The 57,671-nt window shown below is 61.7% G+C and carries 43 protein-coding genes (1 of these 43 running past the window's edge); 22 read left to right on the top strand and 21 right to left on the bottom strand.

Annotated elements, in window-relative coordinates; genetic code table 11:
* Window positions 1–386, bottom strand: the start of a protein-coding gene (locus K8U03_04450) for an MmgE/PrpD family protein (protein ID MCE9604136.1). Its footprint begins 1,141 nt before the window's first position; the window shows 386 of its 1,527 coding nt (coding positions 1–386); its start codon is at window positions 384–386; its stop codon lies beyond the left edge, outside the window.
* Window positions 387–607: 221 nt separating this feature from the next.
* On the opposite strand from K8U03_04450, the gene K8U03_04445 reads away from it, so the two are divergent.
* The 3 genes from K8U03_04445 (at window position 608) to hemL (ending at window position 4,905) form a co-directional block, all read left to right on the top strand.
* On the top strand, window positions 608–2,563 hold the full coding sequence (locus tag K8U03_04445) for a serine/threonine protein kinase (GenBank protein MCE9604135.1): 1,956 nt from the start codon (window positions 608–610) through the stop codon (window positions 2,561–2,563).
* Window positions 2,564–2,638: 75 nt separating this feature from the next.
* Window positions 2,639–3,541 (top strand): porphobilinogen synthase, encoded by a 903-nt coding sequence (locus tag K8U03_04440; protein MCE9604134.1) that lies wholly within the window; start codon window positions 2,639–2,641, stop codon window positions 3,539–3,541.
* 71 nt (window positions 3,542–3,612) lie between these two features.
* A complete protein-coding gene (gene hemL, locus K8U03_04435) occupies window positions 3,613–4,905 on the top strand; it encodes a glutamate-1-semialdehyde 2,1-aminomutase (GenBank protein ID MCE9604133.1) in 1,293 nt (430 codons plus the stop codon).
* Window positions 4,906–4,957: 52 nt separating this feature from the next.
* On the opposite strand, the gene rpe is transcribed toward hemL, so the two are convergent.
* From rpe to K8U03_04415, 4 genes are all read right to left on the bottom strand, one after another.
* A complete protein-coding gene (gene rpe, locus K8U03_04430; protein MCE9604132.1) occupies window positions 4,958–5,641 on the bottom strand; it encodes a ribulose-phosphate 3-epimerase in 684 nt (227 codons plus the stop codon).
* A gap of 30 nt (window positions 5,642–5,671) precedes the next feature.
* The gene (gene pgl / locus K8U03_04425) at window positions 5,672–6,418 is read right to left on the bottom strand and encodes a 6-phosphogluconolactonase (GenBank protein ID MCE9604131.1); all 747 of its coding nucleotides are present in this window, start codon (window positions 6,416–6,418) and stop codon (window positions 5,672–5,674) included.
* A complete protein-coding gene (gene rpiA, locus K8U03_04420) occupies window positions 6,415–7,119 on the bottom strand; it encodes a ribose-5-phosphate isomerase RpiA (GenBank protein ID MCE9604130.1) in 705 nt (234 codons plus the stop codon). The genes pgl and rpiA overlap by 4 nt, the downstream gene beginning before the upstream one ends.
* A gap of 62 nt (window positions 7,120–7,181) precedes the next feature.
* Window positions 7,182–8,930: a bifunctional transaldolase/phosoglucose isomerase gene (locus K8U03_04415; GenBank protein MCE9604129.1), complete on the bottom strand. Its 1,749-nt coding sequence runs from the start codon at window positions 8,928–8,930 to the stop codon at window positions 7,182–7,184.
* Between the two features lie 179 nt (window positions 8,931–9,109).
* On the opposite strand from K8U03_04415, the gene K8U03_04410 reads away from it, so the two are divergent.
* A complete protein-coding gene (locus tag K8U03_04410) occupies window positions 9,110–10,606 on the top strand; it encodes an alpha-amylase (protein MCE9604128.1) in 1,497 nt (498 codons plus the stop codon).
* A 15-nt stretch (window positions 10,607–10,621) separates the two neighbouring features.
* On the opposite strand, the gene tsaB is transcribed toward K8U03_04410, so the two are convergent.
* Window positions 10,622–11,368, bottom strand: coding sequence for a tRNA (adenosine(37)-N6)-threonylcarbamoyltransferase complex dimerization subunit type 1 TsaB (tsaB, locus tag K8U03_04405; protein ID MCE9604127.1), 747 nt, complete (start codon window positions 11,366–11,368; stop codon window positions 10,622–10,624).
* A gap of 391 nt (window positions 11,369–11,759) precedes the next feature.
* Here tsaB and K8U03_04400 point away from each other — a divergent pair, with 391 nt between their 5' ends.
* The 4 genes from K8U03_04400 to K8U03_04385 all read left to right on the top strand — a co-directional run bounded on the left by K8U03_04400 (window position 11,760) and on the right by K8U03_04385 (window position 19,922).
* On the top strand, window positions 11,760–12,512 hold the full coding sequence (locus K8U03_04400) for a metallophosphatase family protein (GenBank protein ID MCE9604126.1): 753 nt from the start codon (window positions 11,760–11,762) through the stop codon (window positions 12,510–12,512).
* 70 nt (window positions 12,513–12,582) lie between these two features.
* Window positions 12,583–14,895, top strand: coding sequence for a YidC/Oxa1 family insertase periplasmic-domain containing protein (locus tag K8U03_04395; protein ID MCE9604125.1), 2,313 nt, complete (start codon window positions 12,583–12,585; stop codon window positions 14,893–14,895).
* A gap of 63 nt (window positions 14,896–14,958) precedes the next feature.
* Window positions 14,959–16,386: a 50S ribosome-binding GTPase gene (locus K8U03_04390; protein ID MCE9604124.1), complete on the top strand. Its 1,428-nt coding sequence runs from the start codon at window positions 14,959–14,961 to the stop codon at window positions 16,384–16,386.
* Window positions 16,387–16,484: 98 nt separating this feature from the next.
* Window positions 16,485–19,922 carry an SUMF1/EgtB/PvdO family nonheme iron enzyme gene (locus K8U03_04385; GenBank protein MCE9604123.1) on the top strand — a complete coding sequence of 1,146 codons (3,438 nt, stop codon included), beginning with the start codon at window positions 16,485–16,487 and terminating at the stop codon, window positions 19,920–19,922.
* Window positions 19,923–19,950: 28 nt separating this feature from the next.
* On the opposite strand, the gene K8U03_04380 is transcribed toward K8U03_04385, so the two are convergent.
* On the bottom strand, window positions 19,951–21,021 hold the full coding sequence (locus tag K8U03_04380) for an alpha/beta hydrolase (protein ID MCE9604122.1): 1,071 nt from the start codon (window positions 21,019–21,021) through the stop codon (window positions 19,951–19,953).
* A gap of 243 nt (window positions 21,022–21,264) precedes the next feature.
* Between K8U03_04380 and K8U03_04375 the strand changes: the two genes are divergently transcribed.
* Both K8U03_04375 and K8U03_04370 read left to right on the top strand, forming a co-directional pair.
* A complete protein-coding gene (locus K8U03_04375; protein ID MCE9604121.1) occupies window positions 21,265–24,492 on the top strand; it encodes an amidohydrolase family protein in 3,228 nt (1,075 codons plus the stop codon).
* Entirely contained in the window at window positions 24,492–25,898 is a 1,407-nt protein-coding gene (locus K8U03_04370; GenBank protein MCE9604120.1) for an amidohydrolase family protein, read from the top strand. The genes K8U03_04375 and K8U03_04370 overlap by 1 nt, the downstream gene beginning before the upstream one ends.
* Window positions 25,899–25,946: 48 nt before the next feature.
* Here the strand turns inward: K8U03_04370 and K8U03_04365 are convergent, their stop codons facing one another.
* Together K8U03_04365 and K8U03_04360 are read right to left on the bottom strand one after the other, a co-directional pair.
* Window positions 25,947–26,165, bottom strand: a complete 219-nt coding sequence (locus K8U03_04365) for a hypothetical protein (GenBank protein MCE9604119.1) — start codon at window positions 26,163–26,165, stop codon at window positions 25,947–25,949.
* Between the two features lie 284 nt (window positions 26,166–26,449).
* The gene (locus K8U03_04360; protein MCE9604118.1) at window positions 26,450–27,010 is read right to left on the bottom strand and encodes a methylated-DNA--[protein]-cysteine S-methyltransferase; all 561 of its coding nucleotides are present in this window, start codon (window positions 27,008–27,010) and stop codon (window positions 26,450–26,452) included.
* Window positions 27,011–27,215: 205 nt separating this feature from the next.
* On the opposite strand from K8U03_04360, the gene K8U03_04355 reads away from it, so the two are divergent.
* Window positions 27,216–27,962 carry a hypothetical protein gene (locus K8U03_04355; protein MCE9604117.1) on the top strand — a complete coding sequence of 249 codons (747 nt, stop codon included), beginning with the start codon at window positions 27,216–27,218 and terminating at the stop codon, window positions 27,960–27,962.
* A gap of 89 nt (window positions 27,963–28,051) precedes the next feature.
* Here the strand turns inward: K8U03_04355 and K8U03_04350 are convergent, their stop codons facing one another.
* From K8U03_04350 to K8U03_04340, 3 genes are all read right to left on the bottom strand, one after another.
* Window positions 28,052–29,551 (bottom strand): hypothetical protein, encoded by a 1,500-nt coding sequence (locus K8U03_04350; GenBank protein MCE9604116.1) that lies wholly within the window; start codon window positions 29,549–29,551, stop codon window positions 28,052–28,054.
* Between the two features lie 198 nt (window positions 29,552–29,749).
* Window positions 29,750–29,968 (bottom strand): hypothetical protein, encoded by a 219-nt coding sequence (locus K8U03_04345; GenBank protein MCE9604115.1) that lies wholly within the window; start codon window positions 29,966–29,968, stop codon window positions 29,750–29,752.
* Window positions 29,969–30,101: 133 nt separating this feature from the next.
* Window positions 30,102–31,019: an EamA family transporter gene (locus K8U03_04340; protein ID MCE9604114.1), complete on the bottom strand. Its 918-nt coding sequence runs from the start codon at window positions 31,017–31,019 to the stop codon at window positions 30,102–30,104.
* A gap of 283 nt (window positions 31,020–31,302) precedes the next feature.
* On the opposite strand from K8U03_04340, the gene K8U03_04335 reads away from it, so the two are divergent.
* The 3 genes from K8U03_04335 (at window position 31,303) to K8U03_04325 (ending at window position 36,409) form a co-directional block, all read left to right on the top strand.
* On the top strand, window positions 31,303–33,807 hold the full coding sequence (locus K8U03_04335; protein ID MCE9604113.1) for a DUF1592 domain-containing protein: 2,505 nt from the start codon (window positions 31,303–31,305) through the stop codon (window positions 33,805–33,807).
* A gap of 39 nt (window positions 33,808–33,846) precedes the next feature.
* Window positions 33,847–35,193, top strand: coding sequence for a DUF1552 domain-containing protein (locus K8U03_04330; GenBank protein MCE9604112.1), 1,347 nt, complete (start codon window positions 33,847–33,849; stop codon window positions 35,191–35,193).
* A gap of 79 nt (window positions 35,194–35,272) precedes the next feature.
* A complete protein-coding gene (locus K8U03_04325; GenBank protein ID MCE9604111.1) occupies window positions 35,273–36,409 on the top strand; it encodes a methyltransferase in 1,137 nt (378 codons plus the stop codon).
* A gap of 16 nt (window positions 36,410–36,425) precedes the next feature.
* On the opposite strand, the gene K8U03_04320 is transcribed toward K8U03_04325, so the two are convergent.
* Window positions 36,426–38,000, bottom strand: a complete 1,575-nt coding sequence (locus K8U03_04320) for a glycosyltransferase family 39 protein (GenBank protein ID MCE9604110.1) — start codon at window positions 37,998–38,000, stop codon at window positions 36,426–36,428.
* A gap of 21 nt (window positions 38,001–38,021) precedes the next feature.
* Entirely contained in the window at window positions 38,022–39,023 is a 1,002-nt protein-coding gene (locus tag K8U03_04315) for a DUF1080 domain-containing protein (GenBank protein MCE9604109.1), read from the bottom strand.
* A gap of 206 nt (window positions 39,024–39,229) precedes the next feature.
* On the opposite strand from K8U03_04315, the gene K8U03_04310 reads away from it, so the two are divergent.
* Window positions 39,230–39,949 (top strand): DUF1080 domain-containing protein, encoded by a 720-nt coding sequence (locus K8U03_04310; GenBank protein MCE9604108.1) that lies wholly within the window; start codon window positions 39,230–39,232, stop codon window positions 39,947–39,949.
* Window positions 39,950–40,042: 93 nt separating this feature from the next.
* On the opposite strand, the gene K8U03_04305 is transcribed toward K8U03_04310, so the two are convergent.
* Window positions 40,043–42,571: a tetratricopeptide repeat protein gene (locus K8U03_04305; GenBank protein MCE9604107.1), complete on the bottom strand. Its 2,529-nt coding sequence runs from the start codon at window positions 42,569–42,571 to the stop codon at window positions 40,043–40,045.
* 156 nt (window positions 42,572–42,727) lie between these two features.
* Here K8U03_04305 and K8U03_04300 point away from each other — a divergent pair, with 156 nt between their 5' ends.
* Together K8U03_04300 and K8U03_04295 are read left to right on the top strand one after the other, a co-directional pair.
* A complete protein-coding gene (locus K8U03_04300) occupies window positions 42,728–43,264 on the top strand; it encodes a DUF456 domain-containing protein (protein MCE9604106.1) in 537 nt (178 codons plus the stop codon).
* Window positions 43,265–43,417: 153 nt separating this feature from the next.
* A complete protein-coding gene (locus K8U03_04295; GenBank protein MCE9604105.1) occupies window positions 43,418–45,919 on the top strand; it encodes a response regulator in 2,502 nt (833 codons plus the stop codon).
* Here the strand turns inward: K8U03_04295 and K8U03_04290 are convergent.
* The 3 genes from K8U03_04290 to murE all read right to left on the bottom strand — a co-directional run bounded on the left by K8U03_04290 (window position 45,916) and on the right by murE (window position 49,798).
* Window positions 45,916–46,836, bottom strand: coding sequence for a hypothetical protein (locus tag K8U03_04290; GenBank protein ID MCE9604104.1), 921 nt, complete (start codon window positions 46,834–46,836; stop codon window positions 45,916–45,918). The two genes, K8U03_04295 and K8U03_04290, sit on opposite strands and share 4 nt — an antisense overlap.
* 108 nt (window positions 46,837–46,944) lie before the next feature.
* Entirely contained in the window at window positions 46,945–47,823 is an 879-nt protein-coding gene (gene murB / locus K8U03_04285) for a UDP-N-acetylmuramate dehydrogenase (protein ID MCE9604103.1), read from the bottom strand.
* 487 nt (window positions 47,824–48,310) lie between these two features.
* Window positions 48,311–49,798, bottom strand: coding sequence for a UDP-N-acetylmuramyl-tripeptide synthetase (gene murE, locus K8U03_04280; protein ID MCE9604102.1), 1,488 nt, complete (start codon window positions 49,796–49,798; stop codon window positions 48,311–48,313).
* 307 nt (window positions 49,799–50,105) lie between these two features.
* Between murE and K8U03_04275 the strand changes: the two genes are divergently transcribed.
* Window positions 50,106–50,954 (top strand): hypothetical protein, encoded by an 849-nt coding sequence (locus K8U03_04275; GenBank protein ID MCE9604101.1) that lies wholly within the window; start codon window positions 50,106–50,108, stop codon window positions 50,952–50,954.
* A 205-nt stretch (window positions 50,955–51,159) separates the two neighbouring features.
* Window positions 51,160–51,744 carry an isoprenylcysteine carboxylmethyltransferase family protein gene (locus K8U03_04270; GenBank protein MCE9604100.1) on the top strand — a complete coding sequence of 195 codons (585 nt, stop codon included), beginning with the start codon at window positions 51,160–51,162 and terminating at the stop codon, window positions 51,742–51,744.
* On the opposite strand, the gene K8U03_04265 is transcribed toward K8U03_04270, so the two are convergent.
* On the bottom strand, window positions 51,718–52,473 hold the full coding sequence (locus K8U03_04265) for an ImmA/IrrE family metallo-endopeptidase (protein ID MCE9604099.1): 756 nt from the start codon (window positions 52,471–52,473) through the stop codon (window positions 51,718–51,720). The two genes, K8U03_04270 and K8U03_04265, sit on opposite strands and share 27 nt — an antisense overlap.
* Window positions 52,474–52,785: 312 nt before the next feature.
* Here K8U03_04265 and rimO point away from each other — a divergent pair, with 312 nt between their 5' ends.
* The 3 genes from rimO to K8U03_04250 all read left to right on the top strand — a co-directional run bounded on the left by rimO (window position 52,786) and on the right by K8U03_04250 (window position 55,921).
* On the top strand, window positions 52,786–54,201 hold the full coding sequence (gene rimO, locus K8U03_04260) for a 30S ribosomal protein S12 methylthiotransferase RimO (protein MCE9604098.1): 1,416 nt from the start codon (window positions 52,786–52,788) through the stop codon (window positions 54,199–54,201).
* 87 nt (window positions 54,202–54,288) lie between these two features.
* Window positions 54,289–54,939 carry a CDP-alcohol phosphatidyltransferase family protein gene (locus tag K8U03_04255; protein MCE9604097.1) on the top strand — a complete coding sequence of 217 codons (651 nt, stop codon included), beginning with the start codon at window positions 54,289–54,291 and terminating at the stop codon, window positions 54,937–54,939.
* A 16-nt stretch (window positions 54,940–54,955) separates the two neighbouring features.
* A complete protein-coding gene (locus K8U03_04250) occupies window positions 54,956–55,921 on the top strand; it encodes a CPBP family intramembrane metalloprotease (GenBank protein ID MCE9604096.1) in 966 nt (321 codons plus the stop codon).
* Window position 55,922: 1 nt separating this feature from the next.
* On the opposite strand, the gene K8U03_04245 is transcribed toward K8U03_04250, so the two are convergent.
* Together K8U03_04245 and K8U03_04240 are read right to left on the bottom strand one after the other, a co-directional pair.
* Complete coding sequence (locus K8U03_04245; protein MCE9604095.1) at window positions 55,923–57,107, bottom strand: hypothetical protein; 1,185 nt, start codon at window positions 57,105–57,107, stop codon at window positions 55,923–55,925.
* Window positions 57,108–57,124: 17 nt separating this feature from the next.
* The coding region (locus tag K8U03_04240) for an HAD-IC family P-type ATPase (protein ID MCE9604094.1) at window positions 57,125–57,671 on the bottom strand (547 nt) is incomplete at its 5' end.

Here is a 57,671-nt window from a genome sequence, read left to right as displayed (position 1 = left end):
TCGTTGTGGCCGAACTCGCCGGCCGTGTGACCGCGTGCCGGATCGTAGCCGAAGTTCGTGCCGTTGGAATCCCACTCGCGTACGGCCGAAGAGTTCGCCACCACGGCCTTCTCGGGCACGACCTTGACCATGCTGCCGAAGCAGGGAACTCCAGCGGATTGTGCGCTGCCGGCTACGGCGTATTCGAGCGCCTCTTGGCGCAGCAGTCGGGGCGCAGCGGCACCGCACGCCAATGCGGAAACGCCGCAGGCGATGCTATCCAGATGGAATAGTTCGACTCGGCGATAGACGTCGTTCGCCGGCTCGGCGAACTTGTCGGCGAGAAAATCCAGCGCGTACTGGGCCAGTCCGCGGACTTGGTTTTCGCTGCGAGAAAGTGTTTGCATGGTAGTCATGCGGCTAGTTTACGAAATCGGCTCGGCTCCGGCGAGTCGGTCGAGGTCGCGGATCTTCGCCGGCGACCATTGGCAACTTTTTCCGCTCGGGAGTACGATGGAATCCGGGCGGGGAAAGGGCTACCTCGCGCACCTCGAGCCGGCATCACATCCATCTTCCATCACCGACGTTTCTTCGGAGCAGACTGTCGCCTCGTACGCGACGGCCGCTTATGGCATTAGAGCGTTTAGGCCCTTATCGGATCGAACGTCGCATCGGACGTGGCGGCATGGGAACCGTGTTCTCGGCCGTGACCGACGTAACCGGCGAACGTACCGCCGTGAAAGTCCTCTCGGCCGCTCACGACGGTCGAGAAGAAGGATTCCACGATCGGTTCGCCGCCGAAATCGAGAGCCTGCGAATTCTGCATCATCCGAACATCGTCCGCATTCTCGGCTACGGCGACGAAGAGGATTGCCGCTATTACGTGATGGAGTTGGTCGACGGCCAGAGTATGCAAGACGCGCTCGATGCGGGCCGACGCTACACGTGGCAAGACGCGGTTCGCTACGGAATTCAAATCTGTCGCGCGCTCAAGCATGCGCACGACCACGGCATCATCCATCGCGACATAAAGCCGGCCAATCTTCTGCTCGCGCCGGACGGAATCGTTAAGCTCTCCGACTTCGGCATCGCCAAGCAGTTCGGCAACTCCGGCATGACGGCCGACGGCGGCGTGATCGGCACGGCGGAGTACATGGCTCCGGAGCAGGCCGACGGTCGACCCGTGACGAATCGATCGGACTTGTATAGTTTCGGCGGTGTCCTCTTTTCGCTGCTGACCGGTCGGGGACCGTTTCGCGCGAAGAACCTGATGGAGATGTTGCAACTCCAACGCTTCGCCGAACCGGATCCCGTCTCTCGGTTGAACCCGAGCGTGCCGCGTGCGCTGAGCGACTTGGTCGCGCAGTTGCTGCTCAAGGATCCGGCGAAACGTCCGCCGACGGCACTGGTCGTGGCGCGCCAATTGGAAGCGATCCTCGCGAAAGAGCCGGCGACGCTCCGTGCGAATCCCGGGGCCGGTTTGGAAGTGCGACCGGCCGTTTCGGACCCGGCACTGCCTGGGTCGCCGCCGAATGCCGGCGCCGAGATCGATGCTTCGTCGCCGACACATGATGGCCCGATCGGCGGTAGCCCAGCGAATGGCGCTGCACGCGATCTCATATTTTCGCTCAGTGGCGACACCGCTCTGCCGAGTGCTCGTGTCGCTTCGGATGTCGTGCCGGCTTCGGCTTCGTCGCTCGGCAAACCGGTCGGAGGCGAGTTTGCGGTTGGAGCGACGACCGATTTCGGAGCCCTCGATCCGGCCTTAAAAGAGTTGGAGGCCGTTCGGTCGGCTCGCGCCGAGTCGAGCATGGAACGAACCGGAACGATCTCGACGCGCACGTATACGCCGGTCGCCAAAGACGAACATCGCAAGCTTTCCGATGACGACGACGATGCCCGCGTCTGGATCTCGCCGGCGACGTTCGGTTTGGTCTTCGCGATGCTTTCGATCGGGCTCTTCGCTTGGTATTGGTTGCAGCCGCCGAAGTCGGAGCCGCTCTACGAGCAGATCAAGGCCGCCTCGAAAGAGGGAAAGATCGAGCGTTTGGTCGACGTCGAAGGGAAGATCAAAGACTTCATGAACTACTATCCCGGCGATCGTCGGGTTTCGGAAATGCAGGCCTATTTAGACGAGATCGAGATGGCTCGGCTCGAGCGGCGGTTCGAGTATCGCGCCAAGTTCTTATCGAAGAACGACGGACTGTTGCCGATCGAAAGAGCTTACTTCGAGGCCATCGGGTATGTACACTTGGAACCGGCTTTGGGTCGCAAGAAAATGCAGGCTTTGATCGATTTGTTTCGCGAAGAGAGCAGCGGTTCTAAGCCGGCGCGCGAGTGTTATCAATTGGCGCAGAAGCAGCTCGATCGGCTCGATCAGCAGTTTCAGCAACATGCGTCGGACGATGTCGCCGTGATCGAACGGAAATTGAAGGAAGCGGATCGATTGGAAGCGACCGACGCCGAGGCGGCGAAAAAGATGCGCAAGGCGATCGTCGAACTGTATGCCGACGAGCCCTGGGCCGAAGCACAGGTGCGCTCGATCCGGGCAATGCTGGCGGAACCGGCCGGAGCATTAAAGTAGGATCAAAGCGAAGTAAGATAAATAAGTAAGCTAGCTCCCCCTCCCGCCCAGACCTCACCTCCAGCGCAGATGTTTATGGACTCGCAGCCTTCGATGCCCGGAGAATTTCCGACGACGCGCTTACGGCGCCTGCGTCAGCATCCGAAGTTGCGCGAGCTCGCGCGGCAGACGCGGCTGCATCCGTCGCAATTCATCTATCCGCTGTTCGCGCGCTCGGGAAAAGGAATTCGCCAAGAAATCGGCTCGATGCCCGGCGTCTATCAACTGTCGCTCGATGAATTGGAACGCGAAGTCGAAGAAGTGGCGAAGCTCGGCATCGGCGGCGTGCTCCTCTTCGGCATCCCTGAAGAGAAAGACCCGCTCGGGACCGATTCCTATTCCGACTACGGGATCATTCAGCAAGCGCTCCGAGTCGTGAAACGTGCGGCTCCCGAGTTGCTCGCGATCACCGATGTCTGCCTATGCGAATACACCGATCACGGCCATTGCGGCGTGCTCGACCGTTCCGTCGGGCGAACCGATGTGAACAACGATGCCACACTCGAGCTGCTCGCGAAGCAGGCCGTGAGCCATGCCCGAGCAGGTGCCGACATGTTGGCTCCGAGCGGCATGATGGACGGCATGGTCGGCGCGATGCGTCGCGCGCTCGACGCTACCGGCTTTGCGCATCTCCCGATCATGGCCTATTCCGCGAAGTATGCCGGACTCGACATCGCCGAAGGGGCCGACATCGTGATGGTGAAACCGGCGCTGGCTTACCTCGATATCGTCTGCCGGATTCGTCAGGCGTTTCCCGGAGTGCCGCTCGCGGCGTACAACGTCTCGGGCGAATACAGCATGGTCAAGGTGGCGGCCGCGCGCGGCTGGATCGATGAGCGCGCCGTCGCGCTCGATATCACGACCGGCATCGTCCGGGCCGGCGCGACGATCGTCATCACGTATTGGGCCAAGGATTTGGTACGCTGGCTAGGCGAGTAGTCGTCGGCCACGAAAACATTCGCGCACATCGAAGTTGCGCATCGCACCTAACCCGAATGAGATTCTCAGGCATGACTCGTGAACGAAGCGGCGCGGCATTCGCGCGGGCGAAGAAGTTGATTCCCGGCGGCGTAAACAGCCCGGCCCGCGCCTTCGGCGGCGTCGGGGGCGAGCCGATCTTTTTCGCTTCCGGTGAAGGGGCGTATCTCTACGACGTCGACGGCAATCGCTACATCGACTACATCGGCTCTTGGGGTCCGCTGATCCTCGGGCATCGGCATCCGGCGGTCGTCGCCGCGATCGAGAACGCGCTGCGCAAAGGAACGACGTTCGGCGCGCCAACGGAAGCGGAGAGCGAACTGGCGGAACTCATCATCGAGGCGGTGCCGTCGATCGAGAAAGTACGGCTGGTCTCCAGCGGAACCGAAGCGACGATGAGCGCCATTCGCCTCGCCCGCGGCTTCACCGGCCGGGATGTGATCGTGAAGTTCGCCGGCAACTATCATGGCCATGTCGATAGTTTGCTCGTCGCGGCGGGAAGCTCGGCGGCAACGCTCGGCGTGCCGAATTCGCCGGGAGTTACGGCCGGCAACGCCAAAGATACGTTAACGCTCCGCTACAACGACGTCGCCGGCCTCGCCGCAGCGTTCGCCGCGCAAGGGGCGAAGATCGCCGGAGTGATCTTGGAGCCGGTCGTCGGCAATATGGGGCTCGTCGTCCCTACGCGCGAGTTCCTCACGACGCTTCGCGAGCTGACCACGAAGCACGGCGCGCTCTTGATCTTCGACGAAGTGATGTGCGGCTTCCGCGTCGGCTACGGCGGTGCGCAAGCGCTGTACGGGATCACGCCCGACGTCACCACGCTCGGTAAGATCGTCGGCGGTGGATTGCCGGTCGGTGCTTACGGCGGACGGGCCGATGTGATGAACCATATCTTGCCGGCCGGAAAAGTATTTCAAGCCGGGACCCTTTCCGGCAACCCTCTGGCAACGGCGGCCGGCAGCGCGACGCTCAAAGTCTTACGCGATGAGAATCCGTATCCCCGCTTGGAAAAGCTTACCGCGCGGCTCGAAGCCGGCTTGTTGAAAGCGGCGCAGGGGGCCGGCGTCGAGCATTGCTCGGCACGCGTCGGCAGCATGCTCACGCTGTTTTTCAATCCGGGCCCGGTCGTCGATTGGGAGTCGGCGGCGCTCAGCCGAACCGATCGCTTCGCGGCTTATTTCTGGGGCCTAATCGAGCGCGGCAGCTACATGCCGTGCAGCCAATACGAAGCGCTCTTCGTCTCCGCGGCTCATACCGAAGCCGACATCGACGCCACGATCGCAGCGGCCGGCGAAGCGATACAACTCGCCGCGAAAGTTTAGAAGCCATGCGCGATTAATGAAATCGAGCGCAAAGAATAACCGCGAAGAAAAACTAAACTTGCGCCGACTCCGCGAGTTGCCGTAGTGCCGCTTCGATTCCTTGGCTCTTACCGAAGATGGCGGAGCCGGCGACGAGTACCGTGGCCCCGGCCGAGACGGCGAGCGGAGCCGTTGCGGGATCGATGCCGCCGTCGACTTCTAATTCGCAGCCGATGTTCAAGTCGTGGATCATCAGGCGCACGCGCTCGATCTTCGGGAGCGTCGAGCGGATGAACTCTTGCCCGCCGAAGCCCGGGTTCACCGTCATCAGAAGCACGAGATCGACGTCGGGAAGAATCTCTTCCAGCGCCGCGGCGGGAGTCGCGGGGTTCAAGACGACACCGGCTTTCACGCCGAGCTTTTTGATTTGCTGAATCGTGCGATGCAAATGGTTCGCCCCTTCGAGATGGACGAGCAAGGTGGTCGACCCGGCCTCGACGAACGCTTCCAAGTAGCGCTCCGGCGCTTCGATCATGAGATGCGTTTCGAGCGGCAGCTTCGTCCGTTTCGCGAGCGCCTTGATGACGGGAACGCCGAAGCTGATGTTGGGAACGAACATCCCGTCCATCACGTCGATATGCAGGCGATCGACTCCGGCCACGGCCGCGAACTTCTCGACTTCGGCGACCTCTTCGCCGAGGCGTCCGAAGTCGGCCGCGAGGACGGAAGGGGCGATTTTGATTTTCGATTCGCTCATCGTAAGAAGTCGCTTAGGCAAGTTCGGGTTCTAAGATTCGAGGCGGCTCGCCGCGGCGCGGTCGACATACCAAAGCAATCGGCCGTCGCCGGGTGCGATGAGTTGGCTGGGCAGTCGCTCGGGCTCGCGCGGGCCTTCCAACACTTCCTGCAAGACCTTCGCCTTGCCGACGCCCGTGATCATAAACAGCACGCAAGCGGCGGCATTCAACACCGGCACGGTCAGCGTATAGCGGCGCGTATGCAACTGCGGCACATCGTTCGCCACGACCCATTTCGCGCGCTCGTTTAAGGCCGCGGTGAAAGGAAACAGCGAGGCCGTGTGGCCGTCGCTCCCCATACCGAGCAAGACGAGATCGATCGTCGGAGGTGGGCCGTCGGTCGCGAGCCCGAACGTTTGGGCGAGCTCGCCGGCATACTGCGCCGCGGCGGCGCTCGGTTGTTCGCTCTCGCCGGCGATGCGGTGGGTCCGTTCCGGAGGGACAGCGAGCTTCAGCAGAAACGCTTCGCGCGCCATGCGGTAGTTCGATTCCGGATCGTCCGGCCCGACCGAGCGCTCGTCGCCGAAGAACCATTCGACCTTGTCCCACGCGACTTGGCCGCGATAGGGATCGAGCGTCAAGAGTTCATACAATCCCTTGGGGGTCGAACCGCCGCTGAGCGCCACGGTGAAGCGCCCGCCGGCGGCGATAGCCGAGTTCGCGAGAGAGACGAACTTCTCGGCGGCGGCGTGGAAGACGGCCGCTTCGTTTTCGTAAACGTGGAGCGTGCCGATCATGGTGTCCCTTTCGAGACGAGAGACTTCGGCCGGCGCAGCTCTTCGCCGAGCACGAAAGTACGGTCGTCGCCGACCAGCACGACCGCGGCGGCATTCAGGAAAAGGCCGGTGCCGACGACGCCGGGAATCGCTTGCAACGCGAGTTCCCAAGCGGCGGGATCGTTCGACCCGCCGAGCTTGCAAGCGGCGATCGCGCAGTCGACGATCGTGTTGCCGTTGTCGCTCACGAGCGACCGGCCGTCGACCGTTGCCACCGTGCCCGGCGCGCCGAGGGCTTGCAGTCGATCGAGCACGAGCGGCACCGCGAACGGCACGACTTCGATCGGCAATCGGCCTCTGGAACCGATCGCCGAGACGAGCTTCTCTTGGCCGACGAGAATCACCAGTTGCTTCGACGCCGCGGCGACGATCTTTTCTCGCACTAGCGCTCGGCCGTAGCCTTTGATCAGATTCAGTTGCGGATCGACTTCGTCTGCGCCATCGATCGTGAGGGCGAGTTCGACCCCGCGTTCGAGCTCGACGAGCGGGATGCCGACTTTCTTCGCCAGATCGGCCGTCGCTTGCGAGGTCGGAACGCCGGCGATCTTGCGCCCCTCGCGCACCTGCGCGCCAAGTAACTCGACGAAGCGATGCGAAGCGCGGCCCGACCCGAGACCGACGACCGTGCCGTCGGTGACGAACTCCAGAGCGCGCTCGAAGATGGTTTGCGGCATGAGTCGAGAAAAGCGAAAGAGTCGTGCAGGCGAAGAAGAGGCGACGAGAGTTAAGCGAGCGCCGCCAAGATCAGGGCCCGCAATTTCGTGAGCCCGGCTTTCACATCGGCACCGAGATGCACGCGCAAGATGCGGCGATGGCGTTCGGCGAGGACCGCGAAATCGCCCTGCGCTTGTGCTGCTTTGAGGACGCCGAAGCTGTAGCGTTGGCCCGGAATCGGCAAGTCGGCTTCGTCGTCGCTCGTGATTTGCAGAAACACGCCGGAGTTCGGGCCTCCCTTATGCAGTTGGCCCGTCGAGTGGAGGAAGCGCGGGCCGTAGCCGATCGTGGTGGCGACGTGCTTCTTGTCGCGCACGGCATGCCGAATCGCCTGCAGATCGACATCGTACTGTTCGATCATCTCGATATAAGCGTTGATCGCGAAGTAGTCGCCCGTGCCGATGCGCGCGAAATGCGCTTTGATCACCGCGGCGGCATCGCTTAGTCCGCCGGCGCTCTGTTCGAGTGCGGCGGCGTTCGCGGAGTCGGTGAATAGCTTGAGGTTCTGGTCGTCGGTGATCGGAGTTTCGACGGGCAGCTTGCCGTTTTCTTCATAAGCCGCCATGAGCGACTTTGCGGCGATCTTCGCGCTTTCGACATCCGGTTGGTCGAACGGGTTGATGCCGAGCACCGCTCCGGCCACGGAAGTTGCGATCTCCCAGCGGAAGAATTCTTGGCCCAGGTGCAAGATCGAAGGAAGTTCGATCGTGATGACCGGATGACCGGCGGCACGCAGCGCTTCGACGGCGGCATCTTGCGCCTCGTCCGGTGCGGAAGTGAGGCGCGAGTAGACGAAGACCCGATCGTTGCCGTAAGCGCTCGGAGCGGCGACCGTCTCACCGTCGACCGGCACGATTCCTTTGCCGAGCTTGCCGGTGCTTTCGGCGATGAGTTGCTCGAGCCATGCCCCGAGCCCGTCGATGCCCGGCGAAGCGACGACCGTGAGCTTGTCTCGTCCGGCAAGAGCGAGCGTGCCGAGAGCGAGGCCGAGCAGCACGCCGGGATTCGTTTTCGGCGGCACCTTCGCTCCACAGGCCTTCACCATCTGGTGCGCGCATTCGAGAAACGAAACGACGTCGATCCCCGAGCAAGCGGCCGGGATCATGCCGAAGTTGGAGAGCGCCGAGAATCGGCCGCCGATTTCCGGCAGCCCGTAGTAGATGGCGTGAAAATGATCTGCTTCGGCGATCGCTTGCATCTTCGTGCCTGGATCGGTCACGGCGATGAAGTGTTGGCCGGCCGCGGCGATGCCGACCGCTTGCGTCGCACGGTCGAAGAAGTATTGCTTGAACGAGTTGGGCTCGATCGTTCCGCCGGACTTCGACGCCACGGTGAAGAGCGTACCCTTCGTGATCAGCCGGCTATCGAGCTTATGAATTTGCGCCGGCACGGTCGAATCGAGAACGAGTAGCTCCGGGTAGCCGGTCTTCTTGCCGAACGTGAGGGCCATCACCTCCGGGCAGAGGCTTGAACCTCCCATGCCGAGCACGACGACATGCTGGTATCCGCCGGCTTGGTTGTTGCCTCCTGCTGCGTGCGTGGCCGCTTCGCGCAGCGGGCCGACGTCGGTGAGTTGATAGTCGACGATTTCGAGCCAACCCATCCACTTCGCTTCATCGGCCGACGAGAAGATCGACGCATCGCGGCGCCACAGCCGCGCGACCTTGTCCTCGCGTTGCCATTCATCGGCCGCGGCTTGAACGCCCGCTTCGTATTCTCCGAGCGACAGGCTTTGCGAGGCGAGTGCATGATCGTGCATGATGGATAACCCGCGCGTGTTCAAGGGAAAATCGGCTAAAATCGGCCGCGATCTCACCAAGTTCGGTGAACGGGCTATCATAGGTTTTTCATCGTTTAGGGACAAGCAGCGTCGCAGGCGTCTGCTTATAATAGGCGACTCGCATCTTCATCACCTCGGACGCTCGCAACTTCGGCGACATGTTTCCTTCTCTTTATCAGATCAATACGCGCATCATGCTCGCCGAGTTGAGCGCTCAGCTCGGCAAGCCCGCGACGCTCGACGACGTCGGCGACGACGTGCTCGACGGGTTCGTTCTCACCGGATTCGATTTCATCTGGCTGATGGGCATCTGGCAGACGGGTGAAGCCGGCCGCAACGTGTCGCGCACCAACGCCGATTGGCGCGCCGGATATCGCGAAGACTTGCCCGACTTTCAAGAGCGCGACGTCGTCGGTTCGCCGTTCGCCGTGAAGGCTTACGTGGTGCATGCCGATTTCGGCGGCAACGAAGCGCTCGTCCGCTTGCGAGAGCGGCTGAAGCAACGAAATCTGCGGCTCATTCTCGATTTCGTTCCCAACCATACCGCGCTCGATCATGCTTGGATCCAAGAGCATCCCGAGTATTACATCGAAGGGAGCGAGGCCGATCTCAAGCGCGAGCCGCAAAACTATTTGCGCGTCGCAGGCTCCGACGGCATGCGCATCTTGGCCTACGGCCGCGATCCCTATTTCTCCGGCTGGTCCGATACGTTTCAACTCAACCATCGCCACGCCGGCTTGCGCGCCGCGATGGTCGGCGAATTGCTGAAGATCGCCGAACTCTGCGACGGCGTCCGTTGCGACATGGCGATGCTGATCTTGCCGAACGTCTTTACGCGAACCTGGGGCGATCGCTCGCTGCCGCGCGACGGCACCTCGTCGGTCGATACGCCGTTCTGGCCCGAGGCGATCGGGAAGGTGCGCGCGAAGGTGCCGCCGTTCGTGTTTCTTTCGGAAGTGTATTGGGATCTCGAAGCCGCGCTGCAAGCGCAAGGGTTCGACTACACGTACGACAAGTCGTATTACGACCGTCTTCGGAGCGGCGATGCGACCTCGGTGCGCGAGCATCTGAAGGCCGTGCCGGAGTTTCAGGACCGCAGCGCGCGGTTTCTGGAAAACCACGACGAGGTCCGCGCGGCAACGGCGTTTCAGCCGGAGCCGTATCAAGCGGCGGCCGTGCTGACGTATACCGTGCCGGGCCTGCGATTCTTCCACGAAGGGCAATTCGAAGGACTCCGCAAGCACGCCAACGTGCATCTCGGGCGGCGCGCCATCGAGTCGCCCGACCCGATATTACGGGACTTTTACGGCCGGCTGCTGCCGACGCTGCGTAAGCATGAAGTCCGCGAGGGAAGCTGGCGGCTGCTGGAGCAAGCACCGGCTTGGGACGAGAACGAGACCTGGAAGAACTTCATCGCCTATGAGTGGCGCGCCGCGGATGGGCAACGAACCTGGGTCGTCGTGAACTACGGCGGCACATCGGGACAATGCTTCGTCCGTTTCGCCGACGATTCGTTGCGCGGAACTCCGTATCTCCTGCGCGATCAGATGAGCCGGGCCTGGTATCAGCGCGACGGCAACGAACTCGCCGACAAGGGGCTCTACGTCGATCTGCCGGCGTGGGGCTACTATGTGTTCGACGTGACCGCTACGTAGGATCGCCGGCTGTTGCTACTGTTTCCCTGCGGCGTTCCGTTTTTCTTCGGCCGCCGCCAGCCGACCGTAATAGGGAATGAGATTCCACAGGTCGTCGCGTCGTCCGCCTGCGTGAAGCTCGGCGGCCAACTGCGCTACGGTGTCGGCACGGGGCTGCCAAGCCGAGTGTGCCGCAAGACGCACATGCGGCGCGAACGCCAGCCCCGGCTTCTCCAACACCGGGCCGGAGACCAGCACACCGGACGTCGATGAACCGTGGGGCGGTGTTTCTTGAGGCGTCGGCTCTTGAGAGACCTGCGCGATCCATTCCGCAACCTCGACCAGCGCGCATTCCGCCGCCGGCTCGTTACGCTCCCAGCCGCCGTGAGCGTCTCGCGAGTAGCGGTTCACGAAAAACTGCGAGCGATGGGCATCGAGCGCCGTCCAGAGCACGGTTCCTTCGCCCGGGACTTGCCGCGCCAGCACGTCGAGCGTGTTCACGGCAATCACATCTGCGCCGCTCACATAGGCGAAGGTCTTCGCCGTCGTCACGCCGATACGCAGGCCGGTGAACGACCCCGGGCCCGACGTTATCGCCACGACCTGCACATCGCTCGGCTTCCAGCCGGCCTCGGCCAGGGCCTTCGCCATCGCCGGCGCAAGGGACTGCGCGCTGCGCGAGGTCGGCGGCAAAGCAACGAAGATCGAGGTCGAAGTTTCGGTGTCGAGCGCGGCCACGCTGCCGCTCAGCCCGCTCGTTTCCAAAGCCAAAATGCGCGTCAACTTGAAAAGATCCTTCGCTGCGGAGCAATCGATGTGCGGGGGAACATATCGGTCGGAATGTGTGGGTCGCCAAGCCACGGCGAGCCCTTGTCGGCGCCGGAGTCGAGTCGACCGGCTGTTTCGGATGCCTTGACCGCGCAGAAACGCTAACTTAAAATGCTGCTTGAATTTGGAGCGAGTCGCAGGGCCTAGGTCTGGCACTCGTCGAACGGTTCGATCGGCCTGATTTCGGTTTTCCGCGCGCTAGCGTGGCGGGCCGGAGTTCGGACTGTCGGCAACCGTTCTTCCCTTGTTCTCACGAATCTATCATAAACTTGCGCAGTCGCGGCCCACGTAGCGCCGAAATGCCGTCGATTGTTCCTAGGCCCGACGCCCGACCGGATGTGAATCTGTGAAACGTGCTCTGATCAGTGATATTCATAGCAACTTAGAAGGCTTAGAGGCCGTCTTAGCCGACATCCGTAGCCAGGGGATCGACGAAATCTTCTGTCTCGGCGACATCATCGGCTACGGCCCGAATCCGCGCGAATGCATCGATCTGGTGATGAATTGCAACCTCTGCATTCTCGGCAACCACGATCAAGGGGCGTTGTTCGATCCCGAGGGGTTCAACTCCGGGGCCGAACGGGCCATCTTTTGGACGCGCGATCAACTTGAAAAGCCTCTCGGCAATCCCGAAGACAATGCTCGCCGTTGGGACTTCCTCGGCGAGCGGCCCCGGCTGCATCGCGAGAACGGGTTTTTGTTCGTCCACGGCTCGCCCCGCAATCCGCTGAACGAATATGTGTTTCCCGAGGATGTGCATCATCCGAAGAAGATGGAGAAGCTCTTCTCGCTCATCGAGCGGGCTTGCTTTCAGGGGCACACGCACGTGCCGGGCGTGTTCACGCAAGACGGCCGCTTCGTACGGCCCGAGGAAACGGGCAACACGTACATCCTGCCGACTGACGAGAAAGTAATGGTCAACGTCGGCTCGGTCGGCCAACCGCGCGACGGCGACCCTCGCTCCTGCTATGTCATTCTCGAAGACGACCGCGTTACGTTCCGACGCATCGAGTATCCGTTGGATAAGACGATCGAAAAAATTTACGCGGTTCCCGAACTCGACAACTTTCTCGGTGATCGACTCCGCAAGGGTATGTAGTCGGTCCCGCTTCTCATTTTATGGAGAGCCGCCCCTCGCTTCTTAGGGCGCGCTCGGAGTGCCTCGCAACATGGACAAGCGTTTCTTTACCTTCCTCATCTTGGCGATGGCCATCATGTTCGGCAGTCAAATGCTGATGCAGTGGTGGTTTCCGCGCCCGCCGAAGCCGGTCGCGCAGCAAAACGCCGCCGATAAAGATAAGAAGCCCGGTGAGAAGAAGGCGGACGATAAGAAGCCTGAAGACAAGAAACTCGGCGCGCCGGGCGAAGTCGCTCCCGGTGTGAAACCGGATCCGGCCGCCCCGGCCGCGGCTCCCGTCGCGCCTGCCGCGGAGCAATTGCAACCGCAGCAATGGGCGCTGCTCGGCTCGCTCGACGACGAGAGCCCTTACCGGATGCTCGTCACGTTCAACAACCTCGGCGCGGCGGTCGAGCGGGTCGAACTCAACAACCCTCGCTACCACGAAGTCGACAACATCCATCCCTCGGGCGGATATCTCGGCAACCTCTCGGTCGAAACGTACGTCGAGCAAAAAGAGGGGAAGCCCGTCGGCGTCGGTTGTCGTGTTAACGTCGTCGGCGTCGGCACTCCGGCGGAAGCCGCCGGGATCAAAGTCGGCGACGTCGTCACCTCGGTAATCGATCTCCCGACGACGGACGTGATCGCTTTCGAGCGGGCGCTGGTGCAAACCAAGCCCGGGTCGAAGGTCAAAATCGGATTGCTCCGTGAAGGGAAGTCGCAGACGGTCGACGTCGAGCTTCGCCGCCATCCGTTGCAGTTGATCCGGCCGGAATACACCGACACGAAGGATAAGGGGCGCGCCGATCCGTTGTCGTTCTTGTTGACGTTGCAGCAAGTCGGCGACCTCGAGCTCGGGCTCGAAGATACCGAGCTCGCCGGGGTCGATCTGCGCACGGCGCGCTGGGAATTGCTGCCGAAAGATGCGTCGAAGCCCGACGAGGTTGCCTTTCGCCGCGCAGTGCCGGGGAAGAACGTCGAAGTCACGAAGCGCTATACGCTGGAGCGGCGCGATGTGAACTCGAAGGAAGACACGGCGCAGGCTTATACGCTGAACATGCGAATCGAGCTGAAGAACACGGCCCAAGAAGGGCGCAAGTTGGCATATCGCTTAGACGGCCCGACCGGTTTGCCGGTCGAAGGCTTTTGGTATTCGAAAGACTCGAAGATCGGCCTCGTCGATGGTTGCGGCGTGCGCGACGTCGTGTTCGGCACGTTCAACGGCAAGTACGTCGAGAACGGCATGTTCATCTGCACGTCGATCGTCGATAAGACGTTCACGCACCTCACCGATCGGCCCGTGAAATACGTCGGCGTCGATGCGCTCTACTTCACGGCGGTCGTGCTGCCGAAGCTCGACGACCCGAACGAGAATCGGTTTCCGCGGCTGGTGCCGATCCAGGTCGGTACGACGCCGGAAAAGGCCTCGTTTAAGAAGACGACGGATGTCAGCTTCCGTCTGACGAGCGCTGCGAGCGACACCGCGCCGAATGCGATTGTGGCGCACGATTTCAAAGTGTATCTCGGCCCGAAGGTTCCCGAGTTGATGGCCGCCAACGGTCTCGACGCGCAGATCGACTACGGTTGGTTCGATTGGGTCGCCGTGCCGATGCTGTTCCTGCTCCACACGTTCTACGGTTGGGTCGGCAACTACGGCATCGCGATCATCATGCTCACCGTCGTCGTGCGGTCGATGATGTTCCCGATCAGCCGGAAGCAAGCCTTGAACGCGATCAAGATGCAAGAGCTGCAGCCGGAGATTAAGAAGCTGACGGAAAAGTATAAAGGGAAGCGCGAGGAGCTTGCGAAGGCGCAGCAAGACCTGTTCCGCAAACACAATTACAATCCGTTCGCCGGTTGCTTGCCGGTGTTCATGCAGCTGCCGATTTTCGTCGGACTCTACAACTCGCTCAAAGTCGACGTCGAGCTCAGGCAAGCGCCGCTTATCAGCGAGAACATTCGCTGGGCTTCCAACTTGGCCGCGCCGGATATGTTTTGGTATTGGGAGCCCTACTTGCCGGTGATGTTCGGCGGCGAGGAAGGGTGGCTCGGGCCGTTCTTGAATCTGCTGCCGCTCGCCACGATCGCGCTGTTTCTGATTCAGCAAAAGATGTTCATGCCGCCGGCGACGGATGAACAAACGATGATGCAGCAGAAGATGATCAAGTACATGATGTTCTTCATGGGCTTCATGTTCTTCAAGGTTCCCGCCGGCTTGTGCGTCTACTTCATCACGTCGAGCGTGTGGAGCATCTGCGAACGGAAACTGCTTCCGAAGGCGAAGCCGGCTCCGATCGCCGATGCAACGTTGAACGTCGAAGTCGCGAAGCCGACGGAGAACGGGAAGAAGTCGAAGAAACGCTAAGCTGCCAGAGCTTAGAATCAAGCTTAATAGCGGTCCGCTCGCCGCAGCGGCGCCGAGGTGTGCATGATTCCGGCCCACGAAGAGACGATCGCCGCCGTCGCTTCCGCCGCAGGGGGCGGGGCGCGGGGAATCGTTCGCATCAGCGGGCCCGCGGCGCTGGCTTGCGTTCGGCCGCTGTTTCATGCTTCGTCGCCGACGACGCCTGCAGAAGCGAATGATCCCTTTCCGAGTTCGGCGCCGGCCGCAGTTGCCGGCGAGCTGCGGCTCGCGGAGTTTCACGCGCCGGTTCCGGTCGATCTTTTTATTTGGCCGACCGAGCGGAGCTACACGCGCCGCCCGAGCGTCGAGCTGCACGTGCCGGGCTCGGCGCCGATCGTCGCGGCGGTGCTGGCCGAGGTGTGTCGACATGGGGCGCGCCCGGCCAGGCCGGGTGAGTTTACGTTGCAGGCCTTTTTGGCGGGGCGGATCGACCTTACGCAGGCCGAGGCGGTGCTCGGCGTCGTCGATGCGGTCGATGCCCGGTGTTTGCATAACGCGCTGCAGCAGATGGCCGGCGGGCTGGCGGAGCCGTTGCGTTTGCTGCGCAGCGAGCTGTTGAACTTGATCGCCGATCTGGAAGCGGGGCTCGATTTCGTCGAAGAAGACCTCGAGTTCATCGACCGGAGCAAGCTCGCGAGCGGTCTCGCCGCCGCACGCACCACGGTCGACGCCATGCTCGCGCGCATGGCCGCGCGCGGCGAAGCGGGGGAGTTGCCTCGGGCCGTGCTCGTCGGCCGGCCGAACGCCGGCAAGAGCACGCTCTTCAACGCGCTCGCCGGCAGCGAACGAGCCCTCGTCTCGCCGACGGCGGGAACGACGCGCGACTATCTCACCTGCCGTCTCACGCTCGCAGGGGTCGAGGTCGAGCTCGTCGACACGGCCGGCATCGACAATGGTGATGAGGGCGATGACAACGGAATGGAAACCCGCTCGGATACCTTGTTCGCCGCCTCGCAACTTGCGACGACCGCACAACGGCGCAATGCCGACGTCGTGCTGGTTTGCTGCGACGGCGCTTCACAGGCCGCCACGGACGTGGAATCTCGAACGACGCTCTTCATCCGCACGAAGTCCGATCTGGAGTCGGCAGGTTCGACGCGCGATTCGTCGGCGCTAGAGGTTCCTTCGCTCGATGTTGCTTCAATCAACGTCAGCGCTGCGACGGGCGAAGGGCTCGACGCGCTGAAACGAGCGATTGCGGAAGCGGTCGTCGCCGCGCAATCGGCGCACGGCGACGTCGTCGGCACGACGGCCGTTCGCTGCCGCGATAGTTTACGACGCGCGGCCGAGGCGCTTGCCGCGGCCTCGAGCGCGTGCCGTTCGCAGAGCGGCGACGAGATCGTCGCCGCCGAACTCCGCCTCGCGCTCGACGAGCTCGGCCAAGTTGCCGGAACGGTCTACACCGACGACATCCTCGACCGCATCTTCAGCCGCTTCTGCATCGGGAAGTAGGCTCAAGATCGTCCGTTCGAGTCCGATTCGCTTATTTGACGATCGCGTTTCCCCCTCGGGATGGTTACTATGGGCGACTGCTTCGATCAGGGGATGGAATGGCCGTCACAGTTGACCAACTCGGCAAGGCGATCGTCGCGGCGGGCTTACTGTCTGCCGACGAATTAAAGACTATTTGGTCGGAGACGGCGGCGAACGAGCGGCCCAAGGATGGAGCATCGTTCGCCGGGCTGCTCTTGCAGCGGGGTAAACTCACCGAGTTCCAATCGCAGGAACTGCTATCCTGTTCGGGCACGCCGCTCGTGCTGGGCGATTACGTGCTGCTCGCCAAGATCGGCGCAGGGGGCATGGGCGAAGTCTTCAAGGCCCAACATCGGCACATGAAGCGGCTTGTGGCCATTAAGTTGCTGCCTGCCGCCGTGACCAAAGACGAAGCGACCGTCAAACGCTTCCAGCGAGAGGTCGAAGCCGCCGCCCGATTGTCGCACCCCAACATCGTGCATGCCAACGACGCGGGCGTGCAACGAGGGGTTTGGTATCTAGTGATGGAATACGTCGAGGGGCGCGACTTGTCGGCCCTCGTCAAAGAGCGTGGCCCGCTCCCCGTCATCGAGGCCGTCGATTGTATTCTGCAAGCGGCTCGCGGCTTAGCCTATGCGCACGGCGAGGGAGTGTTCCATCGCGATATCAAGCCGGCGAATTTGTTGTTGGATAAAAAGGGGATCGTCAGAATTCTCGACATGGGCTTAGCCCGATTCGATAACGCCGGCGATGCCGCCGACCATCAACTCACCAACACCGGCACGGTGATGGGCACGGTCGATTACATGGCCCCCGAGCAAGCCGCGAATACTCACCATGCCGATGGCCGCAGCGATATCTATTCGCTGGGTTGCTCGCTCTATCGACTGCTCACCGCCGGCAACGTCTATGAAGGCCAAACGGTGGTCGAGAAGATCCTCGCGCACATGAACGCGCCGATTCCCGCCTTGACCGCGAAGCGCAAGGACGTGTCGGCCGAGCTCGATCGCATCTTTCGGAAAATGGTCGCCAAGCGGCCTCAAGATCGCTACCAACAAGCAACCGAATTGGTTGCCGATCTGGAAGCGTTCCGAAATCCCGGCGCGACGACGACGTTCACCGGCTTGAACCAGGACAACAAGCTCACCGACTTATTCCGCACGGTTCAGGTATCGGACGGTGTCGCAGTCGGTACATCGCAAACGGTGAAAACAGCGACGAAGGCCGTGCCCGAGAAGACGATCGCCTATCTCGGAAACGAAGTCGAAACCGATCCCAAGAGTGAAAGCGTCGTGCCGCTGGTTCGCCGGCCGAATACGAAGCCTCGAACATCCTCGAGCGGCACTTGGTATCGCAACCGAAAGACGCTCGTCGCCGCCGGTGCGGCTGGCTTCCTGCTGCTAGCGCTCGGTGTGTGGGTAACCATTCGAGGCAAGGATGGTAAGGAGGTCGCACGCATTCAAGTCCCGGATGGCGGCAGCGCCGTCGTGGAAACCAAGCCGGCTACGGTCCCTTCGGCGAAAATCATATCCGTCAGTGCAGCGCCGCCTCCGGCGGTAGCTCCGTTCGATGCCGCCACGGCCAAGGCCCATCAAGCCGCTTGGGCCGCACACTTGGGGATAAAGATCGAAACGCTCAACAGCGTCGGCCAGAAGATGATCTTGCTTCCGCCCGGCGAGTTTCTGATGGGGAGCACCGATGAACAAGTCGAGGCCGCGTTGGCCGACAAAATTAATACCGATATAGGTCTCGCAAGCCGCACCCAGAACTCCGAGCGGCCGCGGCACAAGATCGTCTTCACGAAGCCGCTGCTGATGAGTGCGACCGAGGTCACGGTCGGGCAGTTCAAGAAGTTCGTCGAAGCCTCGAAGTACGTCACGGAAGCCGAGCAATACGGCTTTGGTGAGTCGCCGGAGACAGTGTTGACGACCATCACCGATTTTCAGAAGCAAAAGAGCTGGCGCAACTCCGGCCATGCCGTGACCGACGACTCACCCGTGTCTCAAATCAGTTGGAACGACGCCGTGGCTTACTGCCAATGGCTTTCGACACAAGAAAAAGCGACCTACCGCTTACCGACCGAGGCTGAGTGGGAATACGCCTGCCGGGCCGGGACGACCACGCTGTATTCGTTCGGCGACGACGTGACGCTGTTGGATCGATACGGTTGGTATCAAAAGAATTCCGGTAATAAACCGCACCCGGTAGGGGAGAAGCTACCTAACGGCTTCGGTCTGTTCGACATGCACGGTAATTTGCAAGAGTGGTGCGGCGATTTATACAACGAGAAGTGGTACGAGAAGACTTCAACTAATAGCCCCAGCGGCCCAACCACCGGCTTCCAACGCGTGCTCCGTGGCGGCATCTGGGGCTACTTCGCTTGCGCCACTCGCAGTGCGTCTCGCTTCTTCATCAGACCGTCGGGCCGTTCCGGCAACTACGGCTTTCGGTGTGTGTCGGTGCCGGACGTGCCGGCCGTCGCGGCTTCAACGACTACTTCGACAACACCACCGCCGCCGGTGGTTTCTCCTTTGCCGAGGCCTACACCCGTTGGTACGCCGCCGCCGCCGCCGGCGGTGGCTCCGTTCGATGCCGCCACGGCCAAGGCTCATCAAACCGCTTGGGCCGCACACTTGGGGATGAAGATCGAAACGCTCAACAGCGTCGGCCAGAAGATGATCCTGATTCCGCCCGGCGAGTTTCTGATGGGGAGCACCGATGAACAAGTCGAGGCGGCGTTGAAGGCGGCCGGCGAAATGAAAGCCGATAGCGGAGTCATCGGCACCATCGAAAAGAACGAACGGCCTCAACACAGGGTCGTCATCACGAAGCCGCTGCTGATGAGTGCGACCGAGGTAACGATCGGGCAGTTCAAGAAGTTCGTCGAAGCCTCGAAGTACGTCACGGAAGCCGAGCAATACGGCTTTGGTGAGTCGACAAAGACGGTGTTGACGGACGAAATCACCGACGTACAAAAGCAATGGAACTGGCGCACGCCGCGCTACGTCGTGACGGACGATTCGCCGGTCGCACAAATCACCTGGAACGACGCCGTGGCTTACTGCAAGTGGCTGAGTGAGCAAGAGAAATCAACGTATCGCCTGCCGACGGAAGCGGAGTGGGAATACGCCTGTCGGGCCGGGACGACCACGCAATACAGCTTCGGCGACGATTACAACGAATTGCCGAAGTACGGTTGGTACGGTTGGTACGACAAGAACACAGGCACAAACGGCAAGTTGCAGCCCGTGGGCACTTTGTTGCCGAACCACTTCGGACTGTTCGATATGCACGGGAATATGCAAGAATGGTGCGGCGACAGCTACTCCGAAAGCTGGTATTCAAGATCCCCTCCGCAAAATGACCCAATCGGTCCAGCTAACGGCCCCAATCGGGTACTCCGTGGCGGCTACTGGCCTGCCTCCGCTTCCTACTCTCGCTCTGCGTATCGCGCCAACTTCCCGACGTCGGGCCGTCAAAACCACTTCGGCTTTCGATGCGTGTCGGAGTGGTAGGAGCCTGTGCGGGAAGCGAACGCAGAAGCTATTCCTTCGCGCCGGGTTGCGGCTTCGGGGTGAGTGTTTTCGACGCCGTCGCTTTGGGGGCTGCCGGCGGGGGCACGGTTGCTGGGAGGACGACGATCGGTGCCGTGGAGATTTCGCTTTGGATCCCCAAAAGATATAGATCCCAAAAGGCTTGAATGCGGCCGACGAGGTCGGGCGTGGCCGGCACTCCGTGTCCGCCGTCGATCATCGGGATCAAGAGCGACACGGCGCCGGCTTTCTTCAGCGCCGCGTCGAGCTTCTCGGCGTGTTGATAGTCGACGGCCGTATCCGCCGTGCCGTGGATCGTCATGATCGGGACCGTCTTAGCCGAAATATAAGTGAGCGGCGAAGCGGCTTTCGCAGCGTCGGGCTTCGCCACGGCGGTGCCGCCGAGCAACTCGCGCACGAGTGGATCGGTGTAGCTGCGATCGGCGATGCCGGGCCCGAGCGGCGCGAGCAGATCGGACGGGCCGCAGAAATTAACGACGCATTGCACGCGCCCGCTCGCGTCGAGATGCTTCCCGAGGTTGCCGTCGAGCGCGGTCGTGTCGCCGGAGACTCCCAACAACAACGCGAGGTGTCCGCCGGCCGAACCGCCGGTGCAGCCGATCCGATCGGGATCGATGTTCAGCTCCTTGGCGTGTGCGCGGATCCAGCGAATCGCGGCTTTGCAATCGTGGATCTGCGCGGGCCATGGGGCGGTGCCGGAAAGCCGATAACCGATCGTGACCGCGGCGTAGCGCCCTTGCATCGCCAACTCGCCTGCGCCTGAAGAATAACTTTTGCGGCTCCCCGACTTCCAGCCGCCGCCGTGAACGAACACGACGACCGGCAGCGGCCGATCGCTCTTCGGTTTCTTCGGCAGATAAAGATCGAGCATCTGTGCGTAGTCGTCGGTCTCGGCATAGGGCTGATCGAAGCGAATCTCCAACCAATCGCGATAGCGCTGCTTGAGATGCTCGTGCAACGGAGCGGACTTCTTAGCGTCTTGAGCGCGGCTCACATCGGCAGGCGACGAAGCGATCGCGAAGGCAGCGAGCAAGAGAGCAAACAAGGGTTTGTTATTCACGGCGGAGGGCCAGGTAGGAGGGAGAGCGGCGAAAGAATTCGATCGTTCCGGCAACTCACTGTCGTCGTTCCCTGCGCGGGAAGCAAGTATTTCGACCTGAGCAGGCGTTTGCCGTCGTGCCGACTCTGGCATCGCTCGGTCCCGTAGATTATCGTCGAAAGATTGAATCTCGCCCGCTGGTGTCGATTCGAGGGTTTTATGGCGGCTCGGTCTCGTTTTGCTCGCTGCGCATGGCTCGTTCCGATGTTGCTCGCGCGCTGCGTCGTGGCGTGCGGCGCAGACAACGGCACAGCTCCCGTCCAGGGGCTTCATGATCGCACTCCGTCGTTCCATGCGTTGGTCGGCGGGCGAATCGTCGTCGCGCCGGGACGCGTCATCGAGAAGGGAACGCTTGTCTTTCGCGACGGGCTCATCACGGCCGTCGGAGCTGAGGCGAAGGTGCCGAGCGGCGCGACCGTTTCCGATGTTACCGGCCGCACATTGTACGCCGGCTTCATCGACGCCTATTCGGAACAAGCGATCGAAGCCCCGCGCCCTGCGAACGGCGCTTGGAACTCCGACATCGCGCCGCAGCTGCGAGTCGATGAGCACTATAAGCCCGCCGCCGATCTGAATAAGAAGTACCGCTCGCAAGGGTTCGCGCTCCGGCTCGTCGCACCGGCCGGCGGGATCGTGAAAGGGACGAGCGCCGTCGTCACCGCGGGAGACGAGACGCCGAACTTCGGCCTTGTGCAACCACAGGCGGGTTTGCATGTCCGCATGACGCCGGTGCGCGGCAGCTCGAACAAGTATCCCGACTCGCCGATGGGAGCGCTCGCGCTCGTGCGACAAACTTTTCACGACGGGCGCTGGTATACCCGCGCTTGGGACGCTCATCGCACGAACCCGACCGTGCCCCGACCGGAGTCGAACTCGGCGCTGGCGGAGTTGGAAGCGCTGCGCGAGCGCAAGCTTCCGCTCATCGTCGACGCGAGCGACGTGCTCTATTTTCTCCGCGCCGATGCAGTGGGGCGCGAGTTCGATTTGCCGATCATCGTGCGCGGCTCGGGCACTGAATATCAGCGGCTCGATGCGGTGCGCGCTTCGGGTCGGCCCGTCATCGTGCCGCTCCGCTTTCCCGGCGCTCCGGCCGTGGCCGATGCCGAAGCGGCGATGTCGGTCTCGCTCGAGGCGTTGATGCATTGGGATCTGGCACCGGAAAATCCCGGGCGACTCGCCGGAGCGGGAGTGCGCATCGCTCTGACGACGCACGGCCTCAAGGACCAAGCGACGTTTCTCGCGGCGCTGCGCAAGGCGATCGAGCGCGGCTTGACGGCCGACGACGCGCTGCGCGCGCTGACGACCGTGCCGGCCGATTTGTTCGGCATCGGCAATCGCTACGGCACGCTCGAAGTCGGCAAGTCGGCGTCGTTTACGGTCGTCGACGGAGATTTGTTCACCGACGCGAAAGCGAAGATCCATGAAACCTGGGTCGACGGCCACCGACACCTCATCGTGCCCCTCTTGTTCTCCGATCTACGCGGGCGTTGGAATCTCGAAGTGCGCGATGCCAAGGCCGGCGAGAAGAAACTGGAACTCGTGCTCGAAGGAGACGCCGACAAGCTGACCGGAAAGCTGCTGCGCGGCGGAAAGGAATCGCCGCTGAAGAACGTGGCGATCGACGGCGGGCAATGGGCCGCGTCGTTGAAAGGGGAGCCGTTGGATTGGAAAGGGGAAGCACAACTCAGCGCCACGATCCTTACGGCCCGCCATGACGAACGAGAGCAAGCTCCGACGACGCTGCTCGACGGCACGCTGACGCTCGGCGACGGTTCGCGCTTCGCTTGGCAAGCACGACGTGCGCCGGCTGAAACGAAAAAGGAAGAAACGAAAAAGCCGGAAGAGAAGGCGGAGCCGAAAAAACCTTTGACGGTATCTGTCGAGGATGATGACGCTGGGCCCGCGAAACCGCAAGCGGCGGCGGTTAAGCCGGAAGAGAAGAAAGTTGAGGAGAAGAAAACCGAAGAGAAGAAGCCGGAAGATAAAAAACCTGACGAGAAGCCGAAGCGGGCGCTGTATCCGGTGAATTATCCGCTGGGGGATTACGGCGTTGAGAAGCCGCTCGATCAGACGGCCGCTCCGGCGGGCGTTACGGCTTTCGTCGGCGCTACGGTGTGGACCTGCGGCAAGGCAGGCAAGATCGAAAACGCCGTGGTGCTGGTCGAGCTAGGGCGCATCAAAGCGGTCGGCCGCGATCTGGCCGTGCCGGCCGGAGCGACCGTCGTCGACGTGAAAGGGAAGCATCTTACGCCCGGCATTATCGATTGCCACTCGCATATCGCGACCGACGGCGGTGTCAATGAAGCCTCACATTCGGTTACGTCCGAAGTGCGCATCGCCGACTTCATCGACCCACACGACATCAACATCTATCGCCAACTCGCCGGCGGCGTCACGGCGTCGAACATTCTGCATGGGTCGGCCAACACGATCGGCGGACAGAACCAAGTTCTGAAGTTTCGCTGGGGCGGTTTGCCGGAGGAAATGAAGTTCGCGGCCGCGCCGCCGGGAATCAAGTTCGCCTTGGGTGAAAACGTGAAGCAAAGCAATTGGGGGCCGGGAAACAACCGTTATCCGCAGTCGCGCATGGGGGTAGAGCAGTTGCTGCGAGATTCGTTCCGCGCGGCCGGAGATTACAAACGGCGGTGGAAAGAATATCGCAGCCTCAAGCGGGGCCTGCCGCCGCGCGTCGATCTCCAAATGGACGCGCTCGTCGAGGTGCTCGACGGCAAGCGGCTCGTGCATTGCCACTCCTATCGCCAAGACGAGATCATCGCTTTCCTCCGGGTCTGCGAAGAATTTCACGTCCGCGTCGCCACGCTTCAGCACATTCTCGAAGGCTATAAAACGGCCGACGCCATGGCGAAGCACGGGGTCGGTGGTTCGAGCTTCGCCGATTGGTGGGCCTATAAGTTCGAAGTCTACGACGCAATTCCATACAACGGCGCGTTGATGCACCAAGCGGGCGTCGTCGTCTCGTTCAACTCCGACGATGCCGAACTGGCGCGACGCTTGAACCTCGAAGCGGCCAAGGCGGTGAAGTACGGCGGAGTCGCACCCGAGGAGGCGTTGAAGTTCGTCACGCTCAATCCGGCGAAGCAGTTGGGCGTCGATAAGTACGTCGGCTCGATCGAGCCGGGCAAGGATGCCGATCTCGCGGTCTGGAGCGCGTCGCCGCTGTCGAGCGTGGGGCGCTGCGAGCAAACGTGGATCGACGGCCGCAAATACTTCGACCGTGCCGACGACCAGCGCCGTCGCGAAGAGACCGCCCTGCGACGAGCGGCCTTGATTCAACGTGTGCTCGCGTCGGGCGATCCGGTCGAGACCGGCGACGGCGATAAGTCGATGGAGTGGGCCCGCGACGATATCTATTGCGGCTGCCGTTCGCCGCACGTCTCTTTGCGACAAATCGAACGCAAGGAGCAAAACTAATGACGACTCTTCGTAACACTCAAGCTCAGTGCAAGATGATTCAACGCAAGATCATGACGATTCCTTCCCGAATGCGAAACATGCTCCGAGTCGCTCTCGTCGCGTTCTTGCTCGGTTGCTCGGCAGCGGCGCAGGCTGCCCCCGAAGTGCCCGGCGCGCCGCAATCGACGCCGATCGCGCTCGTCGGCGGCACGGTCCATCCGGTCGTCGGGCCGGAGATCGTCGGCGGCACGGTCCTGTTCGTCGGTGGCAAGATCACGGCGGTAGGCCTCGAGGTCGACTTGCCGAAGAATACGCAGCTCGTCGATGTGAAAGGAAAGCACGTTTATCCGGGCCTGTTCGATGCCGATACGGAAGTCGGGCTCGTCGAGATCGCGGCGGTGCGCGCCACGGTCGATCACACGGAAGTCGGGCAGATCAATCCGAACGTCCGAGCGCAAACTGCGTTCAATCCCGACAGCGAGCTGATTCCGGTGACGCGCTCCAACGGCGTGTTGACGGTCGTCACCGCACCGCTTGGCGGGCTGATCAGCGGGCGCGCGGCCGTGATGCGGCTCGACGGTTGGACATGGGAGCAGATGACGGTGCGGGGCGAAGCAGCGATGATGGTCTCTTGGCCGTCGCTCGTCGAGTCGCATACGTGGCGCATGGAAGACTCCAAGCCGAAAGAGAAGACGCGCGCTCGGGTCATGGAGCAACTCACGAACGTGTTCGCCGATGCGCGGAGCTATCGAACTCTGAAGCGCGCGCGAAGCAGCCAAGGGGCCGCGGCGCCGGACTTCGACGCTCGTTGGGAAGCGATGCTTCCCGTCTTGGAAGGAAAGACGCCGCTCTTCGTGCGTGCCGACGATGTGCGCCAGATTCAATCGGCCGTGGCGTTCGCTCGCAAAGAAGGGGTGAAGCTCGTCATCGTCGGCGGGTACCAAGCTCCGGAATGTGCCGAGTTGTTGCGCTCCGAGAATGTGCCGGTGATTCTGAAAGGGGTGAATCGGCTCCCTCGTCATCGGCAAGATCCTTACGACGCGCCGTTTACGATCGCCGCGAAGTTACACAAGGCCGGCGTGAAGTTCTGTATCAGCGCGAGCGATCGGATGGCGAACATCCGTAACTTGCCTTACCACGCGGCAACCGCTGTGGCTTTCGGCTTGCCTTACGACGAGGCGCTGAAATCGATCACGCTTTATCCGGCGCAGATCACGGGAGTCGAGCGCGAGCTCGGCTCGCTCGAAAGCGGCAAAGCGGCGACGCTGTTCGTCTCGACCGGCGATCCGCTCGATATCGCGAGCCTCGTCACCGCGGCTTACATCGACGGCCGCGAAGTCGATCTTTCCGATCGTCACAAGCGGCTTTGGAAAAAGTATCAAGAGAAGTATCGGCAACTCGCGCCGACGAAAGCCGCCGAATAACCCTGCACGCAAAGTTCGCGTTGCGGCGCTGATGTTGCGAAGGCGTCCTTACGACGCCTTCGCAGGCGAGCGATTTTCCAGTCGCTCGGACCAGAGGCGGTATTGCGGATCGCCGTCGCGAAACGAAAAGACGGCGTCAGGCAACGTGTCGCCCGAAGAATCGCGGCGCGTCGACGGAACTCGGACCAGGATCGCGCCGTCTTGCGGACGGCGTTCCACGATCCAATTCTGCCAGGTCGAATCTTCGTCGTTGTTGTGAGAGATCACGGTGGTAGGCCGAAAAGAATACGGCGTGGGAATGAACGGAAGGCGGGACTGTCAGGCAATCTTACGATTAATTGTGACTCGCGGCCGGAAAAGTCGCCATACCGATTTGAGGTGAGCGGCGTAAAATCGGCCTCATCGGGTCTTAACGCAACCGTAACGTGAACGCACATCCCGGCTTTCGCTTGCCGGCAACGGCGTCGCGGTGTGAACCCGAATTTCCGGGTTACGGTGTTCTACGAGACCGCTTCGCGAAGGGTTCGCGCAAAAAAATCCGGCCATCCGGCTTACGCCTCGACGACCTTCCGCACCGCTTCCGAAATCCAGGATTCTATTTCCATGTCGAGCAGTCGGCGTTTCGTGGCGAGCCCTCCGGCCGCCGAATAGCCGTGGAGCTTGCCGGTTCCTGCGACGACGTGGTGGCAGGGAATAATCAGCGGCACGCGATTCGTGCGCATGACGTTGCCGACGGCCCACGCGGCGGCAGGGCGTCCGGCCGCGGCTGCCAGTTGACCGTAGGTTACGGTCACGCCGGGCGGAATCCGTCGGCACCACTGGGCGACGGAAATGCGGAAGCGCGTGTCGTCTTCATAGGCGATCAAGACATCGCGAAAATCATCGCGAGCACCACCGGCATAGGCTTGCAGGCGTTCGACGAGTTCGCCGAACCAAAAGTCGTCGCGCGGAGCGTTGCGCATAGGAGGCGCGAGCGAGCGGCGGGCTGCGTCGGCCGTCGGATGCCCGAACGACAGTCGCACGACATGTGAGCCCGAGCCGGCAAGTGCGAACCAACCCAAGTCGCTCGGAAAAACCGTGTAGCGCAACGCGGAGGTTCGAGAGCTATCCATAACTCGGTCGCTCGCCAAGGGAGACGATTCATCACGGTCGGCGGACTGCGGTCGCCGGGCGCGGCTTTACAGTCCCCCGAAAGGCATTCTATACTGCAACCAAAATGAAACTCAACGCAATCGTGTGATCGGCCGCCGAGGTCGGGGCCGTGCCGCCGACAGGCGGCCTGTTGTTCGGGATGGAGTTCGATCAAGGGGGACGACGATGGATACTTACGGTTCTCTGTCCGACGATTTTTACGTCAACATGAACCTAAGCACCGAGATGGAGCTTCCGCACGGCCGGGAAACGGTCCTGCATTATTTCGAGCGCATTCAGAAGAAGTATCCTTCGATGCGCAACTTCTATAGCCGGGGCGAGAAGCAAGACTTCGTCCTCGAAGAAGACAAAGACAACGGCAGCTACCGTTGGGCGACGATCGAGCATCGCCGCGTCTGCTCGGGCTACGTGAATCCGACATCGGTGGAAGACGCCCTCGATCAGCATCGGCTGGCGCTCGACCTGGCGCCGTATATGTTGTCGGTGAGCCCGCTCGATTGCGAAGCGCTCGATGTGCTGTTCGGCTTCGACTTCACCTATCGCGGCAACCACAATCAATTGATCGCCGACGCGCTCGGTGTGAGCCCGGCGATGGAGAAGTTACTGGAGTTGCCGAACGCCGGCGTCATCAGCTACGAGCCTTCGATCACGCTGGCGATCGACGAAGATTGCCGGACGCAATGCCGCCTGAGCATCGAAAACCGCACGACAGCCTATCAGGCGCGCACGCGTGAGTTCCCGGAAGAGCAACTCAGCGTCTATCTCACGGCGCGACAATACGGCAGCCTCGGACCGGACCGGACTTATGTCGAGGTCCTAGAGAAGCTGGCGGTGATGTGCCGCGAGATCGTCGATAGCTACGTGATCGACAACGTGCTCCGCCCGCTGCAACGCGCGATCGCGATGAAGTGATCCGCTGAGAGATTACGGCGGTCGATCGAACTTACATCAGACCGCGCGAGCCGAAGTCGAGGCTCGCGCGGTCTGACTTGTAAGGGGCGTTATTCTTCGACGGCAAGCTCAAGCTGACGATCCAGCAGTTCGACCAAGTCGAACAGCCGATCGAGATCGAACGGCACCGGGCCCGCTTGGGCTCGCCCTAATTGAACTTCACCGACTTGGGCTTGGCCGAACTGCGGCTGCGCCGATCGCTCGGGTTGCTCGAATGGAAAAGCCTCGTCGCGCGAAGCCCGTTCACGTGGCCCGTCGCCGCGCGGTCCGGCTTCTCGCGGCTTTTCGTCACGCGGCTTCTCATCGCGCCGCTGATCATCTCGCAGTTTCTCATCGCGCGGGCCGGTGCCGCGAGGTGGCTCGCGGCGCGGTCCGGCGTCACGCGGAGGGGCGTCGTTCGAGTCGCGCTCGCGCATGCCGCCGCGCGGCCCTTCGGGTGGCTTCCCGTCGCGTGCTCCTTCTCGCACAGGCCCTCGGGGCGGGCCCGCTTCCGGACGGCGTTCGTTCAGCCGGCCCTCGGCGCGGGCGCCCTCGGGTCGACCTTCCGAGCGACGATCGTGAAACTCGCGGCCGTCGTTCTCCCGCCCGTGGCGGGCATGCCATTCACGACGGGCGTCGTCGCGATCGCGGCTCGGGCCGTCATGTCGGAAATCCGGCCGACCGGCGCGAGGCGAGAGCGAGGCATGCGCCTCATCGCGACCGTGTCGATGAAAGCTATGCCGATGGGAATCGTGACGATCGAAGTCATGACGACCGAAATGTTCGCGGTGGAATTCGTGACGGCTGAATTCGCGACGATCCGAGTGCTCGTCGTGACCGCGACCGTAGCGGCTGCCGAAATGTTCCGGGCGGCCATGATGCATCGCGTGGCCGTGGAAGTCGCCAGGTCCTCGGCCGAAGTCGCCGTGCCGTGGTTCATTAGGCCGGGGCCCATTAGGTCGTGGTCCATTTGCTCGCGGCCCGCCATGCTGTTTGCCGTGCTGCGGTTCGTCGCGGCGGAAGTCGTCCGAACGGGCATGACGTCGATCGTGGTCGTCATGGTCGCGACGAGCGTGAAAGTCTCCGCCCGGCTTGCGGTCATGTCCGTGGCGTGGATCGAAGCCGAACGAAGGGGGGCGATGCCCGCCCGGCCCGAAGCTATCGGCGCGGCGGCCATCATGTCGACCCTGCGCTCCGTGATGCGCGTGAAATTCTTGCATGCGGCGGTGAGCTAAGATGCGGGCGAGTTGGTCCCAGCCGTCGTGCGCTTGCGCCTGACGAGGCTTGCCGGCCGGCGGTCGCTTCTCGTCGCGCGGCTCTTGGCTATTGCGGCGGGCTTGCTCGCGATCTTCCAAGCGTGGCTTGTCGAGTCGTGGCTTGTCGGGTGTTCCCTTGAGTTGCTGAAGCTCGCGTTCGATGCCTTGCACGCTCGCGCGCAGCTTCGTCAGTTCCGCTTCTAGTTTTTGAATCCGTTCGTCGGAGTCGATCGCCGCGGCGCGGGCCGACGACGTGGGAATCTCGATAGCTCCGAAACACGCGAGCCCTAGGGCGACCAGCGATAGCCACTTCATACCGACATCCTCCAAAAGCGATCCGTGAAGCCGGCGGGACGTGGATCAGCGCGTCGGGTAAGCGCCGCTTCGTGGGATGCTTATTTAAACACCACCGCACGACCGAAGTATCGCTAAAAATCCGCTTGATCGATTCCGCCCGAAGAAACGGATCGGCAGGAGGGCGCGACGCAAACTCGGGCTAAGAATGCCGCGGGCTTATGAATGCGTCGGCTGTTGTTCCAACACGCGCAGGTGGGGAGGAAGAGGTTCCCCGGTCTCCAGGCCATGTTCTTTCACCCAGCAACGAGCGCAAATCGCCGGCGCCGGCTGCCGAGGGTCGTGCGTTGGAAAATACGTCCGATACCACTCGTAGCGCGAGATCTTAAGATGCAGATGGGCCACATTCGCGCAGCGCGGGCATTTGCAATAAGGCATCGCCGCTGTCCTTGAAAGCGAAAATGAGGGGCCGGTGAGGAGTGCCGACAAAAGGGGGGCTCTCATATCTAACACTAAGACGCAGGTCGCGTCGCATTTATTGCAAAAAAATAATAGGATGAATTCGGCTGACTCACGGGCTCTGCCGGCAAACTACGACGACCGCAGCCCCGGCGACCATGATCGCCGACCCGAAAAGTCGGCGCAGAAAGTGGGGCTCGCCGAAGAAACGATGCCCGAAAAACACGCTTAAAAGGGTCGAAATCTGAAACAGAGCCAGCAGCGGACCCACTTGGAAGCCGTCGAGAGCGACGATCGTGCAATATTGCATAAGCCCGGTCGCAATTGTTAGGAAAATAAATCGCCTCAGGTTGGCTTTGCCGGAGAGGCAGGACACGGCGTCGCGAAATCGGCCCCGCTGCAAAACCACCAGCGCAGCGCCCGAAGCCGCGGCTCCTAAGATCGACCACCAAGCGAACGCGATCGCCGGCGACGACGCCAAAACGGCACGCTTGAGAAACGCCGCCTCGGTTGCCGAGAGAACCAAAGCCGCGACCCGATACCGCACGCCGGGCGAATAAAAAAGAGTCTTCAACCTAGCGGCGTACCGAAAGGAACCGCCGGCAGGGAAGTCGGCGGAGTCGTTTCGTCCGACGAGCAGCACGCTGCCGACTACGATCAAAGCGATTCCACAGAGCGCCGCCGCGCTGGGGAACTCGCCGAGCAGCAATAGGCTCGGCAGCAAGCTCACGACGGACTTATAAGCGTTGATCGGCCCGAGCAGCGAGAGGTCGCCGAGTTTCAGCGCTTGCACGAGAAGCGTATTGCACGCGACGGCCAGCAGCGCGCAGATCGTGATGTTGATCCAGAAGTCGAAGCTGCGCGGTGTCGGCGCGACGCAGAGAATCGGTGCGCAGATGAACGACAGAAAAAGGTGTGAGACGAAAATAACCAGAATCGGTGCCGCGCCGTCGCGCGTCAGCAACTTCTGATACACGTTCGCCGCCGGATTGGCGACCACGCGAATCAAGATCACAAGCCAGAGAGCCATCGGAACGACCGCGCTTTCCATGTCGTCGAAGGAACATCACGGACGACCGGAAGCATCGCACGAAGTCGCCTGGCCGATCATCGCAAAATCGCCGAATTATGTCGATTCATCCCCTTCGTGAGGGCGGGCTTTAACGCCTCTTTCCCGTTGCCGCTGCCGTCGCGCATCGGCTACAATAGACGTACCGCCCGCCGCTACTCCTCCCCTTTGCCCGCCCACCGAAATCCTGCCGACCTCCGATCGGGCTTGCTCCCTGCAAGCCGACTCTGTTGCCTCTTCCTCGATGAAACCATCTCCAAGCATCTTGGTTCGTTCGTTTGCTGCGCGCGCGGTTGCCCTCGCGCTGGCGGCCACGTGCGCCTTGATCGCCGCCGGTGGGTTGCTAGGGCCTGCGAGTCGGTTGTCAACGATCGCTACGGCGGCGAACCCGCCAGCGAAGTCGGCCGAGTCTCTGCCGATTCAGCCGTATCTCACGAAGCACTGCGTCGAATGCCATAGCGGCGATAATCCGAAGGCAGGCCTAGCCCTGGCGAATGTGCGCAGCGCGAGCGATGTACTTCGTAAGCGGAAGTCGTGGGAAAACCTGCTCGAGATGGTCGAGTCGCAAGCGATGCCTCCGGAGAAGAGGCCGCAACCGACGACCGCGGAGACGCAGCAGTTCGTCGCCGCCGTCCGCAAGATCTTCGACGACTACGATCGGAACGCCGCGCCGGACCCGGGCCGCGTCACGATGCGCCGGCTCAACCGTGTGGAATATGACTACACGATCCGCGATCTTTTCTACGGTCTCGATGCGCACGTTTCGGAAGACTTCCCGGCCGACGACGTCGGGCACGGCTTCGACAACATCGGCGATGTCCTTTCGATGTCGCCGGTGCTGATGGAGCGCTATCTCGCGGCGGCCGAACAGATCGCGAAAAAGGTCATGCCGACGGAGTTGCCGAAGCCGACGGTACGCCGAGTGTATCTCAAGGGGCGCGATCCCGCCGGTAAGCAAAACTTCTCGGGCAACTTCCGCATCCTGTCGACGAAGCCGGCGAAAGAAATGTCGCTGACCGGTCCCCTCTTCGCGCAGTATCGAGTAGCGCCGAACGACGAGTATCGCTTCAACATCAGTTGCTACGGCGCTCGGGCCGATCAACTGCCGGTAAAGATCGCGGTCTTCGCGTCGGGCTCTCAACTGGCCGACCCCTCGAAGCCGGAAGAGGTGGCGAAGTTGCTCGAAGCCGGCTCTCCGCGGTTCGGCCGCATTCGCATTCTGGAGACGCTCGAAGTCACCGGTCGCGATCCGAAGAAACCGCAGATCTTCGATGTGAAAGTGACAGAGATTCCAGGGCTCGAGCGCCTCGGCGTCGCTTTGGTGAAGACCGAAGAAGGGACGCCCGACGCCGAACTGTTTCTCAACTCGTTGTCGCTCGACGGGCCGGTCGATACGCGCCCGTTTGCGATGCGCCGGCTCTTAGACTCGACGGGTAAGACGCAAGCGGAACGAACTCAGGAGATCCTGAGCCGGTTCGCCTCGCGCGCGTTTCGGCGGCCTGCGACGAAGATCGAAGTCGATCGCTTGGTGAAGGTCGTCGCCGATGCGGAAGCCCGCGGCGAAAAGTGGGAAGCCGGTTTGCAACTCGCCATCGAAGTGGTGCTGGCGAGTCCGAAGTTCCTATTTCGCGCCGAACTCGACGACCGTCCGACCGCCTTAGAGACTCGCCCGCTCGACGAATTCCAGCTGGCTTCGCGCTTGAGCTACTTCCTCTGGAGCAGCATGCCCGACGACGCGCTCTTCGCCGCTGCGCGGAAGAACGAGCTGACGAAGAACCTCGACAGTCATGTGCGCCGGATGCTGGCCGATCCGAAGAGCAGCGCGCTCGTGGAGCAATTCGCGATGCAGTGGTTGCAGCTGGGCCGGCTGAAGACGCATGCTCCCGACCCGACGACTTTCCCGAATTTCAAAGAGCCGCTCCGGCAGGCGATGTTCAAAGAGACGCAACTTTTCTTGGAAGCGATCATCCGCGAAGATCGAAGCATCGTCGACTTGATCGACTCCGACTTCACTTACATGAACGCGTCGCTCGCGAAGTTTTACGGCGTCGCCGATACGAAGGGGAACACGAAGAATACGAAGAAGTGGGTCCCCGGCGGCAAGCGCATGTTCAGCGATTCCGAGTGGGAACGGGTGACGCTGGCCGACGGCATCCGCGGCGGCATTCTCACGCAGGCCGGCATCCTCACCGTCTCCTCGAACACGACGCGCACCTCTCCGGTGAAGCGTGGCAAATGGGTGCTCGAACAGATTCTCGGCGAGCCTCCGCCACCGCCTCCGCCCGATGTGCCCGAGCTGGAACAACAAAAAGACAAGCTGACCGGCACGCTGCGGCAGCGCATGGAGCAGCATCGCGCGAACCCGGCTTGCGCAGGTTGCCATGCGAAGATGGATCAACTCGGCTTCGCTTTCGAGAACTTCGACGCCATCGGGGCGTATCGCTTGGAAGACGAAGGAGCCGCGATCGATCCGTCGGGCAAGCTGCCGACCGGCGAGAAGTTTCACGGCCCGAGCGAACTGCGAAAGATTCTGGTTGCCGATCGAGATAAGTTTGCCCGCTGCCTAGCCGAGAAGATGCTGACGTTTGCCCTCGGCCGAGGCTTGGAATACTACGACGCTCGCGCGATCGATCAGGTCGTCGCGACGTTGAAAAAGAACGATTATAAATTCTCGGCGCTCTGCACCGAGATCGTACGCAGCGAACCGTTCCGCCTGCGCCGCGGAATCAACGACACGGCCGGCGAGTAGTTTCAGAGTTAGAAAATCAGATTTCACGGAGCGACCACGATGGCTAACCCACTTTCTCGCCGCACGCTACTTCGAGGGCTCGGCACGGCCGTTGCTTTGCCGTGGCTCGAAGCGATGGGCCCGTTCGCGGCTTGGGGTGCGGCGCCGGTCGTCAAAGGTGCCGCCCCGGCGGCGCCGCAGCGCATGGCGTTTCTCTACGTTCCGAACGGCGTGAACATCGAGAACTGGACTCCCAAGACCGAAGGCCGCGACTACGAACTCACCGCTTGCCTCGAGCCGTTGAAGGAGCATCGCCGTGATTTCAACGTCTTGACCGGCCTCACCGCCGATAAGGCTCGGCCGCACGGCGACGGCGGCGGAGACCATGCCCGCGCGCTGGGGGCCTTCCTCACCGGCGCGCAACCGCGTAAGACCGACGGCACCGATATTCGGACCGGGGTTTCGGTCGATCAACTCGCGGCGAGCCGAATCGGCGATCGAACCCGACTCCCGTCGCTTGAGATCGGCATCGAGCAAGGGGGCATGGCCGGCAATTGTGACTCGGGCTACAGCTGCGTCTATTCCTCGACGATGTCGTGGCGCTCGGCGACGACGCCGGTGCCTAAGGAAGTGAACCCGAAGCTCGTCTTCGAGCGGATGTTCAAGGCCGATACCGGCGCCGAGCAAGAGCAATCGCGCCGTCGGCGCCGGAGCGTGCTTGATGCCGTGATGGAAGATGCGAAAGACTTAGAGAAGACGCTCGGCGGTCACGACCTGCGCAAGCTCGACGAGTATTTATCGTCCGTGCGCGACGTCGAGTTGCGCATCGAACGGGCCGCGAAGCTCCCGCCGATCACGGCACCCGAGTATCCCACGATCCTCGGCACGACGAACGAGCGCGAAGAAAAGATCCGCTTGATGTGCGACCTGATGGTGCTGGCGTTCCAAACCGATGTGACGCGCATTTGCACCTTCGTCATCGCCAACGAGGGGAGCAGCGTTCCGTACAAATTCATCGGGGTCTCGGAAGGGCATCACGAACTCTCGCATCACGGCAACGACGAAACGAAGAAGGAAAAGATTCGCAAGATCGACCGATTCAATACGTCGCAGTTCGCGTACTTGCTCGGGAAGCTCAAGAGCGTGCGCGAAGGAAACGGCACGCTGTTGGACAATTGCTTGCTCGCTTACGGCAGCGGCAACTCCGACGGCAATCGGCACAACCACAACGACTTGCCGATCTTGCTCGCGGGTGGCGGCGGCGGAACGGTAAAGACCGGCCGACACATTCGTTATCCCGACGAAACGCCGCTCAACAATCTGTGGATGGCGATGCTCGATCGGGTCGATGTCGACGTGCCGTTCCTCGGCGACTCGACCGGGGTCTTGCAAGGCTTAGATGGCTAAGAGATTAGACGGGTAAGGGATTCTTCGTCTCACGCGTGGCGGCTCGTCGTCGACGGCGATTTCGATTAGTCTGGATCGGATGAAGAACACCTCTCCGTCCGATGAACTGCCGCCCGTTTCGCTTCCGCCGAAGACCAGCGAGCGGCTGCTGATCGATCGCTGGCCGGAGGCAGTCGGCGAGCGAAGCGTCGAGCGGGTGCTCGTCACCTCGAACGGACGCGCGCAGTTGGCGCAGTTCGTCGCCGAACGCTATCCATCGGCCGCGGTCGAGTGTTATTATCTCGATGCCTATCTGCTCGGTCTTGCGGAACGAGCCCTCGACGGAAACGGGACGAAAGCTCGACCGGCGAACTTGTCGTTGCGCTGCTCCGCCGACCTCGTCGTGGAGGGCGATATCGAGACGGGAAGCGAATCGCCGAACGCTTGGGACGTTGTCGCACTCCCTCTGTCGTCGCGAGGGGATGCGGAGTTGACGCGCGAGCAGTTGCAGCAAGCGTATCGAGCGCTCCGCTCGGGCGGTTTGCTGCTCGCATCCACGGACAATCCGCGCGACGTCTGGTTGCACGAAATGGCGCAGGCGCTCGGCGGCAAAGTAAGGCGCTTCGACGCCGACGACGGTGCGATTTACGTCGTCCAGCGAACCGGACCCTTGAAGCGCGCGCGAGACTTTCAGGCGGAGTTCGCGTTCCGCGACGGCGAACGTTTGCTATCGGCCGCGACTCGGCCGGGCGTGTTCTCACATCGCCGCGTCGATCCCGGCGCGCGGCGTTTGATGGAAGCGATGACCGTTGCCGCCGGCGATCGCGTGCTGGATATCGGTTGCGGTTGGGGGACGGTCGGGCTCGCGGCCGCTTGTCGAGCCGACGGCATCACCGTCGAAGCGATCGACTCCAACGCACGGGCCGTCGCCTGCACGCGCGCGAACGCCAAGCGGAATCATGTCGTCGAGCGGTTCGAAGCGCGACTCGAACCGGCGGGCAAGGTTCACCAGCCGGGCACGTTCGATCTCGCGCTCGGCAATCCACCGTACTACGCCGACTTTCGGATCGCGGAGTTATTCGTGAGCTCGGCATTCGACGCGCTCCAGCCCGGCGGCCGGCTGCTGATGGTGACGAAGCTGCCGGAGTGGTTCGAGGAAAACTTGCCCGAACGGTTTTCACGCGTGAAGTCGGAACTCGTGAAGACTTATACGGTCTTCTACGCCGTGAAGCCGTAGCGAAATCGTCGCAGCGCTATCGTTTGCGATCGTAGATCGTGCAGCGGTTCACGAACGGTTGGATGCCGCGGTATTCGTCGAACGTCGAATAGCCGGCCCCGCGTATCGTCGCAACTTTTTCGTAGCGTGCGTCGAGGTCCGTGCGGGTCTTCAGATCCCACGGGAAGAAATCGTAGACGCGATCGTAGTAGCCGTCGGCGAGCCGGCGTCGAATGCCCGACTCTAAGGCCGCGCTCGGGCCGTTTTCCAACGTCCAGAGCGCGATGCCGAGGTCGCGCGGTGGGGAGTCGTCTCCCGCGCGTAAGCGAAACGCGAGGCCGGCCGTAAGCCAGATGCGCCGGCCGGCCGCGACGTCGTCGCGCACTCGCTGTTCGACGTCGCGACAGAGACGATAAGCGTGCTCGTTCGGCACGAGCTTGTTCGGCCACAACGCGCCGACGAACCAGCAACACACGATCGTCGCTCCGATCGAGACGAGGCGCCGCCGGCGTTCGGCGAAGGGGAGCTCGTTCGGTTCGCTATCCGCTGTCGCGAAACGGAGCAGATAGGGGGCCGCGATCAGGAACAGCCAGAAGTCGATGATCCCTAGGTTGTTGAAGTTGCCGCCGAGCTTGATGAAGCCGGCGATCGCCGGTAGCACCTCGAAGAACCCGATCGCGCCCCAGGCGAACGCGAACGATCGCGTAGTCGGCTCGCGAAAAAACTTGCGGACGCCGAGCATGGCGATGAGCAGCAAGAGCACGCGAGGAAAGAAGCGAATCGGCGTCGAATCGGTGAAGAAAAGCCCGAGACGGCTGAAATCGAGCGAGTGCGCCCCGAGGGCCGTGCGCAAATGGAAGTCGCGCGCTGGATCGGAGAACAACCAGCCGACGACGATCGCGCCGACAACGAGGGTGAGCGCGAGAAGCAGCCGGCGCCGGCGTCGATCAAGCAAGTTGCTTGTGAGCAGCATGGCGACGACGGCCAAAGGCGCGAATGCCGCCGTTTGTTTCGTGAGGATCCCGAGCGATGCCCAGAGCGCCGCAGCGATCCACGGCCCGATCCGATCGCCGGCCGCCGACTTCAAACAGAGCGGCAGCAGCACGATGGCGTGCAAAATATGCAGGTTGTCGGGATGCGGTTGGTCCGAGGTCAGGCACCGGTGCAGCATCAGGAACGAAGCGGCTCCGATCGCCGGCAGCATCCAGCGACGAGTCGCCGAAGAGATCGCCGGCGTTTTCAAGATGCGCCCTATGATGGCAGTGGCGAGGACGGTCGTCAGCAGCGTGATGCCGATCGCGACGCCGCGCGCACCGCGAATATCGAGCTCGTAGCCGATGGGCTTTAGCGTTGCGTAAGTGAGCCAAGCCGTCAGAGGTGGATACGGCTCGGAATCGGCATCGCTCGCCGGGCCATAGAGCGGGACCCCTTGCCGGAGCTTGATGAGAGCCGCGAGGTGCGGCGATTCGAAGCAGGTGAGCAGATCCCAGGGAAATGCAGCCCGACGTTGCAACTCGCCGCCGAGACGGACGAGAGAAACCAGCAGCAAGATCGACACCGAGACGTAAGCGAATCGTCGACAATAACGGACGGGGTTCGAGGCTCCTGCCATGCGCCGCTTCCGATCTGCAGACTACCGATTCACGATCCAAATGTTGCGATACTCGATCGGGTTGCCGTGGTCTTGCAACAAAATCGGCAACGCTTGCGGGCCTTCTTGCGATCCGCCGCCGGTCTTGTTCGGAATCGCGACGTCGCTATGCACCGGATAGCCGTTATGTACGACCGTGATCCGAGCATCGGCGACCTTCTTTCCGGCTGTGTCGAAGCGTGCGGCCCGGAAATCGATATCGTAGGTTTGCCACGCCAGCGGCGGCAGGCAGAGGTTCGTGTCCGGCGCTTTTGTTTTATAAAGGCCTGCACACTCGTTGTGAATGCCTTCGAGCCCGAACGAATCGAGAATCTGAACCTCGTAGCGTTTTTGAATGTAGACGCCGCTATTCCCCCGCGCTTGACCGCGGGCCGTCGGCATGAAGGGGAGACGGAATTCCAAATGCAGATGGAAGTCCTTCACCGTCCGCTTCGTTTCCGTGCCGTGCATCAACGAGCCGTTCGGCGCGATCTTCGCACGCGGATCGAACTCCGACGTCGACGTGCCGTTGAAGAGCACGACTGCGTTTTGCGGTGCCGCAAGGCCCATCGTCGGACTGACGCGCGAGGCCCGGCGCAAAACTCCCAGTTGCCGGCCCGACGGATCGCGAATCACGGCCGTGCCGACTTGGACATCGATGACCGTGCCGGCAGCGGAGAGTTGCATCTTCGAGCCTTCGCGCGCGCCGAGAAACTCGATGCGCTGCGCGTGATTCCAACCTTCGCCGGGAAGTCCTCCGGGAAGCAAGATGCCGCGAAACTGGTTCTTACCTTCGGCGATGACCTGTAGCCCGCACCGGCCGTAGGAAGCGACGTTGCCGCTGAACTCGCCTTGGAAGAAGTAATCGTCGCCTGCCTCGGCGATGGTCGTGAACGTCGGCAGCTTATCGGCCGCCGCGACGGTGGACGCCGAGAGGCCGCCGAAGATCAGCGTCGAGATGGTCGCAGCGTAAATTTCTAGAGCGTAGATTCGAGTAGAGCGCATGGTAGGGAAGCTGAGCGGTAGGAAGATCGGCCGAGCGAACGAACGGATCGGCCGGCTGTGCCAGAGTACGCTCCGGAATTCCTAGGGGCAAGCTACTTTCGATCGCTCTCTGGCGGCCCGTTGCGGCCGAGCGACGCATGGGCCAAAATAGCCCGAGAAAATGCCTTGGCCGGTCGTGCGCCTTTTTCCCTTATCGGAGTCGCTTCATGTTTCGTTCGCCCTTTGCTAGTGTCGGATTATTTGCGTTGATGTTCGCCCTAGCCGCACCGGTTGCGGCCGAAGAGAAGCTGAACGAGCTCACCGCCGAAGAAGCGACCCAAGGTTGGAAATTGTTGTTCGACGGTAAGTCGACCGCGGGCTGGCGCAATTACAAGAAGCAAGGGGTCGGAGAGGGCTGGAAGATCGTCGACGGGGCAATGACCCGAAGCGATAAGGGAGCCGGCGACATCGTGACCACGGGCGAATACGGTGCGTTCGAGTTGAAGCTAGAGTTCAACATTTCGCCGGGAGGCAACAGCGGCGTCATGTTCCATGTGACCGAGACGGAAGGCTCCCCTTGGCAGACGGGTCCTGAAATTCAAATTCAAGACAACAAGGCAGGCCACGATCCGCAGAAGTGCGGCTGGCTTTATGAGTTTTATTCGTCGGACAAAGATGCGACGAAGCCCGCCGGCGAATGGAACGAACTACGAATTCTGATTACGCCGGAGAAGTGCGAACACACGATGAACGGCGTCAAGTATTTCGACTACGTCATCGGGAGCGACGATTGGAACTCGCGGTTGGCGAAGAGCAAATTCAAAGCCTATGCCAACTTCGGCAAGCCGACGTCGGGATTGATTTGCCTGCAAGACCACGGCAACCTCGTGGCCTATCGCAATATCAAGATTCGCCCGATCGAAGCGAAGGCACCGGCCGGCAAGTAGAGCGGCCGCGTAGTCGTCGAGACGTTCACCTACACGGCGAGGCAAGCATCGGTTTGCCTCGCCGTCGTTCGTTGCCGATTCAGCACCGGCAGTTCAGCGTCGCCCGGCGCGGCTGATGGCGTCGTCGACGAGCTTGTTCGTGGCCTCATCGAGAGGGACGCGGAGTTTGCGAAGCCGCTCGGCATCTTGTGCCGCGAGCTCGAAGTTCTGCATCTTCGTCGCCGTTTGAATCCGACCACGCAAGGCGTCGATCCAATTCGGCGCGAGGGTCACTGCTTGGTCGAAATCCAACATCGCTTCGCCGTAGCGATCCTTTTCGAGATAAATCTCTCCTCGCATGAGATAGTGGTTGGGATTCGCATCGTCGAGAAAGATGGCGCGCGAGAGATCGTCTAAAGCCCGCTCGCGCAATTTCGGATTGTTACGCAGTTTCGCTGCGCGACGATTCGCATCGGCACGATTGTTGAAAATCGCCGCCATCGTGACCCGATGGGGAAACGGAAGCGTCGCTTCGCGCAGCGACTCATCGACGGTGCGGCGGTCGGCGGTAATGCGGAGCAACGCCGCATCGACGGCCTTCCAACTGCGCGCATCGGCGCTTTCCGGAGGGAGTTGCCGAGCTTCGAGAGCGATCATTTCCAGCGCGCTGTTGAACGCGAGGACCGCTTCTTCCGGACGTTCCAAGCGAACGAGGATCGCTGCGCGAGTGCTATAGCAGCGGTAGGAGCGAGGATTGATACGCAGGGCTTCCTCGATCGAGTTCAGCGCATCGAGATAGTATTTAGGATCGGTTTCTCCCATTTGCAGATAGACGTTCGCTTGGCCGAAGCGTGCCTCGAATGAGGTCGGGCCGTAAGCGATCATCGTTTTGAAATCGGCGAGGGCTCGATCGAATATCTTCGAGAGCATGTACGCCGAGGCGCGGTTGTTCATCGCATTGGTATTCCAATATTGCAGATTCAACGCTTCCGACGAATCGGCGATCGACAAGTCGAGGCTGCGTCGACGCCCTTCACCGATAAATACGACCGCGCGATTGGTGAAGGCATCGATATATTCGGGATCGATCGCGACGGCTCGGTTGAAGTTGTCTAATGCCCGATCGGTCAGCCGGTGGTCTACGCAGACCTTGCCGTAGTTGCTGTGGCCGCGATCGTTCCAGGGAAACACATCGACGATGTGGCCGTAGAGCGTCAGGTCGTTTTGATAAACTTTGTTGCGGTTGTGGCTCGTGTATCCGAGCAGCGCGGCCGCGCAGGCCGTCGTCAGCAGTCCGATCGCCGTGACGCGATCGAAGCTCGACGTCGAGCGCGGTTTTGGCCCGAGCGCTCGCACGAACCCACCGAGGCCGACGATCGCGGCTACCAAGCCGATCAAGATCGCGGCCGAAGGGAGATACATGCGCCGTTCCGCTCCGACTTCGGTGACGATCGGGTAGAAGCTCGAAGTGGGAGCGAGAATGAGGAAGAACCAAGTCCCGAGGAATCCGATCCAAGGACGCCGCAGCCAGCCCCAAGCGGTGACGCCGAGCAACGTGAAGACGAGCAAAGCGCCGGGTGCGGTATGTTGGAATTCGAGAACCGGGCGGCGTCCGTAGTCGACGCAGAGTTGGCTTCCGAGCGGAAAGAGCGTGAGCCAGAAATAACGCCACAAACACCAACACTGGGTAATGAGATATTCGTACCAGGGGAGGTGTTCGTGCTGGAAACCGACGGTACTGCCGCGAGGATTATGCCACATGATGTACGCGAGCACTCCCCACGTAGCGGCGATCGCGAGATAGAACCACGGGCGCGAGCGGAGCGTCGTGCGCCAATCGGGAAAGCGAAACGCACGATCGTAGGCCAGGAGCAGCAGCGGAGCCGCGATCATGTTCTCCTTGCTTCCCATGCCGAGCACGCACGCCACGACCGCGGCGACCTCCCAGGTGCGTCGCCGGCCGACGCTGCGCGCATCGAGCGCTCGGGCGGCGCAATAGAGCGTCAGCAAGAGGAATAGCGAGACGACTTGTTCCGTCCGTTGCGTTAAGTAGACGACAGCCTCGGTATTCAACGGATGCACGGCCCAAATCAGGGCAATGCAAAATGCCCAAACGCCGGCCGAGCGTAGATGGCGTCCGCCGAAGTTCGGCGCTTGCAACGTCCGTCGCACCATGGCGAACAAGGCCCAGGTGACGAGGATGTGGATCGCGAGATTCACATAGTGAAAAAACGGCGTATGAACCGGCAAATGTCCTTCGAAGCCCGGCATCGAGGAAGGATAGATGGCGGCAGCCCACCAATGATTCAACGAGAACGACAGCGAGACGACGGGTCGGCCCGTCAGCGGCGTATCGGCCGCGGAAGTAGCGGCCTTGACCCAGGTGGCCCATTTCCAGCGCGTGAGCGGGTTCACGAGCGCGTGGACATGCGTATTCGTCTCGACCGTCACGTGGTCATCGAAGAACAGCCGGCCGGACAAACTTTCGCGATAGGTGGCGTAAGTGGCCGCGGCCAACAGCAGACACGCCGCGGCGATACGCAGATCGGCAAACAAACGTTGCGACGAAGTCGGAACGCTGCCGGCATCGACAATCGGCAGCAACGGCGCTTCAGTACGCTTGACCTTCTTCAGCTTCGCCAAAACGAAATCTCCATGCGACCCAGCGCGGGTAAGAACATGCTTTCCATCTATTTTAGCCGCTGAGCGTATGAGGGGGAGACCAGTCTGTCGGGACGGAACACCCTCGTTGCGGTATCATGGCAATAGAGTTCCCTTGCTTCGAAACACCGGATGCTCATGATGCAGGCTTTGACGACGTTCTTGGAAGTCGGTCTCTTTCTTTGCGCTCTCGGCTGCGGCTGGGTACTTACGGTTCTTAACCTTCCGGGAAATTGGCTGATCCTCGGGGCGTCGACCGTCTACGCCGCGATCATGCCCGAGGATTCGCGCTGGACACTCAGTTGGCAACTCGTCGCGGTGCTTGCCGTCGCGGCGGTGCTGGGGGAAGTCGCCGAGACCGCTTCGGCGGCGATGGGCGTGAAACGCTTAGGAGGGAGCCGGCGCGGAGCGCTGCTGGCGATCGTGGGCTCGTTCGTCGGAGCGATCGTCGGCACCGCGGCGATACCGGTTCCGATCGTCGGCACGGTCGTCGGGGCATGCGCGGGATCGCTGGTCGGGGCGATGCTCGGGGAATTCTGGAAAGGTCAAGGATTCGACCATAGCCTGCGCGTCGGACAAGCGGCTTTTTGGGGCCGGCTGTTGGGTTCGCTGGCCAAGATCTCGACGGCTTCCGTCATGATAGCAGTTGCCGTCGCCGGCGTTTTCTTCCGCTAATTTCGTTGCGCGAGAGTAGTTAAAGATTCGATTCCATCGAATAATCACACGGCCGTAGATTCACCACGCGAGCGTTAGGCCGTTCGTCCGCGGCACATAAGCCGACGTCGAGCTTCCTTTCCTTCGCTCCATCAAAAAAACACGTACTGCTCTATGATTTCTTTTTTCACGCACCTGTTCGAGACGTCGGACTTTCCGGCGCGGTGGCATTGCGGTAACTGGACCGATGCGCACGGTTGGTTGCATATCTGCTCCGACCTCGCAATCTGGAGCGCCTACTATACGATTCCCGGCATCCTGGTTTATTTCGCCGCCCGGAAGAAAGACTTGCCGTTTAAGAAGGTCTTCCTCTTGTTCGGCGCTTTCATTTTGGCCTGCGGAACGACGCATCTCATGGATGCGATCATCTTCTGGTGGCCGGCTTATCGACTGGCAGGGACCATCAAGTTCGTGACCGCGGTCGTTTCTTGGGCGACCGTAGCGGCGCTCATTCCGAATGTCCCCCGCGTATTGCGGATGAAGACGCCCGAGGCCCTCGAACGTGAAGTAACGGATCGAACTCACGAGCTTTTCGCCGCGAACGAAGCCCTGCGACTGGAGATCGCCGAACGTAAGAATGCCGAAAAGTCGCTGCGCGAGCAGCGGGAGTGGTTTCGGGTCACGCTCGCGAGCATCGGCGATGCCGTCATGGCGACCGATGCCGAAGGCCGGATCACGTTCTTAAATCCTTGCGCCGAAACGCTCACGGAATGGAACGCGGCCGACGCCGAAGGAAAGCCGTTGGAAGAGGTGTTCCGCATCGTTCAAGAAGGAACCGAGAAAGCGGTCGAGAATCCAGTCGCCAAAGTGCTGCGCGACAACGTGACGGTCGGTCTCGCGAACCACACGGAGTTGCTCACGCGCCACGGTCGACGTATCTCGATCGACGACAGCGCCGCTCCGATTCGCTCCGAAGACGGAGTGGTTCGCGGCGTTGTGCTCGTCTTCCACGACATCACCGAACGTCGGCGCGCCGAACGCCGCACCCATTTTCTTTCCACCGCCAGCGAAGCCTTCGCCACGCTCGTCGACTTCACCAGCACGATTCAAAAAATCGCCCATCTGGCCGTGCCGCAATTCGCAGATTGGTGCCTCGTCGATCTGCTCGGAGCGGACGGCAGCCGGGAGCACGCCATCCGTGTTCACGGCGATGCATCGCGAGAATCGATCCTGGCCGACTTGCGCCCCACTGTCGGCATCCGCGGCGCCGGCGAGGAAGCATCCAGCGGTTCGCAACTCACCGCGGAGCCCGAGGCGATGGCTCGCATGCTCGGTGCCGATCCATCTACGAACCCGACGAACTCGGCGCTCGCGTCTCTTGCGCCTCGCTCGCTGATCGGGGTGACGTTGTCGATCGAGTCGCGCGTGATCGGCCGAATCGTCTTCGGGCTTTCCGATCTGCGACGCACTTATCACTCGCAAGACCTCGACGTCGCGAAAGATTTGGCACGCCGTGCTTCGATCGCCTTGGAAAACGCCCGGCTGCATCAAGAGTTGCGCGAGGCCGACCGCCGAAAAGATGAGTTTCTCGCGATGCTTGCGCATGAATTGCGAAACCCGCTCGCTCCGATTCGCAATGCGCTGGCGCTCCTCAGCGATCTGGAAGGCCAAGAAGAAATGCGGGCCGAGCTGCATGCGATCATGTCGCGGCAGGTCGATCATATCGTCCGCCTCGTCGACGACCTGCTCGACGTCTCGCGCATCATGCGCGGCAAGATCGAGCTCCGCTTGGAATCGGTTTCGCTCGAGGACGTGCTGCGCCGCGCCGTCGAAACGACGTTACCGCTGTTCGATCACAAACGGCAGAAGGTGGAACTAACCTTCACGCCGGAGCCGATTCATCTCAAGGCCGATTCGGTTCGGCTCTGCCAAGTCGTTTCCAATCTGCTGCACAACGCCTCGAAGTATTCTCCCGAAGGGGCGCACGTCCGGCTGTTCGTCACGCGCGAGCAGGGAGGAGTGGCGATTCACGTTCGTGATGAGGGGATGGGAATCGAAAAGGTATTGTTGCCGAAAGTGTTCGATCTCTTTACGCAATCCGATCGGTCGGTCGAGCGGGCCCAAGGGGGGCTCGGCATCGGCTTGACCGTCGTGCGCAGCATCGTCGAGATGCACGGCGGCACGGTCGAAGCGCATAGCGAAGGGCCCGATCTGGGGAGCGAGTTCATCGTGCGGTTGGCGAACGAAGTCGCCACGACCGTCGAACGCCGCGAAGAATGGAAGCCGGGGCCGGTGCTACCGCTCAAGGTGTTGGTTGTCGAAGACAACGTCGGCTCGGCGATGACGCTCGCTACGATGCTGCGTAAGTTTTGGAAGCACGAAGTCGTCGTGGCTTACGACGGCATCTCGGCCGTCGAAAAGGCCGAAGAGTTCCTGCCGCAACTCGTGTTGCTCGATATCGGCTTGCCGGGCCTGAGCGGCTATGAGGTCGCGAAGCGGCTGCGCGAGCGACCGCGACTCGCGCCGATCTACCTCGTAGCTCTCACCGGTTACGGTCAGTCGGAAGATCGCCGCCGTTCGCTCGATGCCGGTTTCGACGACCACATGGTCAAGCCGGTGAGCGTCAAAGTCTTGGAAGAGATCTTTCCGCACGTCTTACCGGCGGCACGCACTTAACGTCGCTTCACGTCGGTCGGGTTTCTGATCGAAGCGGTCGCGATGATCGACTTACCTCGCAGATCGAGCCGTTGCGGGCCGGCCGTTCCTTCCAACGAGCCATGATCTGCTCTATAACGGAGCATGCTCTCCACTTTGCGAGTCGCCGGCATTTCCTCCCCGGTTTCGGCGCCGGGCGCGGAACCCCAAACGACGCGCGTCCCTGCGCGCGTGAGTAGTTCGAATTGCGGCGTCGCGGCGGCCGAGTTTTCCGCCGCGGGAACGATTCGGGCGAGGCTCAGCTTCGTCCAGGCGTTCTCCGTTGCCGCGGCGATGAGGGCTCCCCCTTGCACGACGGGATCCGGCCAGCGGACGCCGACGCGCCCCATGTTCATGTTCGTGATGCCGGCGAGTCGCGGATAAGTGCCGGCCTTGCGCGGGGCATCGAGAAAGTCTTTGGTCGGCAACAGATAAGCGCCGGCATCGATTGCGTAAAGGCCCAGGCGGTCAGGAAGCTCGACCATGCAGACCGGCTTGCGATAGACGAGCTCGGCGAAGATGCCGGCCGGTACCGTCTTACGAACTTGCTTCACTTCGGCGACCCAGGGATGAAACGCGAACGCCTTGGCGATGCGCTCCGATAATTGCTCGTCGAGAAGCGAGAGCGGAAACTCCAGGCTGGCGTCGCGCAGCGCTTCGTTTTTCACGTCGGCTCGGATCCACTCCGGCTGTGGGGAGACCGCGATCGACTCTAACGACACGCGATAATGCTCTTCGACGACGACCGACTCGCGCAGCCGCGACCAAGCCCAATAGCCGCCGCCGCCGAAGACGATCATGATCGCCAGCAACGGCCCGACGCGGCGGCCGAACAAGATCCCGAACAGCGGCCCGAGCACGGGCACGCCCGGCCCGACGGATTTGGCTTCCTTGCCCATAATGATTCAGCCGGACTGTGAGAAAATTGCCTCGTAAGAATCGCCGCATCCATACGGACGATTTCTAAACGACGCCGAGTTGAGTTTCCGTTATCGAACCATCGCCGACTACCAAATCTGGATTTCGTTTTCGAGATCGATCGAAAGCCGTTCTTGCACACGCGTCCGGATGTGTTCGATCAGGCGGAGCACGTCGTCGCTCGATCCTTTTTCATCGACGACGATGTAGTTGGCGTGGCGGTCGGAGATTTCGGCACCTCCGACCCGCGCCCCCTTCAGGCCCGCCTGTTCGATCAGATCGCCGGCGCTCATGCCTTGGGGGTTCTTGAAGATCAGTCCCGTCGCTTGATGGCCGAGCGGCACTTTCGACTTCTTCACGATCCATTGCTTTTGCATTCGCTTCGTCAGCTCGACGGGGTCGTCGGACTCGAGCTCGAACTCGGCCGAGACGATCAATAGCTCGTCGAGGCTGCTCTCGCGATAGGCGAAGACCAGCTCCTCGCGCGAGCGGGTCATGATCTCGCCGGCGTCGTCCATGACGGTCGCCTTCGCGGTCCACTGGCCGATGTCGCCGCTCCGGCTGCCGGAGTTCATGCGCAGCGCGCCGCCGATGGTTCCCGGAATGCCGATGAGCGATTCCAGGCCGGCGAGCCCTTCCGTGACGGCTTGCGTAACGGCATACCCGAGCTTGGCGCCGGCGCCGGCTTGCAGTTTGTTGCCTTCGATCGTGATCCGCTCGAAGCAGGGGGCGGCTAAGCGAATGACGACCCCGGCGACTCCCGCTTCGCGAATCAGCAGATTCGAGCCTCCGCCGAGCACGCGGGCCGGCAGGCCTTCGGCTTTCGCACGACGAACCACGGCTTGAAGTTGTTCCGGCGTCGAAGGTTCGGCGAAGTATTGCGCCGGGCCGCCGAGGCGAAACCAAGTGTAAGGAGCCAGCGGCACTTGTTGCCGCACGCAGTTTTCCAGCCCGGTCGTGAATGCCATAGTGCGCTTTATTCCGCGAAGCCTCGGCGAGCGAAAGTCGGATGCTCGAAAATCGGTGCGGTCGAGACTTTTTTCGGCCGCAGGAGACTACTTCTATAAGGTGTTAGGCGCGAATCGACAACCCCGTGGGCCGGGCTAAGTCGGTCGAGGCCGGCAGGGAGAGCGATTTCGCCTCCGCCGCCGTCGTGCAACCGGCTTCGCTGAACGAACTTGCCCAGTAAAAAACGACATCCGGCGCGGGCTCGTGGCCCGACGCCGGATGTCGCGTGTTCCCTGTCGTCGGAGCGATCTTGCGATCGCTCCGACGAACAGTCAATGAAGTATTGCCGCGAAGCGTTTACCGAAGCGATCGACCCAGAGACCGCTTCAATAAACAAAATGCTCCAAACCCAGGAGGGAGGGAGACGATGTAGTTCCCGCAAACCCATCGTCTACGACAATACTTCATCCAATGTTTCGGTGTGTTGGTTTGTTCGACTGCTCCTCGTTAGGCCGCGTTGTCGGCTCGTGATTCATCGTGCGTCAGTTGATAGAGGTACTGGCGTACCACTTGTCGGTCGTCCCAATAGTCTTGTTCTCGATCGGCGATGGAATACGTCGCCGCTCCTTGGCCGGCGATCAACACGCTATCGCCGGGTTGTGCTTGCTTCAGCGCTTCGCGAATCGCATCGGTTCGATCGGCGACGATCGACCGCTTGTTTGCATCACGGAATCCGTTGGCGAGCTCGCTGGGCGATTCAACCCCGCCCGTCGGGCTTTCGGTGATGATCGCCAAGTCGCAAGCTTGTTCGACGGTGCGAGCCAGTCGGGTTCGCAATAGTCGGCTATGATCCGCGGTCGAATTGAAGACGCAAATCACGCGGCCGGTCGACGCTGTTCGCAGCGCGGTGAGGCACGTCGCCAGCGATTCCGGCGACAGGCCTTCATCGACGAACACGCTGTAGTTCTGTCCGCATTCGATGCGCTCGAGCCGGCCGGGGAGTTCTCGCACCTCTTCGAGCCCGCGCACGATCTTCGTCGGCGCGATGCCGTAGGCGGTGCCGATCGCGGCGGCGAGCAGGCAATTGGCGACGTTGTGGTCGCCGATTAAGGGGGTGCGAACCGGGACGACTTCGCGCCCGAACGAAAGAAGAAACGTTTGTTCCGAGCGATGACGTTCAACGACGTTGGCCGAAATTTCGGCCGCCAAGTTCATCCCTACGGTAAGCATCGGACCGGCATGACGCTCGGCCAGCGCTGCCGCGCCGGGATCATCGACGTTGACGACCAACAACCCTTCGGGCGTAAGATGCTCGAGCATGCGCGAGGTCATCGTCCGACATTCGGCGCTGGAGCTGTCTTCGTGTTCGGAGCGGAGGTTCGTGACGCAAAGGGCATCGAAGGCCACGCCTGCCATGTGCGATTGGCGGAGTCCGCGACCGGAAAGTTCGGCGACGGCGTGCGTGCAGCCGTTGTCGACCATGCGGGCAAGCCACGCGGCTGCGACATGTTGCGGCGGAGTCGTCCAACGAGCATCGGAAATTTCGCGGCCGTCGCAGTAGCCGAGCGAGCCGAGCATGCCGGTCGTAATTCCCGAGGCGTTCAGTACGGACCCGATGAGATAGCCGGTCGTCGTCTTGCCGAACGAACCGGCGACTCCGATCGTTTTCAAATTTCGACTTGGATTGCCGGCTAATGCTTGGCAGATGAGGCCGTAAGCGGCAGCCGTATCGGCGACATAGCAAACCGGCACGATCGCATCGGCGATCGGTCTGGAAGCGACGATTGCTTTCGCGCCGAGGGCGATGGCCTGCGCGGCGAAGTTGTGGCCGTTCGCCTGAGTGCCGGCGATCGCAACGAACAGGTCTCCCTCACGACACGAGCGCGAATCGGCGGTGCAATGGGTGACGACGATATCGCCGGCGCCGACGATTTCGGCGTGGGGTAGCAGCTCTTTCAGGCTTACGCTGAGTTTTCCGACCGGTCCGCCGTCCATGGCGCCAGGCCTCCGTGCCCGTTGAGCGATGCCGTATCGCTCTGTTTGGTTGATGCAATCTACTGCCGGAACGATTGCCGTGACGCGATTCGCGATCCTGCGGCAAGTTGCGGTCTTGAGTTGCGGCGCGAGTGTCGCAAGTTCGAGAATCGAGGTCAAGATCGGAATCAACGTGGTAATGGGTACGAAGTCCGCTGGGCAAGTATTTGGCTTTGACGGCGTTGCCCTAGACAGCATTGCCCGTCGCGGTCAGCATGACGTGATCGGTGTGGTAGCGATGTTCCAGGCTTGTGGGTCTGATAACTGCGTGACGAACTCTCCACTCCACGAACGCTCTCGCCTGTATTCGACGCTCTGGCTCGGCGACTGCCGGCGTGCGGAATTCGCCCCGGTATTCGACGAACTGGCGCGGCGTACGGAGGTGACGTCGTTCGCCGGCTGGCAAGAACTCGAATTCTCGCCGCCGGCCGACTTGGCGCCGGCATTGATCGTCGTCGCGCAAGCGTATGCCGGCGAATTTACCGAGGGGGACGCCGTGCGGCTGCGGCGGCGATTTCCCACGGCGGGGCTGTTGCGGATCGTCGGGAGTTGGTGCGAAGGAGAACTTCGCAGCTTGCCCCCTCCCGCGTCGAAGCGATATTGCTGGCATCAGGCTCTTGCGGCGGTCCGCACCGAGCTCGCTCGGCTCGAAGCAGGGCTTTGTCCCGAGTGGGGCCTCCCGACGACGATGTCGGACGAAGAACGCATGATGACTCCATCGCAGCCGGCTCGAAGCAATGCGAACGTGAGAGAACGCATCGTCGTCGGCATTGCCGCGACCGATCCTGTCGTGCATCGTTGGCTCTTCGACTTCTGTTCTCGCCGCGCCGAATTGCAACCGCTTCCGCTCGCATGCGACGACGACAATGGGGCCGCAGCGGTTTCGCCGACCGTCGTCCTCTGGGACATGCCGAGCACCATTGCGACTTGCGAAAGGGAATGCCGGCAGATCGTGCGACGTCATGCCCCGCATAAAATCATTGCCTTGGCGAACTACCCGCGACGGGAAGACCTGCTCCGTTGGCAAGCACTCGGAGTTTCCGAGCTGATCGGAAAACCTGTTTCGGAATCAGTTCTGCTTGAGCGCATAGAATCACTCGCATGCTCACCGAGTTGACGACCCCCTCTCTAGGAGCCATCAAGCGTTGTCGGCGAGATACTCGAATTGACAGCATTTCCGATCGATCCTAACTTAGCGCTTTTAGATGACTTAGCTTGCGTGATTGTAGGGATCTGTGCTGCCGGCGTTGCTTGCCGCGGTTCGTTCTTTTGCGACTATCGAGATTTCCGAAAGCACCACTATGACCGTCGTTGCGGCAACTATGCCTACCCGAACTCAATCGCTCCGAAATCTCTTGGTCGATTTTCGGGTCGTGATCTCGTTCGTGATGTTCACATCGTTGATCGTGTTCGATCTGGTGATGGGCTGGAAGCCGCGCGCGATCTTCGCCGCCGGCGAATACCAAGGCTTGATCGGCTGCTTGCTCGTCTGTGCGGGGCTCGCCGTTCGCTCATGGGCCGCCGGCGTGTTGCGAAAAGGAAAAGATCTGGCGACCGACGGCCCTTATTCGCTCTGCCGCCATCCGTTGTATCTCGGATCGTTTTTAATGATGGTCGGTTTTTGCCACATCATCGGCGATCCCAGCAACTATCTCATCATCGTCTTGCCGATCGTGGCGATCTATTGGGCGACGATGAGAAACGAAGAACGCCGCATGGTGGATCGCTATGGGAGTCGCTGGACGGACTATGCCGCCAAGACGTCGCGCTTGATTCCGTTCCGCTGGTCGCGGTTCGCACCGGGCCATTGGACCGTCGGGCAATGGCTGCGAAACCATGAATATCGCGCCGTGATCTCCTCACTCGTCGGCCTCACGGGGCTAGAACTCTGGCGCCGTCTGCTCTAAATCGAGCTCGCTCGGTTCCGTCAGCAAGATCTCGCGCTTCCACTCGGCTTCGTGAACCGCCCAGCAGCGCGTTCGTAGCGCTCGATCCGACTCGGCTTGTGTCGACGCCGTCCGACGGCAACGCGTCCAGACTCGCAGTTCCAACGCCGTCGGCGTGGTTCGGCGGCCGGAAAAGTTGTCGGCGCGAAACGACGTTCGTCCTTGATCGAAGATCGTCACGATGGCCGGTGCTGCGCGATCAAGCAATCGCCGCGCGAGCAACTCGAAGCTTGCCGTCGCGAAGGAGTTCTTCAAATCGGTTAAGCTCCAGTCGCACTCTGCGCCGACCTGCATGAACCAAGCCGTCGGCAGGAGCAGTCGTTTCGCCAAGGCGTCCGCCAAGCGTTCGCGAGTCTGCGGCGGAGCGCTCGAAGGATCGACTCCGAGCCGCGAGAAAATTTCATGCGCATGATGCTCGCCGATCTCATGCGCCACGGCCCAATGGCGGCGCTCTGCGCGCGGGTCGGGCCGAATGAAGATCGCTTCCTGCCCTTGAGAAGACGACGCGGAGAGCCGCACGCAGCGAGCCCGACCGCTTTGCCGCGAGTCGATGCCGACGACGATGCCGAGCCCTTTCGCCAGCGCGAAGCAATCGACCGGCGGCTCGGCGATCTGCGCTTGGTCTAAGAGCCGGGCGCAGCAGCCGTCGAGCGCGGAGTGGACCTCGGCGGTAGACAAATCGGCGAACATGGCGAGTCTCAGGTGGGTGTATTTTTGTACACTATAGCGAGAGGGTTTCTCTTGGCAAGCCGCGAAGAAGAAACCCGCGAAATGGGGCCGAAAAGGCAGGCCATTGTCGGCGGCCTCGGGCATCGGCTACGATGGAGGTTTGTTGCTTGTGCGCATTTCTTTCGCCGCTTTTCCTGGTCTCCCTTTGAGTTGCGGCAATTTTGGGTTGCCGTGGCTCCCAGGGCAAAGCCGTGCATTGGGGCCGAATCGGCCACGAAGATCGCTGAAATACTCCGGCCGCACGTGCCGAATGAAACAAGTCGCTCGAAATTCATGAATCAATTGCCGATCGTCGAATCACCCGCTTCCGCCGCACGACTGGGAAACCAAGCCGATTTGGTTTCCAAAGGTTCGTATTCCTTCGTCAGCCTCGGCTGTCCGAAAAATCTCGTCGACAGCGAACGAATGCTCGGGCTCTTGCAGCTTGACGGTTATCAGCTGGTGCGCGAGCCGGTCGGGGCCGATTTCGTCGTCATCAATACCTGCGGCTTTAGCGAACGAGCCCGCGATGAATCGTTTGCCGCGATCCATGAGATGCTCGAGCTCAAGCGGCGTGGTGAAATCAAAGGCGTCATCGTTTCCGGCTGTTTGGCCGAACGAGAAAAAGAGAAGCTGCTCGAGACTTGTCCGGAGATCGATCACTTGGTCGGCGTGTTCGGGCGCGAGCATGTGACCAAGGTGGCCGATCGCCTCATCGGCGGGCTCACCGAGCAGCGAACCGTGTTCGAGCCGGCTTCGTCGGTTCCGCTCGTCGATCGGCAACGCTTGAGGATCACGCCGCGGCACTTCGCTTATCTCAAGATCAGCGAAGGGTGCGACCGGCTTTGCACGTTTTGCGCTATCCCGAAGATGCGCGGCAAGCATGCCACGAAGCCGATGGAAGAAGTCTTGCGCGAAGCGCGCGAGCTCGCCGCCGACGGCGTGCGCGAGTTGAACATCGTCGCCCAAGACACGCCGTATTACGGCATGGATCTCTACGGCGAGTCGCGGCTGGCCGAGTTGTTGGTCGAGTTGGAAAAGGTAGACGGCATCGAATGGATTCGTCTGATGTACTTCTATCCGATGTACGTCAGCGATGCGCTCATCGAAGTGATCGGGCGTAGTAAGAAGATCGTCCCGTATATCGATATGCCGCTGCAGCATATCAACGACACGATGCTCCGCCGCATGCAACGGCGCGTGAATAAAGCCTCGACCGTCGAGTTGATCTCGAAGCTGCACGCCGGAATTCCGAACCTCGCCTTGCGTACGACGTTCATCACCGGCTTCCCCGGCGAGACGGAAGAACAGGTCGACGAACTGGTCGACTTCATTCGCGAGCAAAAATTTCGCCATGCCGGCGTGTTCACGTATTCCTACGAAGTCGATACGCCGAGCGCGAAGCTGCCGGGCCAGATCGAAGAAGACGTGAAAAACGCTCGTCGCGATCGAGTCATGGCGGCGCAGCAGGAAGTCGTGTTGAACTACACGAAGTCGCAGGTCGGCAAGCGGCTCGATGTGTTGCTCGACGTCCCGGTCGAAGGGGAGCGCGATGCCTGGATCGGCCGGAGTTTCGCCGACGCCCCGGATGTCGACGGCGTCGTGTTCGTGACCGGCAAGAAGCTCAAGGCCGGGCAGTTCGTCTCGACCGAGATCGTCGCGTCGCAAGGGTACGATCTCATCGGTGCAGCCGCCGCGAAACCGCGCTGATCCGGAAGCCTCGGTAACCGCAATCCGCAAGGTCGCCCTCTCGGCGACCGCCAACATCGCCGGGTCCGCCTCCAGAACGCCGAACTTATGTCGATCGAAACCAAGCTTCCGCTCCGGCCTTCCGTCTGGACGCTCCCCAACCAGCTCACGGTTTCGCGGATCGCGCTCTCGATCGTGTTGTTCGTCTGCATCGCTTACCGCGCTTACCCCGCGGCGTTCGTCCTGTTCGTAGTCGCCGCTTCGACCGATTGGCTCGATGGTTTCTTGGCCCGAAAGTATGGGCTCGTGACGCAGTTGGGCCGGATCTTAGATCCGTTTGCCGACAAGATGATCATCTGCGGCACGTTCATCTTTCTGGCGGCCGTGCCGACGGTCGCGGTCGCCGCCGGCGGCGCCTTGCCCGACGCGATCGTCTCCGGCAGCGGAATCCGGCCTTGGATGGCGGTGCTCGTGATGGGGCGCGAGTTGCTCGTCACGGCGCTCCGCAGCTTCATCGAGCAGCGCGGCACCGACTTCTCGGCCGATATGTCGGGCAAGCTGAAGATGGTGTTGCAGTGCATCGCGGCCGGTTCGAGTTTGTTTTATCTCGCGTACCGGCCGAGTTGGTTGCTGGTGCCGCTCGACATCGCCGTGTGGAGCGCCGTCGCGCTCACGGTTTACTCCGGCATCGCCTACATTCGTCGCGCCGCGTCGCTGATCGGCGATGCCCCCAACGCCGGCTCGACGGCCGACGAATGAGTTGCGAGCGCTGCGCATGAAGCAACAATGGGAGCTCGGCGCTCTGCTCGCCGCGATCTATTTCGCCGTGCTCGGTTGGGCGTTCGTGATTCGTCGCCTGCGAAGCCGTTGCGAAATCTTGGACTACGAACCTCGCCGCTCGGTCCCTTGGGGCGGCGCATGGGTTCTCTGGGCGGCAGCCGTCTATATCGGCCTTGCTGCGGCAGCCGGGCAACTGGCGAGCAGCGCCTATCTCTCCGACCTGTCTGATGCCGAGCGAGTCGCCGCCTTAAGTGATAACGGAGCAACTCTTCGGTCGTCGTCGGGCTTCTTTTTGAAGATGATTCAAGCCCATAGCGCTGCCAATCTGTTCACCGTTTTCTTCGTGACGTTGGCGCTCGTTCGTTTTAGAAACGCCGGCCCCGACGATCTCGGGATCTCCATGCGCAATTTCCCGCGACGGCTGAAACAAGGCTTCTTAACGTTCTTCGTCGTCGCACCGCCGACGTTGTTGCTGCAAGCCGCGATCGTCGAAGGATTGGGCATTAAATACAATCATCCGCTCGTCGATGCGGTTAAGGGAGACGGCAACGGCTCGATCGTCTTCTGGTGCTCGTTCGCGGCGGTCGTCGTTGCGCCGTTGGTGGAAGAGTTTCTGTTTCGAGTCGTGCTGCAAGGCTGGCTCGAACGCCTCTCCGCGCAGGTTGCGCGTCAGGCCGAGTTCGCCGATGACGAGGTGGTCGAATTGGCTCCCGTGCCGAGTCCGGTCGCCGTCGTCGGAAGTCCGGCGAAGGCGTCCTTCATGCCGATCTTCGTCAGCTCGCTGATCTTCGCCGCCGTGCATCTCGAGCAATGGCCGGCGCCGATTCCGCTTTTCTTTTTCGCGCTCGCGCTGGGTTACCTCTACCGCCAAACGCATAGCATCTGGCCTTGCGTGGTCGTGCATTTCATGCTCAACGCGCTCAGCATGATCATGCTGCTGTTGGAGCAGAAGCAAGCGTAGCTCAAACGTCTTTCTTATGCGCCGGAAAGACGAACTTAAACAGCTGCATCAAGAGGAACATGCTCAACACGAACAGTAGCGCGTAAGGCCAAAGATTCGCGAGCCAAAAGCGGAACTTGCCGAACACCGTGGCGACGATCGCCAGCCCGATGCTGAGCATCATCAGCAAGCAGCCGCCGGCCGCCATGACGCCGTGAAACGTCCCTTGCTCGCTCGCTTCTTCGTGAAACAGCTCGACGGTGCGCCCTTTGCGCAAACTCCGTTCGACCGCTTCGACGAGTTCGAGATCACCGAGCGCTTCGCGCCAAAGAGGATCGTCCGACGGGGTCGACACTCCCTGCGTAATCGCGGCCAGTCCGTTCGTCGCGGGATCGGCATCGACGAACGACCTCGCTTCGACGTCGTCACCGCGCCGGACTTGCAACGTCCACGGGCCGACGTCGGGCATCGCGAGCACGGCGCTCCCCGAGGTTCCGATCAACGTCGTCTTTGCGCCGGCTCCTTCAGCGATCGGCCCGATCGACCAGCGGATCAGCACGCCGTCGGTCGTCGTGATCTGCACGCCGAGATGCCCGCCGTCGTTCGTGGCCGGAGACGCCGAGCCGACGTTCGGCTCTTCGCCGAGTTTGCCGAGCGCCGAGACTTTCTCGCATTCGCCGGCGATCCGCCGCACCATGCCGATATCGCGCACGAAGCGGCTTAAGCTCGCACTCCGTGCGCGTTCCTTCGCTTGCCGCTCGACGACGACCTGCTCGATGCGGCCGATTTCGTTCGAGCGTGCCAGCGCGCTCAAGGCCTCGACGCCCGGATGATGCCGCGTCGGCTCGTAGGGGACGATCGGGGTCTTCGTCGCTTGGCGGTTCATGTCGAGCTCGTGGTATTCGAGCGGCGCCAAGCCGAACGGATGCACGAAAACCACCGGTACGTTCTCCAGCACCAGCCGGCGAAGTTGCTCGAAGCGTGGTTCCGCAGGCCCGGCGCAGCCGACGACCACCGCTTGGCTCGAGCCCGCCAAAACTCCTTCCCATTCGTCGATCCGGGTAGCATCCGGCGCCAGCGCTTGCAGCTTGCCGGCCATGACCGGATCGGCGGCGAAGAACGCGGTCAGCTCCCCGTCGCCGCTCTGGAGCAATGCGGCCGTCAGGGCGAGGGCATCGGCGTCGGGAGTGAGCAGTGCGAATTTCATGGAAGTCGTTCGAGGTTTCAATCCCAGCGGCGCACACGGAGCGACAAACTATTGAGCACGACCGAGACGCTGCTCAGCGCCATCGCCGCGGCGGCGAAGATCGGCGGCAAGCGCCACTCGTTGCCGTACCACGGTGCGAGAACTCCGGCCGCGGCGGGAATCAGCACGATGTTGTAAGCTAAGGCCCACACGAGATTCTGCCGCACGACGCGCATCGTCAGGCGACCTAGTTGTACGGCTCGGGCAGCGGTTCGCAAGTCGTGATTGGCGAGCACGACGTCGGCCGCTTCCAAGGCGGCATCGGCTCCACGACCCACGGCCATGCCGAGGTCGGCGACGGCGAGCACCGGAGCATCGTTGATGCCATCGCCGATCATTGCGACCCGCGCTCCCGCAGCCTGCAAACGTCGCACGACCGCTTCCTTATCGGCAGGAAACACCTCGGCGATCGTTTCGTCGATCCCGACTTCGCGCGCCGCGGCTTCGGCGGTCGTGCGATGATCGCCCGAAAGGAGGAGCGTCTTCAGACCCAATGCCCGCATCCGACTCACCGCCTCGGCTGCA

Source organism: Planctomycetia bacterium, from assembly GCA_021413845.1.
In the GTDB taxonomy this organism is placed as follows: Bacteria; Planctomycetota; Planctomycetia; order Pirellulales; family PNKZ01; genus PNKZ01.
The sequence above is the reverse complement of the archived record's forward strand: the minus strand, read 5'-3'. Positions and strand labels throughout refer to the sequence as shown.

Excerpts from the sequence above, each read along its gene's own strand:
- K8U03_04395 (MCE9604125.1), top strand. The coding sequence starts at position 12,583 with ATGGACAAGCGTTTCTTTACCTTCCTCATCTTGGCGATGGCCATCATG.
- murE (MCE9604102.1), bottom strand. The coding sequence starts at position 49,798 with ATGGACGGCGGACCGGTCGGAAAACTCAGCGTAAGCCTGAAAGAGCTG.
- rpe (MCE9604132.1), bottom strand. The coding sequence starts at position 5,641 with ATGAGCGAATCGAAAATCAAAATCGCCCCTTCCGTCCTCGCGGCCGAC.
- K8U03_04445 (MCE9604135.1), top strand. The coding sequence starts at position 608 with ATGGCATTAGAGCGTTTAGGCCCTTATCGGATCGAACGTCGCATCGGA.
- K8U03_04385 (MCE9604123.1), top strand. The coding sequence starts at position 16,485 with ATGGCCGTCACAGTTGACCAACTCGGCAAGGCGATCGTCGCGGCGGGC.
- K8U03_04335 (MCE9604113.1), top strand. The coding sequence starts at position 31,303 with ATGAAACCATCTCCAAGCATCTTGGTTCGTTCGTTTGCTGCGCGCGCG.
- pgl (MCE9604131.1), bottom strand. The coding sequence starts at position 6,418 with ATGATCGGCACGCTCCACGTTTACGAAAACGAAGCGGCCGTCTTCCAC.
- K8U03_04320 (MCE9604110.1), bottom strand. The coding sequence starts at position 38,000 with ATGGCAGGAGCCTCGAACCCCGTCCGTTATTGTCGACGATTCGCTTAC.
- murB (MCE9604103.1), bottom strand. The coding sequence starts at position 47,823 with ATGGCATTCACGACCGGGCTGGAAAACTGCGTGCGGCAACAAGTGCCG.
- hemL (MCE9604133.1), top strand. The coding sequence starts at position 3,613 with ATGACTCGTGAACGAAGCGGCGCGGCATTCGCGCGGGCGAAGAAGTTG.
- K8U03_04245 (MCE9604095.1), bottom strand. The coding sequence starts at position 57,107 with ATGAAATTCGCACTGCTCACTCCCGACGCCGATGCCCTCGCCCTGACG.
- K8U03_04350 (MCE9604116.1), bottom strand. The coding sequence starts at position 29,551 with ATGAAGTGGCTATCGCTGGTCGCCCTAGGGCTCGCGTGTTTCGGAGCT.
- K8U03_04300 (MCE9604106.1), top strand. The coding sequence starts at position 42,728 with ATGATGCAGGCTTTGACGACGTTCTTGGAAGTCGGTCTCTTTCTTTGC.
- K8U03_04330 (MCE9604112.1), top strand. The coding sequence starts at position 33,847 with ATGGCTAACCCACTTTCTCGCCGCACGCTACTTCGAGGGCTCGGCACG.
- K8U03_04250 (MCE9604096.1), top strand. The coding sequence starts at position 54,956 with ATGAAGCAACAATGGGAGCTCGGCGCTCTGCTCGCCGCGATCTATTTC.
- K8U03_04270 (MCE9604100.1), top strand. The coding sequence starts at position 51,160 with ATGCCTACCCGAACTCAATCGCTCCGAAATCTCTTGGTCGATTTTCGG.
- K8U03_04360 (MCE9604118.1), bottom strand. The coding sequence starts at position 27,010 with ATGGATAGCTCTCGAACCTCCGCGTTGCGCTACACGGTTTTTCCGAGC.
- K8U03_04290 (MCE9604104.1), bottom strand. The coding sequence starts at position 46,836 with ATGGGCAAGGAAGCCAAATCCGTCGGGCCGGGCGTGCCCGTGCTCGGG.
- K8U03_04315 (MCE9604109.1), bottom strand. The coding sequence starts at position 39,023 with ATGCGCTCTACTCGAATCTACGCTCTAGAAATTTACGCTGCGACCATC.
- K8U03_04390 (MCE9604124.1), top strand. The coding sequence starts at position 14,959 with ATGATTCCGGCCCACGAAGAGACGATCGCCGCCGTCGCTTCCGCCGCA.
- rimO (MCE9604098.1), top strand. The coding sequence starts at position 52,786 with ATGAATCAATTGCCGATCGTCGAATCACCCGCTTCCGCCGCACGACTG.
- K8U03_04310 (MCE9604108.1), top strand. The coding sequence starts at position 39,230 with ATGTTTCGTTCGCCCTTTGCTAGTGTCGGATTATTTGCGTTGATGTTC.
- K8U03_04410 (MCE9604128.1), top strand. The coding sequence starts at position 9,110 with ATGTTTCCTTCTCTTTATCAGATCAATACGCGCATCATGCTCGCCGAG.
- K8U03_04255 (MCE9604097.1), top strand. The coding sequence starts at position 54,289 with ATGTCGATCGAAACCAAGCTTCCGCTCCGGCCTTCCGTCTGGACGCTC.
- K8U03_04340 (MCE9604114.1), bottom strand. The coding sequence starts at position 31,019 with ATGGCTCTCTGGCTTGTGATCTTGATTCGCGTGGTCGCCAATCCGGCG.
- K8U03_04345 (MCE9604115.1), bottom strand. The coding sequence starts at position 29,968 with ATGCCTTATTGCAAATGCCCGCGCTGCGCGAATGTGGCCCATCTGCAT.
- K8U03_04295 (MCE9604105.1), top strand. The coding sequence starts at position 43,418 with ATGATTTCTTTTTTCACGCACCTGTTCGAGACGTCGGACTTTCCGGCG.
- K8U03_04355 (MCE9604117.1), top strand. The coding sequence starts at position 27,216 with ATGGATACTTACGGTTCTCTGTCCGACGATTTTTACGTCAACATGAAC.
- K8U03_04415 (MCE9604129.1), bottom strand. The coding sequence starts at position 8,930 with ATGCACGATCATGCACTCGCCTCGCAAAGCCTGTCGCTCGGAGAATAC.
- K8U03_04265 (MCE9604099.1), bottom strand. The coding sequence starts at position 52,473 with ATGTTCGCCGATTTGTCTACCGCCGAGGTCCACTCCGCGCTCGACGGC.
- K8U03_04325 (MCE9604111.1), top strand. The coding sequence starts at position 35,273 with ATGAAGAACACCTCTCCGTCCGATGAACTGCCGCCCGTTTCGCTTCCG.
- K8U03_04370 (MCE9604120.1), top strand. The coding sequence starts at position 24,492 with ATGACGACTCTTCGTAACACTCAAGCTCAGTGCAAGATGATTCAACGC.
- K8U03_04440 (MCE9604134.1), top strand. The coding sequence starts at position 2,639 with ATGGACTCGCAGCCTTCGATGCCCGGAGAATTTCCGACGACGCGCTTA.
- K8U03_04375 (MCE9604121.1), top strand. The coding sequence starts at position 21,265 with ATGTTGCTCGCGCGCTGCGTCGTGGCGTGCGGCGCAGACAACGGCACA.